The sequence below is a fragment of the Stenotrophomonas sp. YJH_SMC_79 genome (genome assembly GCF_059367995.1).
In genome coordinates, this window is the sequence record NZ_JCAFRK010000003.1 from 230,023 (window position 1) to 286,757 (window position 56,735).

The window sequence follows — 56,735 nt, forward strand, 5'->3', positions numbered from 1 at the left end:
CAGGGTCATCGTGGTCGAGCCGGAGTCGATGATGATGTTGTCACCAGGCCGTACCAGGCGCGCGGCACACGCACCGATCGATTCCTTCAGCGGCAGGTTCAGTGCGTCCTTTTCGTGGATGTCCTGTTCCTGCGGTGGCGTGCGCACCAGGGTGGCGCCACCGTGGGTACGGTTGGCCAGGCCCTGCGACTCGAAGTGGGTCAGGTCGGCACGGATGGTCACCGCCGACACGCCAAAGCGCTCGACCAGATCGGCCACCTGCACCGAGCCGTGCTCGATCAGCAGCTGCAGGATCTGTTGTCGGCGGGAGCGGGTGTTGCGCATGGCCATTCTCGGTGTCGCGGGGAAAGGTAGAGATTAGCCGTTCACAGGAACAGCGGCAGCCGAACCTGCGTTCTGCGTGCGGGTTCCGGCCTGGTTGGCGCTGCACGCACGGGCGTACTCGCCCAGGCACAGGCCGACGCGATGTTGCGCCAGCGCGGTGGGCGTATTGGCCAGGGTGCCCTCGCGCACGGCGCGGTACTGCTCCGGCAGGTACTGGCTGAGCAGCACCAGCGGCGGCGCGTGCTGTTCCAGGTTGGCGAACAGGGTCTGCACCGCCTGCACCAGCGCGGGCTCGCCCCAGTAGTAGCGGCAGCGATCGCTGAAGGAGTAGCTGCGCAGCAGGCGCAGCGTGGCATCATCGCCCTGGTAGTAGGACTGCCAGTACTTCGGCTGCGCCACCATCACTTCGTCCAGCACCTGCGGCAGGCGCGAGCACTGCGCGGCCGGCAGCAGTTCGGCCTCGATCGCGGCCAGCGCGAACAGCGCTTCGCGGTAGGCGAAGGTGGCCGCCGGGCCGACCTTGAGGATCGCGAAGTGGTCGCGCACCAGCGCGTGCAGGCCGCTTTCGCGCTGGTAGTCGGTGGAATGCGCCTCGAACACGATGCGCGGCTGCTGTTCGAGGAAGTCGGCCAGCGTGCTGGCAGCGGCCGCGTCGTACTCGTGCACGCTGCTGTGGTCGAAGTCCACGCCCGGCTGCACCACCATCGCGATCACGCGCTGCCACGCATCGCGCAGCTGCGGCGTGTCGAACGCCTGCTGGTGGATGGCCAGGGTCTGCGCGGCAGCAGCGGGCGTGGTCACCTGCAGGCCTTCGGCCAGCGAGGCTTCGCCACCGGGAATCGGCACTTCGGTACCGATCACGTAGACCGGCGGTGGCAGGCCATGATCCGCAGCGGTGCGCTCGGCGATTTCGGCCAGCTCGGCCGAACGCGCGGCGACGGTGGCGTCCGGCAGCGGCACCGGGTCATCGGCGCAGGACATGCTGCAATCCAGGTGGATCTTGTGGAAACCCGCGGCGACGTAGGCTTCGATCAGTACGCGCGCGTGGGTCATCGCCTCGACGGCCGGGCGCTTCTGCCAGGCATTCGGGCCAAGGTGGTCACCGCCCAGGATCAGCCGCTCGCGCGGGAAGCCTTCCTCATCGGCCAGCGTGCCCACGTAGTCGCGGTACTGCGGCGGGGTCATGCCGGTGTAGCCGCCGAACTGGTCGACCTGGTTGGAGGTGGCCTCGATCAGCAGCACGGTACCGTGCGCAAGCGCCACGTGCATGGCCGCGCGCAGCACCTGTTCGTTGCTGCAGCAGACGCTGTACAGGCCGACGTTGGCACCGGCGCGGTGGGAGGCAAGCAGGGTCTGCAACGGGGACATGGTCAGGCTCCGGACATCAGGAAAACGAGGGTTGGCAGGCGAGCAGGGCGGCACCACGTGCGCCACCGGCATCGCCGAAGCGCGGCGGCACGATCGGCGGTACCTGCACGCCGTTGAACAGATGGGCGGCGATGGCCGCCGGCAGCTGCTGGTACAGCGGTGCGTACTGCGAGAGGCCACCGCCGAGCACGATCACGTGCGGGTCCAGCGCCAGCACCAGTGCGGCCAGGCTGTGACCCAGCAGGTCGCGGTGGATGTCCAGTGCCTGCACCGCACGGGCATCGCCGGCCTCGGCCAGGGCGATCACCGCGCTGGCATCGCGCGCGCTGCCGCCCAGGTGGCGTTCAATCATCGCCACGCCGCTGCCGGATACGTAGCGCTCCACGCAGCCCTGCAGGCCACAGGCGCAGTCGATCAGTGGCAGGCCATGGCGCTGCAGCAGGTGGCCGGGCACGCTCCAGTGGCCCCATTCGCCGGCCAGGCCATTGAAGCCGGACAGCAGCCGGCCCTGCAGGCAGAAGCCGCCGCCGGCGCCGGTGCCGAGGATGGCGCCGAACATGCTGGGGTAGCCGTCAGCCGCACCGCCGTGTGCTTCAGACAGGGCAAAGCACTGCAGATCGTTGCCGAAGTGCAGCGGGCGCCGCAGCCGTGTCTGCAGATCCTGCGCCACGCATTGGCCGGTCAGTGCAGGCACATTCGCGCTGAGCTGGCGGCCGGTGCGGCGATCGCGCACGCCGGGCAGGGCGATGCCGATGGCCGCATCGCTGCGGCCAAGTGCAGCATCTGCCTCTGCCGCCAGCGCCACCACCGCCTGGAGGAAGCCGTCGTAGTCACCCTGTGGGGTGCTGACCCGGCGGCGCCAGGTGACCTGCATCGCCGCATCGCACGCCACCAGCTCGATCTTGGTGCCGCCGATGTCGATGCCGTAGCAGGCGTGGGCGATCAGCTCAGCCATGGTGGATGGTGACGCCCTTGACGACGCGGTTGACGGTGCCGTCCGGGAACGGGTTGTCCGGGGTCAGGCCGAGCGCGGTCGAGCGCTGCAGCGCGAACAGCTGCGCGAAGCCCAGCCACACCGGCGCCAGCCACGGGTCGTCGAATGCAGTGTGAAGCGGCGGCACCACAAGGGTGTACTCGTCATCGGCGCCGATATCCGAGTGCGGGCCGATCGCCAGCACCTGGCCGGCCACGCCATCGCGGCGCAGTTCTTCCAGCAGGTCCTGTTCGTAGCGCCGCGCCAGTGGCTGCACGCTGCGCAGCACCACCACCAGGGTGTTGCCATCCAGCGTCGACTTCGGGCCATGACGGAAGCCCAGCGGCGTGTTGGCCAGCGCCAGCACGCGGCCAGCGGTCAGCTCCAGCACCTTCAGCGCGCACTCGCGTGCCAGTGCTTCCAGCGGGCCGCTGCCGAGGTAGATGATGCGGTTGAACGGGCGCTGCGCCAGCGCCGCCACCGGTGCATCCCACTGCGTCAGGCCTTCGCGGGCCAGCGCGGCGATCTGCTTCAGCCGCGCCACGCGCGCATCCCACGGCGAACGATCGAACACGGTCAGCGCGGCCAGCAGCATGCAGGTCAGGCTGCTGGTCATGGCGAAGGCGCGGTCGCAGCTGGCCGACGGCATCAGCAGGGTGCAGGTATCGGCACGGCCGGCGCCACGGCGGGCTAGTTCGCCATCGGCGTTGCAGGTGATGTCGAGGAAGCGCGCGTCATCCACATCGCTGCGCACGCGGTCCACCGCGGCCACGCTTTCCGGGCTGGAACCGCTGCGGCCGAACGAGACCAGCAGGGTCGGGCGGTCGCGCTGCAGGTAAAGCGCCGGGTGGGTCAGCAGGCTGGTGGTGTGCACCACGCGCACCTCGGCCGGCCACTGCGCATTGATCGCGTCGGCCACCATTTCGGCGATGAAGCCGGAGCTGCCGGCGCCGGTGAACAGCACGCGCTGGTTGGGATCGTTGAGGCTGTCGCCGAGGAAGGCCTGCAGGCGGTCGCGTGCACGCGACAGGTCCTGTGCGAGGGCGTCCCACAGCACTGGCTGCTGGGCGATTTCGGTAGCGGTATCGGCTCCGCCAAGGCGCTGCCAGGCGGACACATCGGAAAGCAGGGTGACGTCCATTCGGAGGTTCCAGTTGGGCCAGCGCACCATCTGTGTTTTCTTTCGAAATGTCAAATAGCGAAAGTAAAAAGAAAGAAAATGTGATGCCGACTTCGCTCTACCTAGTGCATCCCGGAAAACGCAAGAAACCGACGAATGCCGTATCGCACAATGCTTAACAGGCGCCTGCAAGCGCTTACACAAAGTATTGCGACGCAACAACTTTCGTTTCAACGGAATATATCTTCCTTTTTCCTTTCAATTTGTTGACATCTTTCGAATCGCTGCCCTAGAGTCGGCCCAACCGCTTTCGAAACGCCCGGTGAACGGGTTGGGAGTCCGCGTGGAAAACTGCGTTCGTCGCTCGCCGCTGATGCTGGCCCTGTTGCCGGCATTGATGCTGGCGTCCATGCCGGCCCGCGCCGAGCCGGTCGGCAACCTGCGTTCGGTCAGCGCCAGCGACAGCCGCGATGGCGTGCGCGGCTGGGACCTGCAGACCGACAAGGGCGCGCGCATCCGCATCGAACTGCCGGCCACCGACATCATCCGCGTGCAGGCGGGCCGCAACGGCACGCTGACCGGTGCCGGCGACAAGGCCGCACCGATCGTGCTGCCGCAGCCCAAGGCGAACGTACAGGCGCAGCTGGAAGAAGACGCACAGGAAATCCGCGTGCGCACCGATGCACTGGTGCTGCATGTACAGCGGCAGCCGCTGCGCCTGCGCCTGGAACGCCTGGACAACGGCCAGCCCACCGCGCTGTGGCAGGAACTGCAACCGCTGGACCTGGATGCCACGCAGAGCGTGCAGGTGCTGTCCTCGCAGGCTGATGAAGGCTACTTCGGTGGCGGCCAGCAGAACGGCCGCTACCAGTTCAAGGGCCGCGAGCTGGAGGTGTCCTACTCCGGCGGCTGGGAAGAGGGCGACCGCCCCAGCCCTGCACCGATGCTGCTGAGCAGCCGTGGCTGGGGCATGCTCCGCAATACCTGGAGCGATGGCAGCTACGATCTGCGCGAGGCCGACCAGGCCACGCTGCTGCATCGCGAAGACCGCTTCGATGCGTACTACTTCGTGGGCGCCGACCTGCCGAAACTGATCGAGCGCTACACCCAGCTGACCGGCCGCCCGAACATGGTCGCGCGCTGGGCGCTGTCCTACGGCGATGCCGATTGCTACAACGACGGCGACAACAGCAAGAAGCCCGGCACCGTACCTGAGGGCTGGAGCGACGGCCCGACCGGCACCACGCCCGATGTGATCGACTCCGTGGCCAAGCAGTACCGCGCCAACGACATGCCCGGTGGCTGGATCCTGCCCAACGATGGTTACGGCTGCGGTTACAAGAAGCTGCCGGAAACCGTGCAGGGCTTGGCCAAGTACGGTTTCCGCACCGGCCTGTGGACCGAGAACGGAGTCGACAAGATCGCCTGGGAAGTGGGCAAGGCGGGCAGCCGCGTGCAGAAGCTGGACGTGGCCTGGACCGGCAAGGGCTACCAGTTCGCGATGGACGCCAACCGCCAGGCGTTCAACGGCATCCTCGACAATTCCGATTCGCGCCCGTTCCTGTGGACGGTGATGGGCTGGGCTGGCATCCAGCGCTATGCCGTGGCCTGGACCGGCGACCAGAGCAGCAGCTGGGATTACATCCGCTGGCACGTGCCGACCCTGGTCGGTTCGGGCCTGTCCGGCATGGCCTACGCCAGTGGCGATGTGGATGCGATCTTCGGCGGCAGCGCCGAAACCTTCACCCGCGATCTGCAGTGGAAGGCGTTCACGCCGGTGCTGATGGGCATGAGCGGCTGGTCGTCGAACGCACGCAAGCACCCCTGGTGGTACGACGAACCCTATCGCAGCATCAACCGCGATTACCTGAAGTTGAAGATGCGCCTGACGCCGTACATGTACGGGCTGGTGCACGAGGCCGCGCAGACCGGCGCGCCGCCGGTGCGTGGCCTGATGTGGGACAACCCGCGCGATCCGCATGCGCAGGATGAAACCTACAAGTACCAGTTCCTGCTCGGCCGCGATCTGCTGGTCGCGCCGGTATACCGCAGCCAGGCCGCCAGCCGTGGCTGGCGCCGCGACATCCATCTGCCGGCCGGCGGCTGGATCGACTACTGGGACGGCCGCCGCGTGCAGGCCGCCGCCGATGGCCGCCAGCTTGACCGCCAGGTGGACCTGGCCACGCTGCCGGTGTTCGTGCGTGCCGGTGCGATCCTGCCGATGTACCCGTCGATGCTGTTCGACGGCGAGAAGCCGCTGGATGAAGTGACGTTCGACCTGTACCCGCAGGGCGATTCGCAGTACACGCTGTACGAAGACGATGGCAACACGCGCCGCTACCAGCAGGGCGAGTCGAGCACGCAGCAGATCCGCGTGCAGGCCCCGGCGCAGGGCAGTGGCCCGATGCAGGTGCAGATCGATGCGGTGCAGGGCCAGTACAACGGCCAGCTGGCGCAGCGTCGTTATGGCCTGCGCGTGCTCAGCCGCCAGGCGCCGCGTGCGGTGCAGGCCGGTGGCCGCGCGCTGCCGGCGCTGGCTGATGCCGCTGCGTTCAACGGTGCGGCTGAAGGCTGGTACTTCGATGCCGCAGAACGCCGCGGCACGCTGCACGTGCGTACCGCCACCCAGGACATCCGTCAGCCGCTGCAATTGGCTCTGGACTTTGCGGTGGCCGCCGCGGCCGCCGACGATGCCTATCCGGCCGCGCCGGTGCTGGGCCGTGAACTGCCGGCCGACAGCCTGCTGGTGGTGAATCGCCCGGCCGAAGAGCCTGGCCATGCGCTGGAGAACGCCTTCGATGATGATCCGGCCACCTGGTTCCGCAGCGTGCGCAACCAGGCCGTGCGTACCGGTGCCCACGAATGGGTGGTGGGCTTCGGCGAGCGCAGGATGATCGATGGCATCGACATCGCACCGCGCAACGACAAGAACTGGAAGCACGGCCAGGTACGCGACTATGAGGTCTACCTGGGCGACAGCAACGGCGAGTGGGGCGAGCCGATCGCACGTGGCCGCCTGCAGTTGAAGGAAGGCGTGCAGCGCATCGACTTCCCGGCACATGCCGGACGCCTGCTGCGCTTCCGCGTGCTGAGCGTGCAGAACCCGGAAGGCGACGGCGCCAGCAGCACCGACCCGATGGTCACGGCCGCACAGGGCAGCGCCCGCGCGTTCGATGCACTGCAGCCGCGCGACGTCGGCCCGATCGCCCTGTCTACCTTCCACATCCTCGAACACCAGGAACCGGAGCGACCGGCCCGGCAGCGCTATCTCTCCGAGCTGCCGGTGCCGGCCGCGCTGGCCAGCCAGGTGCGCACCGACCAGTCCTTCCGTGGCGACGCCGGCATGCGCATGAACGGCCTGCAGTTCCGCCGTGGCCTGGGCGTCGGCGCCACCAGCCGCATCGACCTGCGCCTGCAGGGTGGCTGGCACCTGCTGCGTGCCGACCTCGGCATCGACGACGCCTGCCGCAACGCCGGTGGCCTGCAGTTCCAGGTCTGGGGCGACAACCGCCTGCTGTACGACAGCGGCCTGGTGAAGGCACCCGGCGTGGTCAAGCCGGAGCTGGACATCCGTGGCCTTTCCACCCTGAGCCTGCGCACGCTGGGTGCGCAGGGCAGCCAACCCGCCCAGGTCTGTGCCAACTGGGCCAACGCCGTGCTGATCGGCCAGGAGGGCGACTCCGCCAGCATCGTCGCCCCATGACTCCCTCGTAACACCGCTCCTCCCCCCGCCCATTCCGACTACGGCCCTCACGGCCGTGGCCCGGGAGCGTTTTGCCCGCCGAACGCCTACGCGCTCACTTATTGCGCTGCACCCCTGCCAGGAGAGAACCCCGATGTTGCCCGCACGCCACCACCGCCCCCCCTGTCGTTCGATCGCTCCGCTGTCGCTGGCCATCGCCGGCGTGCTGCTGTCGGTCGCCGTTCCTGCCTTCGCCCAGGAGAGCAAGGACAAGGCCACCGACCTGGCCCGCATCGAGGTCACCGGCTCCAACATCCGCCGCACCGACGTGGAAACCGCGTCCCCGGTGCAGGTGATCAGCAAGCAGGACATCCAGAACATGGGCGCGCGCACGCTGCTGCAGGTGCTCGACAACCTGCCCGCCGCACGCCCGGCGCAGCAGGATGCGCGCTCGCTGTTCACCGGTTCCGATGGTGCCTCGCAGGCCAACCTGCGTGGCTTGGGCGCGCAGGGCACGCTGGTGCTGCTGAACGGCCGTCGCCTGTCGTACTACGGTGCACCGGCCGGCTTCCAGACCCAGTTCGTCAACATCGATGCGATCCCGGCCGCGGCCATCGAGCGCATGGAAGTGCTGACCGACGGCGCCTCGGCGGTGTACGGCACCGACGCGGTGGCCGGCGTGATCAACGTGATCACCAAGCGCAACTTCCAGGGTGCCGAGGTCAGCTTCACCAACGACACCTCCTCGCGCATCGACTCCTACGGCGAGCGCCAGGCCAGCATCACCGCCGGCTTCGGTGACCTGGCCGAAAACCGCTTCAACATCTACGGCGCGGTGAACATGTACCGCCGCGACGCGATCCCGCTGAGCGACTTCTACGACAAGCGGCCCGACCAGTACTACGTCAACAACCCGAACTACCTCAACAACCTGCGCCTGGGCGTGGGCAGCAAGCCGGGCGAGTTCAACCCGGGCAGCTACTTCGCCTTCGATCCGGTCACCGGCCGTCGTGTGCAGGAAGCTGCACCGGGCTGCAAGAACGTGCTGACCAGTGAAGCGGCCGGCCCGCGTTGCGTCTGGGAAACCTGGATGAACAACGAGATCGATGCCGGCGCCAAGTCCGAGCGCAACACCGCCTACCTCAACGGCACCTTCCTGGTGGGCGACAGCACCGAGATCTTTGCCGAGGCCACCTACACCGATATCGACCTGCGCGCCAACGGCGGTACGCCGCGCACCTATGGCACCACCACCGGCAACCCGACCAGCTGGTTCTCGCGCAATACCGGCAACACCGTCAACCAGTTCCTGTACCCGTTCCTGGGCCCGAACAACGAGTACAACCACGCCAGCCCGGAAATGAAGGCGATGATGGGTGGCGTGGTCGGCCTGAACTACCTGCTGCAGGATGCCGGCCCGAACTACTTCGGCCAGCGCAACACCGACAAGAGCTACCGCGTGCTGGCCGGTGCGCGTGGCAACCGGGGTGACTGGAACTGGGAGACCGCGTTCGCCAGCGCCGGTACGCACTCCACCACGTACCAGACGATCAACGTCAACATCAAGGGCTTCGAGAAGGCGTTCGGCCCGTACTCGATCGATCCGGGCACCGGCCGCGTGATCATCTCCGACCACCCGGCGTACAAGTTCGGCGAGATCAGTGAAGCCAACGCCGCATTGATCCGTGAAGCGTTCCCGACCTTCGACATCCAGTCGTGGACCCGCCTGCACACCCTCGACGGCAAGATCGAAGGCCCGCTGTTCCAGCTGCCGGCCGGCGAGATGCGCGCCGCGTTCGGCTTCAACGCCAGCCGCGAAACCTTCTACACCCCGGGCAATGCCGATGCGGCCAACGGCCTGATCTCCCAGCAGGGCGGCTCCTGGTTCGACGGCAAGCGCAACACCTACGCGCTGTTTGCCGAGACCGTGGCACCGATCACCGACAAGCTGGAGCTGGATGCAGCGGTGCGCGTGGACAAGTACCCGAACTTCAGCGCCAACGTGGCGCCGAAGATCGGGTTCAAGTACCAGGCGTTCGACCAGCTGATGCTGCGCGGTACCTACTCGACCGGTTTCCGTGCACCGAGCCTGGCCGAATCCGGCAACGGTGGCGTGTTCGCCCAGCTGGGTGGCTACCGTGACGAGCTGCGCTGCAACGAGACCAACGCCATCGCCAACCTGCTGCTGCGCTCGCAGCGCCCGGGCGATGTCGATCTGGGCAAGAACCTGTTGAACGTGGATTGCAGCCGCACCGTGGCACGCATGACCCAGCCGAACAAGAACCTGAAGCCGGAGAAGGCGAAGATCGCCACCCTCGGCTTCGTCTACGAGCCGGCGACCTGGCTGTCGGTGTCGGCCGACTACTGGTTCATCTATCGCGACAATGAGATCGTCGCGCCGGACTACCGCCGCATGGAAGACATCATCTCCTCGTCGCGCTCGCCGATCACCGACAGTGACCGCGCCAACCTGGCGCAGCTGGCGGCGATGTGTGCCGACCCGGCCAGTGGCGTGAGCTGCCCGTCGGTGCTGCCGGGCTACTCCGCCGGCAACGTGGCCAGCGTGGTGGGCCAGTACAAGAACCGTGGCAAGACGCTGATCGACGGCTTCGACATCGATGCGCGCAGCCGCTTCTCGCTGGGTGACTGGGGCAACCTGAACATCGGCCTGGCTGCCACCATCGCCAACCGCAACCGTTTCTACATGGATGAAGCCAACGGCTGGTACTACGGCGACGTGGTGGGCTACTACAACAACCCGCGCCTGCGTGCCACGCTCAATGCCGACTGGACCTACAAGCAGGTGACCACCAGCATGTTCGTCAACTACGTGGGCGGCACCAAGTGGGCCACCGACCAGGTTGATGAGGTGAGCAACAACAAGGAAACCTGCACCGGCGGCTACCTGGCCCTGCAGAAGAGCAAGTGCGATGGTGCGCCGTCGTGGTGGACCGCCAACATGAGCGTCACCTGGCGCCCGGATGATGCCTGGAACCTGAGCTTCACCGTCAAGAACCTGTTCGATCGCCTGCCGTTCTACGATCCGAACAGCTTCCTGGGTGACTCCAGTGACTACGCAACCATCTTCGGCCGTGGTTACAGTGTGACCATCGGCTACCGTTTCAAGTAATTCCGTTTGCGTGACCTGGCGTGCCGGCTGCGGCCGGCACGCTGCCAAGAGGAGAGATGTTTGCCATGAAGCGTAGGGAATTCATCGCGGCCAGTGCCGCTGTCGCCGCCAGCAGCCTGCTGCCGCAGACCCCGGCATGGGCACGCGGGCGCAAGGTGCGCCTGGCCATGATCGGTACCGGCATGCGTGGCCTGGTGCTGCTGAAGGAACTGGTGCGCCGCGACGACGTCGAGGTGGTCGCCGTCTGCGATATCGAGCCGATCATGCTCGGCCGCGCCGTGGAGATGGTCAGCAAGGCCGGCAAGCCGGCGCCGAAGACCTATGGCCAGGATCGCGATACCAATGCCTGGAAGCGCCTGCTGGATCAGAAGGGCATCGATGGCGTGATCATCGCCACGCCGTGGGAGTACCACGCGCCGATGGCGATTGCCGCGATGCAGGCTGGCGTGGCGGTGGGCTGCGAAGTGGTGGCCGGCATCACCCTGCAGGACCACTGGGACGTGCTGAAGACCCAGCTGAGCACCGGCACCCCGTACATGCTGCTGGAGAACGTCTGCTACCGCCGCGACGTGATGGCCGCGCTGCAGATGGTGCGCCAGGGCCTGTTCGGCGAGCTGGTGCACCTGCAGGCCGGCTACCAGCACGACCTGCGCGGCGTGAAGTTCAATTCCGGCGACCCGAACCAGCCCTACGACAGTGGCGTGGAGTTCGGGCCAAAGGGCTGGAGCGAGGCCCGCTGGCGCACCGAGCATTCGGTGGAACGCAATGGCGAGCTGTACCCCAGCCACGGCATCGGCCCCTGCGCGATGTACACCGGCATCAACCGCGGCAACCGCTTCACCCATATCAACGCCTTCGCGACCAAGGCGCGTGGCCTGCACGAATACACCGTGGCCAAGAGTGGCGGCACCACGCATCCCAGCACCAAGGTGAAGTTCAAGCTGGGCGACATCGTGACCACCACGCTGGCCTGCGAGAACGGCGAGACCATCCTGCTGCAGCACGACACCTCGCTGCCGCGCCCATACTCGATGGGTTTCCGCGTGCAGGGAACCAAGGGCCTGTGGATGGATGTGAACCATTCGATCCACATCGAAGGCCGCAGCCCGCCGCACCAGTGGGAAGAGTTCAAGAAGTACCAGGACGAGTACGAACACCCGCTGTGGAAGCAGAATGCCGACACCGCTGCCAGTGCCGGCCATGGTGGCATGGACTGGTTCGTCATCCATGCGTTCGTCGAGGCGCTGAAGGCCAAGGCGCCGATGCCGATCGACATCTACGACGCAGTGACCTGGAGCGCGATCACGCCGCTGAGCGAGCAGTCGATCGCCAACAGCTTCCAGACGCTGGAATTCCCGGACTTCACCGCCGGTGCATGGAAGCAGCGCAAGCCGATTTTTGCGTTCGACGGCAGGTACTGAGGTTTACCCCTTCCATGCGGTGACGGAAACGCCGGGCCATGCCCGGCGTTTCTGTTTCTGGGGCATTCGCCTTGTAGAGCCGAGCCCACGCTCGGCTGCATTTCCGACACGCCCCCCTGCATCAGAAAATTCTGAAACTCGACTCATTCCACAGTTTTTGACTTGAATGTGTAAACCACATCGGAGATAACGTCCCCCATGCGGCCACGCCGCATTCCGGACCAGGGACGATCCGAAGCATGACGTGAGGCTGCTGCTGCCCCACGTTCTCGTTCCCGCCGGCGCTGTGTCCGTCCAGGAAGGAGAACAGGGATGTTGAAGGCAGACTCTGGCACTTCGCTCATGGAGAGCGCGTGCTACGTACCCCGGCCGGTGGCGCAGCTCAGATCACGCTGTACGACGAGACAGGGCAGTGGCTGGGTAACTACTCGGCCACGGGCCAGGCGCAGCAGCAGGCGATCTGGCTGGACAACTACCCGGTGGCGCTGATCAACGTGCCGGCTACCGGCGTACCGGAACTGGCCTACGTGCAGCCGGATCATCTGGGCACACCGCGCGTGGTGGTCGACCCAGTGCGGAATGTCGCGATCTGGGAGTGGAGCAACAAGAGCGAGGTGTTCGGCAACCAGATTCCGAGTGCTGATCCGGATGGCGATGGTGTGGCGTTCGAGCTGGCGCTGCGATTCCCGGGCCAACAGGCGACGAATGCGAGTGGGTTGTTCTACAACTACCAGCGGGAGTATGACCCGGCAGCGGGGCGCTATTCGCAGAGTGATCCGATTGGATTGGAGGGTGGAATATCCGCTTTTCTTTACGCGCATGGGAATCCGTCGGGTAATGGTGATCCCTATGGTTTGAAGACAACAGTTATTGTCACTTCAAAATTGGGCATAGGCACCCATGCTGCCGTGCGTGTCGATGGCAAGGATGGGGAGGGAATTTTGTATGATCCGGCCGGAGGCTATCCAGGTGCCAACCCGAATGCGCCCACGCGCGGAACCGGCGACATATTTTCAGGTGTTGACGCCAATCTCACGAGTTTCGTGAATCATCATTTGGCTGAAGGGTCAACGGTATACACGCTCAGCTTTGATACGACTGAATATAGCGAGCTTCAGATTCAAGACTATGCCGAGCAGCTGGGGACAGCGACCGGAGGGCTTTGCGCCATCCAAACATCCTCCGCAATCAATGGAGTTGGACCATTTAAGAGTCTCGGTGTTAAATTTACGCCTGCAACATTGGGTAAGTCTTTGTCAAAGCTTCCCGGAATTAAGGTCAGGGTCTATTCTCCAAAGAGGTGATTCAATGGGGGGGCGGAATTTACTCTATTCTGGGATTTCACTGGTCATCTCGATGGTGATGTATGTTGGAATTCCGGAGCCTCTATGGGATATGTATCAGTTTGATACTGATAGGTTGTTTCCTTGGTTGTATCTGGCAGGCTTGGTTCTATTTGGTGTATTGCTCAGGCCCTATGGAAAGGGGAGTTTTTGGAAATGCGCGGCCTGGGGCGGGGGTGTTGGCATGGTGGCTGGAGTTTTTGCTCAGGCGATAGTAATTTTCGTTGAGCGTGAAAGATTTTCTTCGTTCAATGCAGATTTCATGTGGCAGGCGTTGGTGTCGTTCGGAATTATAAGTGCTGTTTTAATGACGCCGGTTTGGGGTGCAATTTCAAGTGCTGTGTCCTTCTTGCTTTTAAACCGAAAGGCGGGTGCGAGTACGAAGAAATAGCATTGCGCTCAGCTGGTTAATGAAAGGGGGTCTGGAGTCGTTTGGAAAATCGGGTATTTCACCCCGATCCGTCTCCGGCAAGCGAAGGAATCTGTGGATTCAGTGCTGGCGCGCAACGCCTTCAGTCCTGCTCCAGGCCGGTTTCGGTTTGCAGCGATAAGAGGTAGTCCTTGAAGACCTGACCACCGGCGCTGGCAGCGACACGTTCACCTACAACGATGCCAACCGCATGAACTCGGTGAAGCAGCGCAGTAGCGTTCTGGAAAGCCAGGGTTACAACCACCGCGGCGAGCGCGTGCTGCGCGTCCCGACCGGTAGCGCGGCTCAGATCACCTTGTATGACGAAGCAGGGCAGTGGATGGGTAACTACGCGGCCACGGGGCAGGCGCAGCAGCAGGGCCATCTGGCTGGATAATTGCCCGGTGGCGCTGATCAATGTGCCGGCTACCTGCGTGCCGGAACTGGTCTACGTGCAGCCGGATCATCTGGGCACACCGCGCGTGGTGATCGACCCGGCGCGGAATGTCGCGATCTGGGAGTGGAGCAACAAGAGTGAGGTGTTCGGCAACCAGATTCCGAGTGCGCTCCGTTGTCAATGCCGGGTAGATCACCTGTTAGGCCGGTGACCTCGAGGCTGCCCCATGCGCAGCACACCGAGCCGGGTCGGTCGCGCGCGGCCCGGGCCACCGAAGCCCCATCCAAGCACCCCTCCCCCTGACGTGGTATTTCTCTAACAGACCATGGGTACGCACGAACGGGCTGCTCAGGCTCAGCGGGTTGCGTGAGCCGGTGTCCAGCCACAGGCGAAGGGGGATGCCGTCAAGCTCGCCATTCAGTACCGGCGCACGGTCATCTAGTTCGAACGGCGGCGCCACCCCGATGGAGGGTGGCGGATAGTGGCCTGGCCGGGTGAAGCTGAGCGCGCGCGCCATAGTCGAGGGTGGTGACGAAGCGCAGGAAGTGGCGTCATGCGCGCAGTGTTGATGAAGCACGTGGCAACGTCCCGCGCGGGCTGGCGACGTGCAGGCAACACAGGGGAAGATGGCGCGCCCGGAGGGATTCGAACCCCCGACCAATGGCTTCGGAAGCCACTACTCTATCCGGCTGAGCTACGGGCGCGTTGTAGAACCGCCGCGCCACCGACCAGTGCCGGGGCGGGCATCGCAGCGCCATGAAGCGGTGCGGGACCGGCATTCTATCCAGTTTCGCCGAACAAATCTCCCCCCACGGGCAAAGCCCTGCCAGAGGGGCAGGAGTATCCTATCGCCATGGCTGATACCCCCCTCACTTCGCCGCAGTCGCCGGCGACGCCGCGTTGGCGGCATTACTGGAGTCTGATGCGCGCTGATCGCCCGATCGGCACGCTGCTGCTGCTGTGGCCCACCTGGTGGGCGTTGTGGCTGGCCGCGGGCGGCCTGCCGCCGCTGTGGACGCTGTTCGTGTTCACCGCCGGCGTGTGGCTGACCCGCTCGGCCGGATGCGTCATCAACGACTACGCCGACCGCTGGCTTGACCCGCATGTGGAACGCACCAAGGCGCGTCCGCTGGCCACCGGCGCAATCAGCGGCCGTGCCGCGCTCGCCTTGTTCGCCGTATTGATGCTGGTGGCGTTCGGCCTGGTGCTGACCCTGAACGGGCTGACCATCGGCCTGAGCTTCATCGGCGTGTTCCTGGCGGCCAGCTACCCGTACCTGAAGCGCTACACCCATCTGCCGCAGGTCTATCTGGGCATGTCGTTCGGCTGGGGCATCCCGATGGCGTTCGCCGCGGTGCAGGGCGAGGTGCCGATGCTGGGCTGGCTGCTGTATGCCGGCAACATCCTGTGGTCCACCGCCTACGACACCTGGTACGCCATGGTCGACCGCGAGGACGACCTGAAGATGGGCTCGCACTCCACTGCGATCCTGTTCGGTGACCTGGATCTGGTCATCCAGGGCGTGCTGTACGCGCTGTTCCTGGCCACCATGGCGTTGGTTGGCGTGCGCGGCGGGCTGGGCGGCTACTACCTGGCCGGCGTGGCCGTGGCTACGGTGCTGGTGGTCTACGAGTTCTGGATCTGCCGCAACCGCGAGCGCGGCCCCTGCTTCAAGGCGTTCCTGCACAACAACTGGGTGGGTGCCGCGCTGTTCGCCGGCATCGCCGTGGATCTGGCGCTGCGTTGAGCCCAAGGTGAGGTAGAGCCGGCCGCTGGCCGGCTGCAGCCGTGCGCGATCCCGAGGTTGCCGGCCAGCGGCCGGCACGACCATCCTCCGCTACCTACGACCAATAGGTGGCTGACAGCCCGCACCCCACCGCCCAGAATCGAACCATCGAACCTGGGAGGGTAGGCGATGGCCTCGACGGCAGCAGTACAGGACGGCTGGATGGCGCGCGCAGCGCTGCGCTCGGCCGCCTGGGCGGAAAGGTGGTTCCCCGATGCGTACGTGTTCGCGGTGCTCGGCGTGGTCATCGTCGCGCTGGCTGCGATGAGCTTCGGCTCGACCCCGCAGGCCACCGCCAGTGCCTTCGGCGACGGCTTCTGGAGCCTGATTCCCTTCACCATGCAGATGGCCTTCGTGGTCATCGGTGGCTACGCCGTGGCGACCGCGCCGGTGGTCGCACGCTTCATCGATTTCCTCGCCCGGGTGCCGCGCACCGGCCGCGGTGCGGTGGTGTACGTGGGCCTGGTCAGCATGCTGGCCTCGCTGCTCAGCTGGGGCTTCTCGCTGGTATTCGGCGGCCTGCTGGTGCGCGCGCTGGCGCGCCGTACCGAACTGCGCATGGACTACCGCGCGGCCGGTGCTTCGGCCTACCTCGGCCTGGGTGCGGTGTGGGCAATGGGGCTGAGTTCGTCTGCCGCACAGCTGCAGGCCAACCCGGCCAGCATGCCGCCAGGGCTGGTGGAGATCACCGGCGTCCTGCCGTTCACCGAAACCATCTTCCTGTGGCAGTCGATCGCGCTGACCGCAGTGCTGATCCTGGTCTCGCTGCTGATCGCCTGGTTGACCGCACCGGCCGCCGGCAGTGCCCGCACCGCTGAAGACTTCCCCGGCGCCGCGCAGGCAGAACCGGAGCCACTGCAGCGCCGCACGCGCCCGGGCGAATGGCTGGAGTACAGTCCGTTGCTGACCGTACTGCTCTCGCTGCTGGCGTTCGGCTGGCTGTTCAACGAGTTCGCCAACAAGCCGGTGGTCACCGCCATCGCCAACCTCAACACCTACAACTTCCTGTTCATTTCGCTGGGCCTGCTGCTGCACTGGCGCCCGCGCAGCTTCCTCAACGCGGTGGCCAAGGCGGTACCGAGCACCACCGGTGTGCTGATCCAGTTCCCGCTGTACGGTGGCATCGCGATGATCCTCACCCACGCTGCCGGCGGTGACGGTCAGACCCTGGCGCACCGGCTGTCGAGCCTGTTCGTGCACGTGGCCAGCACTGATACCTTCGCGCTGGTGATGGGCGTCTATTCGGCGGTGCTGGGCTTCTTCGTGCCGTCCGGTGGCGGCAAGTGGATCATCGAGGCGCCGTACGTGATGCAGGCCGCCAACGAACTGAAGGCGCACCTGGGCTGGGCGGTGCAGGTCTACAACGCGGCCGAAGCGCTGCCGAACCTGATCAATCCGTTCTGGATGCTGCCGCTGCTGGGCGTGCTGGGGCTGAAGGCACGCGACATCGTGGGCTTCACCTTCATCCAGCTGCTGGTGCACATCCCGCTGGTGCTTGGCCTGCTGTGGCTGCTGGGCATGACCCTGGCGTATGTGCCGCCGGTGATGCCCTGAATGGAGGGTTGGCTTCCCTGCGTGAGCCGGGAAGCCAGCCTCGTTCAGCGCGTGTTTCCGGCGGCGAACGCCATGAATGCGTGCAGGCTGACGAAGGCATGAGCACATGCCGAACCCGCATGAATTCTTCAGCTGCTTGTGCCGCAAGGGCTTCTGCGCGTTCATTCACAGGCGTACACACAGATGTAGCCGCCCACCCACGCCTGATTAACCATTCGCTGCAGACGATGGCCACGTCCACCGCATTCCGCGAGTGGCTTTGGAGATCGGACATGGCACAGCAGAACCAGAACCCGAACCAGAAGCAGCAGGGCCAGCAGAACCAGCAGGATCAGCAGCAGGGCCGTGGCCGCGACCAGCAGCAGCAACAGCAGCAGGAACAGCAGAAGCGCAACCAGAACCAGCAGCAGGGCGGCCACGACGAAGAAGAATGACCGCGTTGCGCATGCAACGTGACCGGCAAGGCCCCGCCCCGTGCGGGGCTTTGCTTATTCCAGCACGCCGATACGCTGCAGCACCGGCGCTGCCGACATGTCGTTCGGATTAGTACCGGGCTGATCCTGCGGCACGTCCATGCCCATGCCGCGATACAGATCCACCCAGTGCTGGGCGATCTCCCCGGTCTGCGGGTTGCGGAAGTTCATCGGCTGCAATGCGAACACGTGGTGCGCACGGAAGGCGCGTTCGATGAAGTCCGAGCAGTAGTAGCTGTCCTCGCTCAACACATACGACGTGTTGTACGGCTTTCCCAGCATCGTGCGCGCGGTGGCGACCGCATCCCTGATGGCCGCCTGCTGCGGCGCGCGCAGGCGATAGACCACGATCTGCCGTTGCTTGGCGCGCGCCTCCTGGCGGAACTCGACCAGCGATTGCCGGCGCGATCCTTTCTCGTCCGCATGCAAAACCTCCCAGCCCTTCGGCGTGGACGCGACCAGGGCAACGTGATCGAAGCTGAGCGCGCCCTGCTTGCCGGTGGCATCGTCGATGGCCGCACTGAGGCCGCTGCGGCCGGCGGTGACGAACAGCAGATCGCCTTCGTGGACATCGACGGCCAACGCCACAGCCGGCCACAGGGCGGGCAGCAGCAGGCCGATCAGGAGCAGGAGGCGATGCATGAGGACTCTCGGACAGGCGGAATGCCGGAATTGTAGGGTGCGCGGTAGCATGGAGCGACCGGACCGGATTCAGGATGAGCCCATGTGTCGATACCGTTCTGCCGTTCTGCTGACGATTGCCTGCGGCGCGGTTCTGGCTGCCTGCACACCAGCGCCGCAGACAGCGGCCGAGGCGGCGCCTGCTCCAGCCGTGCCTGCTCCAGCCGCGCCAGCGACCGCCGCCGAGCCCACACCTGCGGCTGCACCCAGTGAATGCCCCTACCCGGAATTCGATACGTTCCTGAAGCATTTCGGCAACGAGATCGCGCTGCAGGAAAAGACCACTGCCGATCCGCTGCTGGACAGCTACATCGATGCGGAGGCTGAGCCGGAACCGCGCAAGGTGGAAAGCCGGCTGGCGCTGGCCGATGTCGAGTGGCCGGTGATGCCCGATCCTGCCGCATTGGCCGGGCAGGGCCGCGAAATGCAGGTCAGTGCCCTGGCCGATGGGCAGCGGCAGGTGCAGGTCCGCACGCCGGACAGCAGCGACCAGCAGACCTATACCTTCGCGCAGGCGCCGTGCTGGACACTGGTCAAGCGTGAGGATGAGTCGATCTGAGGCCTGACTCGGCACAGGCGAGCCGGGCGGCTGGCTGCTAGGCTCGAAGCCTGGTCCAGGCAGGGAGACGCCGATGCAGGCTTTCAGGAAGCGCGCTACCACCGCCGCCGTCGCCGCCGTACTGGCGATAGCCTCCTTCAGCGGCGCCCAGGCACAGTCGGTGCATGCCGATGACCGCGCCTACTTCGCCAATGCCACCGCCGAACAAGCCGCGCGTGACGCGCTGGGCAAGCGCGTCGAGGCCCTGCAGCAGGCGTCCACCCTTGCACCGGCGGAACGCTTCCAGCAGGCCGAGGCACTGGAGGCGCAGTGCCTGCGGCATCTCGGCTACCTGCACCTGCAGTCCGCCCGCAACGCCCGCGATCATCGCCCGGCCCAGGCGATGGACCAGGCAATGGGGCTGTGCAGCCGCATCGCCCGCAGCGGTCGCGCTGCACTGCGCGAGGCGCCCGCAGATGCGACGTGGGCAGCACCGTATGGCTTCCTGCGCGCACGTGCGTTGAAGGAAGCCACCACCCCGGCCAACGCTGTGCTGGACGAGGCCGTGGAGGCATTGGCCGATCCGGCGCTGGACAGTTTCGCGCGCCTGCGCGGGCAGATCCTGCGCAGCGCCGAGTACCCGCAGCTCGAGCACGGCGGTCGGCACTGGGACACGGGGCGCGACAAGCAGGCGCTGGCCCAGCAGCCCGACCGCGCCCTGCGCGAGGCCGGCTGGAAGGGCTACTGGCAGGGGCTGCACTCGCGCCGTGAGCCGATGGCGTCGGTGCTGCTGGGGCTGGTGCAGGTGAATGACGCCGCCGCACGCCTGCAGGGCGATGGCTCGGCGCCGGCACACGGCTACCAGCGCATGGGTCTGGATACAGCGGCAGTGGATGCGACGCTGATTGCAATCGAACAGCACGCGGGGGACCGCCGCGCCTACCAGGACATGCTGCTGCACCACGCTGCGCGATCCGGCATCGACGCGCCGCAGATCTGGGATACCACGGTGCCCGATGCCGGCTACACGCCACCGGTGCTGACGCTGGCGCAGCTGCGCGACAACGCCGCCGATGCCATGCAGCACCTGGGGCCGGCGTACGTCGCCGAACTGCGCGCGCTGCTCGATCCGGCCAACCAGCGTATGGATCTGGCCTCCGAACGCGGTGACCGCAGCCAGGACGCGTTCTCGGTGAGTGCTCCCGGTGTGCCGGCAATGCTGTTCGTTGGCGTGCGCCGTGGCGATCTGGAAAGCGATGTCGAAATCGCGCATGAAGCTGGCCATGCCGTGCATGGCGAGTGGATGCAGCGCGGTCATGCGTCGCCGCTGCAGCGCAATGGCAGCCAGTGGCTGACCGAGGCGTTCGCGATCTACAACGAGCTGCGCTTCCGCGACCAGCTGTACCAGCAGGCACAGGACCCGCGTGCCAAGGCCTACTACCTGAAATCGCTGCTGGACGACATGGTGCTGCAGCTGTTCACCTCTTCCGAGGAAGCGCAGCTGGAGCAGTCGATCTACCAGGGCGTTGCCGCCGGCACGCTGGGCACCGCCGATGGCCTGGACGCGCTGACCGGGCAGGTGCTGGCGCGCTTCGGCCAGCAACCGGAGCGCTACCCGCAGCTGCGCAACACCTGGATCGGCAAGCGCCTGATGTATGAAGACCCGAACTATCTGGTGAACTACCTGTATGCAGGGCTGCTGGCCGTGCAGCTGTATGTGCAGGACCAGCGCGACCCCGAAGGGTTCCGTGCGCGCTATCTTGCCGTGCTTGGCGAGGGCTTCGATCGCGCGCCGAACGAGCAGGTGGCGCAGCTGTTGGGGCACGCGCCTGACTGGGCGGCCCTGGTGGATGCCGATCTGCAGGTGTTCAACCAGGCGGTCGCGCAACTGCAGGCGCTGCATGCGCGGATCGAGGCGGGGCAGGGTACGTGAGCCTGCTGCGCGCAGGACGGCAGACCGCAGCCATGACGTGGCTGTTGTTGCTGCTGTGCCTGCTGCCGGTGGCGGCGCTGGCGGCGATCCCGGTCCCGGCGCTGGACGATCCCGTGGTGGACACCGCCAACGCGCTGTCCGCTGAAACCCGCGCCACCCTGCGCAGGCAGGCGCTGCAGCTGCAGGTGCAGAAAGGTGCACAGCTGCAGGTGCTGGTGGTCCCCAGCGTGGGCAACGAGGGCATCGAGGCCTACGCACAGCGGGTGTTCGATCAGTGGCAGCTGGGTCGCACCGGTGTCGACGACGGTGTGCTGTTGCTGGTGGCGGTGCAGGACCGCCGCGTACGCATCCAGACCGGCTATGGCCTGGAAGGTGCGTTACCGGACGCGTACGCCGCTCGCATCATCGACAACGCGATCGTGCCGCGCTTCCGTGAGGGTGATTTCGACCAGGGCGTGCTCGATGGCACGACGATCATGGTGGCGCTGATCGAAGGCGAGGACCTGCCTGCATGGGAAGAACCGTCGGCCAGCAATGTGCTGCCTGCGGACTGGCGACGCGCAGACTCGGTGGTGGCGTTGACCCTGCTGGCCGGCTTCCTGGCCGGGCTGTGGCGCTCGCCGCCGCCCCTCCCGCCGGCGAAGACCGAGGACGATTTCAGCGGCAGCCGTCGGGAGCGGCGGCGCAAGGCGCTGGCCGCCAATGCGTCGGCACCGAGGCCGAGCTGGCCGACCTTGCCGGCCTGGGGGCGTCCGATGCTGCTGACAGCGGTGGTTGCCGCATGCGCGCTGTCCGTGGCGTTGCTGCTGCCACGCCACCTGCTGCCGGGCCTGTGCTTCGTGATGGCGCTGGGCGTGCCGGTGGCGGCCCTGCTCGGCTGGTGCTGGCGTCGCAGCCGTGGGGTGCGCATCGTCCTGTGTGGCATGCTGGTAACCGGCGCGGTCTTCCTGGTGCAGGCGCTGCTTCGTGGCCAGCTGCCACCGAGCCTGGCCCGGCACCTGCTGCTGCAGGCCGCCGCGGGCGTTGTCACCCTGATGGTGTTCCTGCTGGTGCAGGCCTGTCGCACACGCTGGAAGAAGAACCGCAGCAGCTTCGTCGTGCGCATGACGGTGCTGGTGCTGTTGACCCTCGGCTACGCCGCGGGTGCGTTGCTGGCGATCCATCGTGCCGAAGGGCACGATCCACGTCTGCTGGCAATGATCGTGTCCGGTGTGTGTGGCGTGTTGCTGTACTTCGTATGGTTGTTCACCATGCTGCCGGGCGAGCGCGCGCATGGCCGGGTTTCGTCACGCCGTGAGCGCAGCGCGTCCAGTTCGTCATCCAGCAGTTCGTCGTCGAGCGGCTCCAGCAGCTGGTCCGGAGGCGGTGGCCGCAGCGGCGGAGGTGGTGCGTCGGGCAGCTGGTAGATCAGGTCGCCTGCACCCGCCAGCCGAGTGCAGTGTCCTCCACAACACCCGGGCCGGCCACGTCGCCGACCTGCAGCAACAGGCCCTGCGCATTGGGCAGGTCCTTCTGCTCGGGGAACCAGCGCCGGTCCGCAGCGACCACGATCAGCAGCCCTTCGTCGTCGCCCATCGGCGCGAACTGCGGCGAAGGCGGGCTGATCGGTTGCAGGCCAAACCGCAGGCTGGACTGCTCGCGCACAGCATCGACATCGTGGCTGGGCAGGCCGACCTCGCTCAGGCAGGTCAGTTCGCTGCCGTGGAAAGCGCCCTGATGCGTACTGTCCGGCAAGCGGCGGCGGCCGATCAGTTCAAGGATCAAACCATCGGGGCCGGTGAAGTACACCGACTGCGACTGCCAGCTGCTTTCCAGGGCGAAATAATCCAACCCTGCCGGATTGCGCTGCAGTGGCGTGCGTTCGCGCAACCAGGTCATTGCCTCGCCAAAGCGGTTGTCCGGTACGTTGAAGGCCAGGTGCACGCCTCCGACCGGACGTCCTTCAGCGGGCTGCAACTCGATCGTGCTCCAGCCGATGTGCACATGATTGCCGATCACGCGCTGCTGCAGCACATCGCGGAAGTAGCTGGCCACGGTACCAACATCGGATACCGGCAGCGTGAGGTGCAACAGGCGCATGATCGATCCTCCGTGGAGCGCACGCACCGAGTGTAGACCTGGCGGGATTGCGTGGGTGTCACCGCGGGCGCAACGATTCGTTACGGTGGGTGCCGCGCTCGAAGATCACTCCACTGGCAGCCAGATTTCCACGCCGCCGTTGCCGCTGTGCTCATCGAAATGCATGTCGTAGCGTTCCAGATCGGGTGCATCGGCCAGGCTGAGACCGGAGCCGGGCAGGTAGTGATCCAGCAGCCAGAACCAGGTCGAGCGGATGGTCGAGATATGCCCGCCGTGCCAGGCCACCAGGTAGCGACGCGGCGGAATGTCCACGCGTTGCCAGTGCGCAGGTACGCTCGGCACCGCGCTGGCCGGCAGTGCGGCGATGTAGTCCAAGCCGCCATCGTCATCACTGTTGCAGCACACGCCAAAGCTGACCGGTGCAGGCGTCGGCCATTCGCGGTTGAGCTGCGCCCACTGTCCGGGTATCGCACCACCGCTGCCGCGGGTATGCCGCATGCCGATACCCACCAGCTGGAAGGCGGGCGTGTCGAGCAGGCGCGGTGCCTCATCGCAGGGTACAGGCGCCTCGTCCACGCGGATCGCCTGCACCAGTACCAGGCCGTCGGTGCCCTGTTCGCGTACCCGCTCCGGTGTCTGCCCGAACTGGTCGCTGAAGGCACGGGTGAACGCCGCATGGGTGGTATAGCCGGCCCCAAGCGCAACCTGCAGGATGTCGCCTGCGCCGTCGGCCAGCCGCTGCGCGGCCGCGGTCAGGCGCCGTCCGCGCAGGTAGCGCACCACCGAGGTACCGGTGCGGGCCTGGAACAGGCGCGACAGATGAAACGGCGACAGCCCCGCCGCAGCAGCGACGTCGGCCAGTGCCAGCGGTCGATCCGCATGGGTTTCGATGTACCACAACGCCTTGCCTGCCGCACTCATCCTGCCGTTCCCCGAATCCAGTGCCCGGCACAGTAGCGGATCGGCAGGTTTGGCGTTTAGCAGTTCTTGCGGTGCCGGGGCTTTGCGTGTGCCTGCATACCGGCAACAATGCCCGCATCATGGATGAAGGGGGAGGTAAGGGGCGTGCGATCGACGACGTGGGATGCCAGCCCAATGGAGCCGGTCCAATGATGGACATGGTGGTTAACCAGTGGCTGTTGCCCTGGCTGTTGACCCTGGCATTGCTGCTGCTGATGTGGCGCTGCGCGCCGTACTGGAAGGGCAATCCCTGGGTGTACCGCGCCGGCTTCGCGCTCCTGGCCGGGCTGCTGACACCGACGTTGCTGCTGGCCGGTCATGGCGTTCTGCCGGTTCCGACCATTGGGGGACTGGTGACGGTGTTGCAGCGGTTGGAGTGCATCGGCGATCTGGACTTCAACATCCTGGCGGTCGGCACCGACAACATCTGGTTCCTGTTCACGCCGTTCCAGATGGTGTCCATTGGCATGCTGTTCTTTCCACTGCGGACGGCCCGGCCGGCCCGTCTTGGCTTCGGCGGCAAGACTACGGACTAGCCCCGGCACACCGCTGGTGGACTCTGGTAGGTGCCAACCCTGGTTGGCACATTCCGACCGTGCCGGGAAATCTTCCGCCGGGCATGGCCCGGCGCTACTGCATCCTGGGCGCCGCGTATCCACGCATGGCGTGGATCTACTGCTCTGGTAGGTGCCAACCTTGGTTGGCACTTCCTTGCACCTACCGCTCGATCGCCGGCAACGCGTCCGATAACAACAGCCGGTCGATCCGGCGCAACGCGCTTTCCAGTTGCCTGCGGTCCGCTGCCAGCCCCAGCGACAGCCGCACGCCATTCGGATGCGACACGCCTGGCGGGCAGAATGCCGATGATGGTGCGATCGCCAGCCCCTGCAGCTGCGCGGTACGCACCACGGTCGCATCGGTCCACGGCGCCGGTATCCGGCACCAGGCATGCAGGCCTTCGGCACGCTGCAGCAGCGATGGCGCCAGCAGGTGCCTCGCCATCCATATGCGCTCACATGCCTCGCTGCGTACCTGCGCCAGCAGTGACTGTGCCGAGCCATCCAGCAGCAGCTGGCTGGCCAGCGCTGACACCAGTGGATGGCCCATCAACCGCGTTGCCCGCAGCGCGGCCGTCATCGCCTCGGCGTGTGCGGCACTTGGGCAGTGCACGAAGGCGGTGCGCAGGCCGGGGCTGATCACCTTCGACAGCGTCGCCACATAGAACACGTGGCGCGGTGCCAGCGTTGCCAACGGTATCGGTGCATCTTCGGCGAGGTGCCAGTAAGGATCGTCCTCGATCGCCAGCAGGCCTTCCCTCTCCAGAGCACGCGCCAGCGCCTCGCGCCGCTGCAGCGGCAGGGTCAGCGCGGTCGGGTTCTGGCAGGTGGGGTTGAGATAGACCAGCCGTGCACCGCTACTACGTGCCTGTCGCAGCAGCGCTTCGGGGCACATACCGTGTTCGTCGCTGTCCACCGGCAGCAGCCGCCGGCCCAGTGCGGCGGCGGCCTGCAGCAGGCCCGGATAGACCAGCGCATCGCAGAGGATCGCATCGTCGTCGCGGCCCTGGCTGACCAGGATCGCTGCAAGCGCCACCTGCGCCCCTTCAGTCAGCAGCAGGCAGGCGTCGTCCACCTTTCCCAGCATCGGCTGCAGCCAACGCGCCGCAGCATGGCGATCAGTGGGGTTGCCACCACCCAGGTGATAGGTCATCAGGTTCGGCGCGTTGCTGCGTGCAAGCACGGCGGCGGCACCGCGGCGCAGGGTCTCGGCCAGCGCATCGGCGTCGGGCACCGGCGGCACGTTCATGCTCAGGTCCACCACCTGGTCGAAGCCGGCCTTGGGCGGTGCGATGAAACTGCCCTGTGGCCCGCGTGCTTCGATCAGGCCGCGCTTGCGTGCTTCATCGAAGGCGCGGGTGACCGTGGTCAGGTCGATACCGAGCTGCTGCGCCAACGCGCGCTGCGAGGGCAGGCGCTGGCCCGGCGCGAGGCCACCGCGGCGCACTGTACGCTCCAGTGAATTGACGATGCGCAGGTAGATCGGCCCGTTGTGCGCGAGCACGTCCTGCACCCATTCGCGGGCTGCGACATCCGGTCGCGGCATGTACGGAGCATGTCGGGGCGTATCGTTGCTTCCAACGGCGGGAGCCTGTCCATAACCATCGGTCGGTTCGGACAGGTGACCGCCGTTGTTGTTTGCGGCGGCCGCACCGGCCAGCGTCAGTGATGTCATTGCGCGTCCTCAGCGCTTGGCCTGCCAGGGGCAGTAGCAGCCCACGGCAAGCAGTCCCTTCGGGCGCACGGTCTCGCCGCGCACCAGTCTGTCCAGCAGCGGTTCGACAAAGCTGTTGGCCGAGTTGCAGACCATGCCGATGCTGTACGGGCCGGCATAGGCGAGGTGGCCCCGGCGGTCCCAGATCGCCACTGCAGGGCTGGCCGGAATGTGCTCGATGCCGTCGATGGTCGGCAGGTTGATCACCTTGTTGCGCAGAGGCTCGGGCAGCTCACCCTGCGTACCCGGGCGGCGGATCGCATAGAAGTCGATGCCGGCGCGGCGGTACATGCTGATCAGGTAGCTCAGGTGCGCGCCGGTCTCGCGGTTGCACACGCCGCAGGCCGGGTCCCAGAAATGCACCACGCGGATGCGGCTGGTATCACCGGCCAGATCGGCCGGCAGGCGCAGCTGCGAATCATCGAAGACGATGGCCTGTTCGGTGAACGTGGACTGTGCGCTGTAGCCGAAGTACTGCCACAGCGCAGCCGCCACGCCGGCCATGAACAGGCAGGCGAGGGCGATCATCGTCGGCAGCAGCCAGCGGCGACGCGGCGCGGCTGCGCCCATCAGGACGCTTCCCCGCCGAACTTGTGCACGTACTGCTTGCGCATCTCGCGGCAGGAGTCGGCCTGCGCGCGACGCTGGATCTCGCTACGCGAGGGATCCTCGCTGCGCTGCACGCACTGCTCGATGGCGTGGCGTTCGGCGGCCTGCACATCCATGGTCTGCGGCTGCAGGCAGACCCAGGCCAGCGCGGCCAGCATCAACACCACAAAGCCACCGCACCCGGCCATCACCAGGTGGAACTTCAGTTTCTCGGCGCGCATCGATGCACGTCCCTTCATCCATACATTGCATACAAAATATCATCTTGTATGGATGCAGCGCTATGCGTCCGGTTCAGACGATGGCGTTGTGCCGGGCCTCGGGGGCTTCGGACAGGATCTCGTTCAGCTTGGCCAGCGCCCCGGCCAGCGCGCCCTGGTCGACTGCGCCTCCCAGCGACAGGCGGATCGCGTTGCCCGGCGGCGGCTCTTCCACGCTGAAGGCATCCGAGCTGGCGATGCCCAGGCCCTGTTCCTGGGCGGCCTGGATCAGCCGGTACTGGTCCAGCCGTGGCGGCAGCGGCAGCCACACATGCAGGCCGGCCGGATGCGCCTGGGCGCGGGACGGCAGGTACTGCGCGGCAATCGCCTGGCGCTCGCGCAGTTCCTGCTGGAAGCGCTGCACCATGTCCTGGGCCTGGCCACTGCGGATCCACTGCGACGCCACCGCCACCATCGACTGGGTCGGCATCAGCGCGATTGCGCGCAGCGCATCCAGCACCGGTTCCATCGGCTCGCCGGCCGGCACGACCAGGTAGGCGGTGCGCAGGCCCGGCGCCAGGCACTTGGACAGGGTGGAGATGTAATACACCGGGCAGCCGGCATCGCGGTGGGCGGCCAGCGGTGGTGCGGCGTCACCGGCCAGCAACCAGTAGGGATCGTCTTCGATTACGGTCAGATCGTGGCGCTTGGCCACCGCCAGCAGGGCCTGCCGGCGCTGTGCCGACATCGTTGCCGTGGTCGGGTTCTGGATGGTCGGCACCAGGTACAGCAGGCGTGGGCGACGCAGCTGGCAGGCCTCCTCGAGCGCCTCCGGCAGCATGCCCTCGGCGTCCATCGCCACCGGCACCACGCCCCGCTGCAGCACGCGCGCGGCGGCCAGCAGGCCCGGGTAGGTCAGCTGCTCGGCGGCGATCAGCTCGCCCGGCTGGGTGCGGGCCAGGATCAGCGCGCACAGCGCGGTCTGCGCGCCGGGACAGATCACCACCTGGTCGGCACCGACCGTGCCCAGCATCGGCGCCAGCCACTGCACCGCGGCGGCGCGGTCCTCACGGGTGCCGGCGCCGACGTGGTAGCTCATCAGTTCGCCCTGGCCCAGCTGCTGGCCCACGTGCTGGAAGCCCGCCTCCATGCCCTGTGCGAACGGCGCGCTGCCCAGCAGCGGCGGGATGTTCATGCTCAGGTCCACCGAGGTGCTGCGGTTGCCGGCCGACAGCGCGATGAAGGTGCCACCGGCGCCCTGCGCATCGAGCAGGCCGGCCTGGCGCAGCTCGGCGAAGGCACGGGTGACGGTGGTCAGGTCCACGCCCACCTGCTGGGCCAGGTCGCGCTGCGGCGGCAGCCGGTCGCCGGGGCGCAGCACGCCGTCATCCACCGCCTCGCGCACCTGCTGGGCAATCTGCAGGTACAGCGGGCCGGCGCCCTCGCGAAAGGGGCGAACCCAGGTGCGATTGGGGTGTTTCAGGCGGCGGCCGGCGGCAGGTGGCGTCATCGGTCAGTTTTTTCCATACGTGCAGATGCACAAGTCCATACAATGCTGTATCTTGTATGGGCTTGATTGGAGTGGTTCGCCTGCTTGTAGGCGACCTCGTACCCACAGTGTAGCCGCTCCACGCCCGGGCGCTGCGCGCAGGCGAGCCGGTCAAGCGCGCTTCTTCAACAGGGTTGACCTCCAATGAATATCTGCTGGAACCGCATCCGCCTGGCGCTGGTCGCCCTGGCCTGCCTCGGCCTGTCGGGCTGTGACTGGGTGCTGCTGGATTCGAAGGGCATGGTCGGGCTCGCCCAGCGCGACCTGATCCTGATCTGCATCGGCCTGATGCTGATCGTGGTGATACCGGCCATCGTGCTGACCTTCGTGTTCGCGTGGCGCTACCGCGCCGGCAACACCAACGCGAAATACATGCCTGACTGGTCGCACTCCACCAAGGTGGAGATCGTGGTCTGGGGCGTGCCGCTGATCATCATCGCGGTGCTGGCGGTGATCGTGTGGAAGTCGACCCACGAGCTGGACCCGTACAAGCCGCTGGACGTGGCCGGTGAGCCGCTGCACGTGGACGTGATCGCCACCGACTGGAAGTGGGTGTTCGTGTACCCGGACCTGGGCATCGCCACCGTCAACCAGCTCAACTTCCCGGCCAACCGCCCGCTGGCATTCAACATCACCTCCAACTCGACTATGAATACCTTCTTCATCCCGCAGCTGGGGGGGCAGATCTACGCGATGGCCGGCATGCGCACGCAGCTGCACCTGATCGCCAACGAGCCCGGCCAGTTCCGTGGCATGTCCGGCAACTACAGCGGGCATGGCTTCTCGAACATGAAGTTCATCGCCACCGCCAGCAGCAACGAAGACTTCGAGCGCTGGGTGGCCGAGGTGCGCAGCGCGCCGGACGCGCTCAGCTTCACGCAGTTCAAGGCGCTGGCCGCACCGTCGAAGAACGCACCGGTGCAGCACTTCTCCAGTGTTGAACCGCTGCTGTTCAAGAAGGTCATCGACCAGTTCATCGGCGTCGGTGAGAACACCGCTGCTGCTACCCCGGCGGGCGCTGCCGGCGGTGCCCAGGTTTCCCAGGAGTAACGAACATGTTGGGTAAATTGACGTGGGAGGCCGTGCCGCTGCACGAGCCGATCGTCGTGGTCACATTGGCGGCCATGGTGCTGGGCGGCCTCGCGCTGCTTGGCGCGGTGACGTACTTCAAGCTGTGGGGCCCGCTGTGGCGCGACTGGTTCACCACCGTGGACCACAAGAAGATCGGCATCATGTACGTGGTGGTGGCGCTGGTCATGCTGGTGCGTGGCTTCGCCGATGCGCTGATGATGCGCGCGCAGCTGGCGGCAGCCGGGCCGGGCAGTGATGGCTTCCTGCCACCGGAGCACTACGACCAGATCTTCACCGCGCACGGCGTGATCATGATCTTCTTCGTGGCCACCCCGTTCGTGGTCGGCCTGATGAACATCATCGTGCCGCTGCAGATCGGCGCGCGCGACATGGCGTTCCCGTTCCTCAACGCCTTCAGCTTCTGGATCTTCGTGGTCGGCGCAGCGCTGATGATGATCTCGCTGGGCGTTGGCGAATTCGCCATGACCGGTTGGGTCGCCTATCCGCCGCTGTCGGGCATCGAGTTCAGCCCAGGCGTGGGTGTCGATTACTACATCTGGGCACTGCAGGCGTCCGGCGTCGGCACATTGCTGACTGGCGTCAACCTGTTCATCACCATCCTGCGCATGCGTGCGCCGGGCATGACCCTGATGAAGATGCCGGTGTTCACCTGGACCGTGCTGGTCACCAGCGTGATCATCATCGCCGCCTTCCCGATCCTGACCGTGGCGCTGGGTGCGCTCACCCTGGACCGCTACCTGGACTTCAACTTCTACACCAACACGTTGGGCGGCAACCCGATGATGTACGTGAACCTGGTGTGGGCCTGGGGCCATCCGGAGGTGTACATCCTGGTGCTGCCGGCGTTCGGCATCTTCTCCGAAGTGACCGCCACATTCGCGCGCAAGAAGCTGTTCGGTTACAAGTCGATGGTGGGTGCCACGCTGGCGATCGGCATCCTGTCGTTCATCGTGTGGCTGCACCACTTCTTCACCATGGGCTCGGGTGCCAGCGTCAATGCCTTCTTCGGCATCATGACGATGATCATCGCCATCCCCACCGGCGTGAAGATCTTCACCTGGCTGTTCACCATGTATGGCGGTCGCGTCGAGTTCAGCGTCCCGATGCTGTGGACGATCGCCTTCCTGGTCACCTTCACCATCGGTGGCATGACCGGCGTGCTGCTGGCCATCCCGGGCGCGGACTTCCTGCTGCACAACAGCCTGTTCCTGGTCGCGCACTTCCACAACACCATCATCGGTGGCGCGCTGTTCGGCTACCTGGCCGGCTTCGCCTACTGGTTCCCGAAGGTGTTCGGCTTCACTCTCAACGAGCGCCTCGGCAAGTGGTCGTTCGCCTGCTGGGTGATCGGCTTCTACCTGGCCTTCATGCCGCTGTACATGCTGGGCTTCATGGGCATGACCCGCCGCATGAACCAGTACGACAACCCGGCGTGGACGCCGTACCTGATCGCCGCCTTCATCGGTGCGCTGTTCGTGTTCGCGGGCATCATCCTGATGCTGGTGCAGATCTACGTGAGCGTGCGCGACCGCAAGCGCAACCTGGACCTGACCGGCGACCCGTGGAATGCGCGCACGCTGGAATGGGCCACGCCGTCGCCGCCACCGTTCTACAACTTCGCCGTGGTGCCCAAGGCCGATGAGCTGGACGCCTTCCACGAAGCGAAGAAGCGCGGCCTGCCGCCGCCGCCGAAGAAGTACGCACCGATCCACATGCCGAAGAACACCGGCGTGCCGCTGATCCTCAACATCTGGATCCTGGTGCTGTGCTTCGCCCTGGTCTGGCACATCTGGTGGATGGCCGCGGCCAGCTTCATCGCGATGATCGTCACCCTGATCGTGCGGTCCTACGACGAGGACGTGGACTACTACGTCAGTTCCGAAGAGGTGGCGCGCACCGAAGCGGCCAACCTTGCCAAGCTGAAGGAGGTACGCGCATGAACCTGTTGACCCGCCCCGAGCTGGCCAGCGACACGCAGGCGCACGAAGACCGCCACGAACACGACCATGGCCACGAACAGGGCGGCATGAAGGTGTTCGGCATGTGGGTCTACCTCATGTCCGACCTGGTGCTGTTCGGTTCGCTGTTCGCCTCGTATGCGGTGCTCAGCACCGCCTACGCCGGCGGCCCCACCGGCAAGGACCTGTTCTCGCTGCCGTTCGTGATGGCCGAGACCTTCCTGCTGCTGGTCTCCAGCATCACCTACGGCCAGGCCGTGCTGGCGATGCATCGCCACGACACCTCGGCGGTGCTGCGCTGGCTGGGCGTGACCTTCGTGCTCGGTGCCTCGTTCATCGGCATGGAGATCTACGAGTTCTCGCACCTGATCCACGAAGGCGCAGGCCCGAGCACCAGTGCCTACCTGTCGGCGTTCTTCGCGCTGGTCGCCACCCACGGCCTGCACGTGGCCAGCGGCTTGATCTGGATGGCGGTGGTCATGCACCAGGTCTACCGCCGTGGCCTGACCCCGACCAACATCACCCGCGTGTCGTGCCTGAGCCTGTTCTGGCACTTCCTGGACCTGGTGTGGATCTGCGTCTTCACCTTCGTCTACCTGATCGGAGCCTTCTGACATGGCCCACGTCGAAACCTCGCGCGCCGGCAATGCGCACGGCTCCACCAAGTCCTACCTGATCGGCTTCGTGCTGTGCGCGCTGCTGACCGTGGTGCCGTTCGCACTGGTGATGAACCCGGTGCTGTCGCGGCCGCTCACGCTGTTCCTGCTGGTCGGCTTCGCGGTGGCGCAGATCCTGGTGCAGCTGGTCTATTTCCTGCACATGGACCGCAAGTCCGAAGGTGGCTGGAACCTGGCCAGCTTCGTGTTCACCCTGGTGATCCTGTTCATCATCGTCGCGTTGTCGGTGTGGATCATCTGGAGCATGCACTACCACATGATGATCAACTGACCGTGGCCGGGGTGATCGGCATGGACCGCACGATCATCCCGGCACCTCAGCCTTCTTTTCCCCAAGGGCAGGCCTGACCGAGACCCCGCCCGCGCCTGCGTTGGTGGTACCCGTGATGTGTCTTGCCGTTGTTGTCCGTTCGTTGCTCTCTCCCCGATTCCGCCTGCCGCTGCTGGCCGGACTGGCCGCCGGCCTGCTGGCCGGCTGCAGCGCGCAGTCGCGCATGGACTTCTACTCCAAGGACATCGCCTGCGAAGAGCTCGGCCAGCACTGGTCGATGCCCGACAGCCACGGCACCGTGCGTGGCCCGAGGGACCTGCAGGGGCAGGTGACCTATCTGTTCTTCGGCTTCACCAGCTGCCCGGACGTGTGCCCGACCACGATGGTCGAGCTGAGCCAGGTCAAGCATCTGATGGGCAAGGATGCCGACCAGCTGCAGGTGGTGTTCGTCAGCGTCGACCCGGCCCGCGACACGCCCGAGGTTGCGCGCACCTATGTGGAAGCGTTCGACCCCAAGGCGATCGCACTGGTCGGCAACGAAGCGCAGCTGGCCGCGATGGCCAGCGACTTCAAGGCGTTCTACGAGAAGGAACCCGGCCAGGTGCCGGAGACCTACACCATGAGCCACATCGCGGGCGGTTACGTGTTCGACCGCCAGGGCCGTCTGCGCCTGTTCGCGCCCTATGGCATGCCGGTGGACAAGCTGTTCTCCGACGTGCAGCGCCTGCTGCTGGAACCGGCTCATCCAGCCGCCGGCAACGACGCACTGGCCAGCTGCAGCCGCAAGCACAGCGACACACTCGCCGCCCGGTAATCCCGGGCCATGCGCGGCTGATGCCGCCTGTTCGTCGCGCCCGCTGCCCCGGTAGATGTCGACCTTGGTCGACACGTGGGTGCCGACCGTTGGTCGGCACATCTCCCACACCAATCCCCCGGCCGGCCAGGAGAGCCAACCGGCCGGGGCACCACTCAACGCTTTACCGGGTTTCTTCCCACTGCACCACGTCCGGCTCGGCCGCCTTGATGCCGGCGGTCGACAGCAGCTTGGTGGTCGCATCCAGCGCCGCATTCACCGAGGGATACTCGACGATCGCGCGGCCGGAGGCCTTGGACACCTTCACCACGGTGCCGCCGGTGGCGGTGGCTGCACGCTGGGCCGAGGCCGCATCGGTGAAGAACACCTTGACCCGCGAGGTCGCCACTACCGGTGCGCCATCGTTGGAGACGGCGGCGGCGAACTTGCTGGCTCCGGCATCCAGGCGTGCGGCCGCGCCCGACGCGGCATCGGTAGAGCGCTTGCTGCGGGTGCCCGCTGCAGGTGCGCTGGCAGCGCTGCCCTGGGTGATCTTGAACTGACCCCCGCTGGCCTGCTGCACGGTCGCCGAAGGCGCCAGCTGGAAGCGTGAGCCGCCCACATCGAACGAACGGCCGGTGGCTGCCGCTTTCAGCGCCTGTGCATCCACGGTCGAAAGGGTCTTGTCTGGCGGCGTCTGGCCCGAACTCTGGGCCCAGGTGGTGGTGGTCATCGCCGCGAGGGCGAGGGTGCTCAACAGAATGGTCGTCTTCATCATCAGTGCCCCAGAACGCGGATCTTGAAGAATTCGAGGTTGCCACGCGATGCAGCGTTCGCGGCCTGCCCCAGGTCGGTCACTTCCAGTGTCCAGGTGCCGCTGGCGTTCTCATCCAGGAAGGCATTGCTGGACAACAGGTCCCAGCTGGTGAAGTTGCGCTGCACGCCACCGGTACCCGAGCCGATCGCAGTGAAAGCCGGCTGCACCACGCTGCGGGTGCCACTGGGCGAGATCAGCACGAACTGCAGCTGGCGGGTGTTGGTGTGGCTGACGCGGAAGCCCAGCTGCACGCTTTCGATGTTGCGCGCGCCGTTGGCCAGCTGGAAGGTGAGGCGTGCGGCGGCCGCCGAGGTATTGCCGATGGCCACGGTGCGCGTCGTATTGCGCCAGCCGCTGTCTACCAGCGCACCCAGCGACTGGAAGTTCTCCGCCACCTGCACTGCACGCGCGGCATTGACCACGCCGAAGCCGTACCAGTTGCTGTAGGCGCGGCCGGCGGCGTTCACTGTCCACCCGGGCACCAGCACGCGGCCGTCGGAATGGGTCACTGCCGCCTGGTTCGGGTCGTTGCGGGTGGCCGTGGTGGCCAGGATGTACTTCACATCGCGGTAGGACAGGTTCGGGTTGGTTTCCAGCACCAGTGCCGCGACACCCGACACCATCGGCGTGGCGGCCGAGGTGCCGTTCATCTTGCCGGTGTAGTTGCAGGTGCTGTCGATGGCCGACTGGTCGCCGTCCAGGGTGTTCCGCAGGCTGCTGTTCTTGTTGCTGCCTTGAGCGCAGCCGGTGACGTCGGTGGTGAGGATGGCGGGATCGTAGCGGATCGCCAGCTGCCCCGGCACGACCTGCCGCTGCCAGCCGTTCTCACCGCCGAAGCCGGACACCCACAGTGCCGAGCCGGTGGACGAGTACGAGGAGCGGACACCGTCGGCACGCACCGCAGCCACGGTGATCACGTTGAACAGGTTGTTGCGTGGATCGCGGCCAGCCGGAACACAGCCGGTCCTGCGGTTCTTGGTGTCGTTGGTGCAGACGTCCTGGAACTGGTTGATCGCAGCATTGTCGAAGTTGTTGCCCGCTGCCTTCACATAGATGCCGCCGCGGCCACCGCGGGTGCCTGACAAGGCCTGCTCGTAGGCGGTGATGTCATTCTGGCTGTATGCGAACGGCAGGTTTGGATTGCCAGGGCCTGCGCCCCAGCTGTTGTTGAAGACCTGTACATCCGCCGATTCGGCACCGTCCCACCAGGCATATTCGATGTTGCTCTGCTGGTTGCCCTGGGCAGCCCTCGAAATCGGGTTGAACCCTTTCAGCGTCGCTGCCGGAGCCACGCCGCGCACGCCCAGATTGTTGGCCCCGACCGCGCCGGCGATGCCACCGACCATGGTGCCGTGGTTGTCGACGTCGGGATCAGGCGGCGTCGGATTGTTGGAACCGTTGGCGAAGTTCTTGCCTGCGACTGCCGCGATGTTGGCAGCCAGGTCCGGGTGTGCGATCTGCAGGCCATCATCGACGATGGCGATGGTGACGCCCTGGCCGCGGATGCCGTTGCGGAACAGCCCGTCCACGTTCAGATCGTTGCCGGCCACAGGCCGGGTATCGCCCAGCACGGCTTGTCCGGTGTTGAGCAGGTGCCGCTGGCGACCGGCCAGCGGGTCAGCCTGCTGGGCCTGGGCGGTGACGGCCAGGCTGCCCAGCACCAGGGCAGTGGCAAGGGCCAGGCGCGCGGAGCGCGGTGGCGCGGAGCGTTGCGTGTGTCGCTTCATACACGAATCCTTCTGTTGTGAATCGGCATGGCAGGACGGCGGGGCGGAACTGCCCCATCGCAACGAGCCAAACGCGACACAACGAAGAACCCCCTACCTCTTCACACACTCAATCTGCAGATGTGCCAATTACGTCACAAACGCTTAGTGCGTCTGGTTATGACAGTGCACACAAATATCTTCACGCCATCTTCGCGCGGTTGAATTTGAGTCGTGGGAAACAGGGAGAACTACTTGCAGATGACCACACACATGAAGAACGAACGGCAGCGCGGCCGTGCGCGCGCAGACCAGACCCCGCTCTCGGTCGCCGCCATCCGCAAGGTGGTGCTGGCCGTGCATACGCGCAGCCACGACTATGGCGACGATGCCGATATCGCTGAGTTGCTGCCCGAGCTGGCAGCATTCGGCATCACCACGGTGAAACCGCTGCGCCTGTTGATGAAGAAGCACCGTCGCGCGCTGCTACAGGAGGAGCGGATCGTCATGCGACGCGTAGAGACGCTGCATCTGCGCACCGAGTGGCGGCCCGGTGGCATCGACGTGCATGCCAACACCAGCCGCTACGCCATTGGCGGCCTGGTCCGCACCAGCATGGAACACGAATTCGGCTTCGAGACGATGCTGCCCTTCCACGAGGTGCGCGAGGACGAATCCGCGTAGCGCGGTGCCTGTTCGGCGGGAGTGGCAATCCCATCCCGGCGTCATCGCGCGCCCTCACATCCCGCTGTGCTACTACACCCCGTGCACCCTTCCGCATCGGAGCACGATGATGGTCAATCCGCTCGCCCAGGCCCATCGCGGCCTTGGCACTACGCTGTTCAGCCTGTTGAACCCCATACCCTTCGGCTTCTTCGTCGGCGCCCTGATCTTCGATGCGATCTACCTCAACAGCGCCGAGGTGATGTGGGGCAAGGCTGCGGCCTGGCTGATCACCTTCGGCCTGCTGATCGCCATCCTGCCGCGCCTGATCAACCTGTTCGCGGTCTGGCGCCGCAACGGCACCGCTACCCGCATCGACCGCATCGACTTCTTCCTCAACCTGGTCGCGGTCGTGCTGGCCATCTGGAATGCCTTCGTGCACAGCCGCGATGCCTATGCCGTCGCGGTGCCCGGTACGATCCTGTCGGCGCTGACCGTGGCCCTGATCGCCCTGGGCCTGATCCTGCTGTCACTGCAGCCGCCGGTGCTGCGGGGAGGTCGTCATGGCTAAGCACATCCCGCCCACCCTGGCTGCGCTGGCACTGGCCGTCACCCTGTCGGCTTGCGCCGGCAAGGCCGAATACCACCCCACCGACCAGTCCGGTGCGAAGCCGCCGCTGCCGGCACCGAAGAACTTCCTGATGCCACCGATGCAGGTGCCGCGGGGCGTGGGCTGGGCTGATGGCCAGTCACCCACGGTGGCCGAAGGCCTGCAGATCGAACGCATCGCCGCCAACCTGCAGCATCCGCGGCGGCTGTTGACCCTGCCCAATGGCGATGTGCTGGTGGTGGAGGGCAATGGCCCCGGCGAAGAGCCGGTCACCACGCCCAAGCAGTGGATCGCCGGCAAGGTGAAGGCGCGCTCGGGCAAGGCCGGCAAGGGCGGCAACCGGGTCACCCTGCTGCGGCGCACGCCCGGCTCCAACGCCTGGACCCAACACGTCTATATCGAAGGCCTGCATTCGCCGTTCGGCATCCAGCTGATCGGCGACACGCTGTACGTGGCCAACACCGGCAACATCATGCAGTACCACTACGTACCCGGCGAAACCCGCATGTCCGACAAGGGCCGCGAGTTCACCGACCTGCCCAGCACCATCAACCACCACTGGACCAAGGAACTGCTGGCCAGCCGCGATGGCAGCAAGCTGTACGTGGGCGTGGGCTCCAACAGCAACATCACCGAGAACGGCCTGGCCGTTGAATACCGGCGCGCAGTGGTACTGGAGGTGGACGTGGCCACCCGTGGCAGCCGCATCTACGCCTCGGGCATCCGCAACCCCACCGGGCTGGATTGGGAGCCGAGCACCGGCCAACTGTGGGCAGTCGCGAACGAGCGCGATGAGATCGGTGCCGATCTGGTGCCGGACTACCTCACCTCGGTGAAGGAAGATGGCTTCTATGGCTGGCCCTACAGCTACTACGGCCAGCACGTGGACGAGCGCGTGCAGCCGCAGCGGCCCGATCTGGTGGCCAAGGCGATCGTGCCGGACTATGCCATTGGCTCGCACGTGGCACCGCTGGGCCTGCTGTTCTACACCGGGCAGGCGCTGCCGGCGCAGTACCACGGCGGCGCCTTCATCGGCGAGCACGGCAGCTGGGACCGCTCGCCGTTGAGCGGCTACGAAGTGGTCTACGTGTCATTCAAGGACGGCAAGCCGACCGGACGGCCGCAGACCGTGGTCAGCGGCTTTGCCTCGAAGGATGAAAAGACCCTGATGGGCGCACCGGTGGGCATGGCGATGGATGCCGAAGGTGCACTGCTGGTGGCCGACGACGTGGGCGACGTGGTGTGGCGGGTGTCGGCCAAGTAATTCTGTAGAGCCGAGCCCATGCTCGGCTTGCGCGCGCAGCGCGCGGGTTTCCGTGCACCGAACGAAGAGCAGCCGAGCGTGGGCTCGGCTCTACAGTTCCGCGGTACTGCTGCGGAACCCGCTGAACACCGACTCGGCGGCAAACCCGACGCCGCCCAGCAGCACGCCGAAATACACCATCGTGGCCACCACGAACGCGTAGCCCGCCGCCACCGCCGCGCCATCGCGCTGGATGAAGCCGATCGCAAAGGACATCAGCGCCAGGGCCGGCAGCGTGTTGCTGAAGGGAATCGGCCCGGCCGGCGCCATCAGCAGCAGGGTGGCCACGACCAGCGCCAGGTTGTTCAGGCGCATCATCTTCTTCGAGCGCACCATCACCGCCAGCCGCATCGGCCGCGACAGCCGCTCCATGCGGTGCACCCACTTCAGCGCACGGCCGAGGTTGGCCTTCAGCTTGTCGGTGGCGATCTCGCGGCGGGCGAGCTTCTGCGGCACCCATAGCGGGCGGTTGCGCACCCGGCTCAGGCCGATCAGCAGGATCGAAGCGCCAAACACCGTACTCAGGCCGGGAATCGATACGGGAATGATGAAGATGGCCGAGAGCAGGATCACGATCAGCAGCAGGCCTTCATCGCCCAGCGCACTGAGCAGGGTGCCGACGCTGACCTGTTCGCCGGGCAGCTCGTCGATCATCTGCTCGATCTGCTGGGCCAGGGGGGCGCTGTCGTTGGTTTCGGGGGCACGGTAGGTCATGCGTCGCAAGGTTCTCCAGGGAAGGGCGGTCAATGGGCCGTCCTGCGGTGGGGGACGCACAGGCTCCCGCAGTATCCCGGCCAGCGTGGGCAAAGAGGTGAACCGGGCATGAGGGGGTAAACTGGCGTGCCCCGCACGAGTTGAACGCAATGGACATGGGCCGCAGGCAATCGACCATCGAACTGGTCGCCATCGACATGGATGGCACCCTGCTGGACCCTACCCACACGCTCACCGCGCGGGTCAAACAGGCCATCGCGCAGGCGCGCGCGCTGGGCGTGCACATCGTGCTGACCAGTGGCCGCCCGGTGCCGGGACTGGCACCGTTCCTGCACGAGCTGGGCATCACCGGCGACGACGACTACTGCATCGCCTGCAACGGCGGCCTGGTGCAGCGCATCGGCACCCGTGAAACCGTGGTCGAGTACCCGCTCAGTTTCGACGACTTCCTGTTCTGCGAGCAGGTGGCCCGCGAACTGGGCGTGCACTTCCAGGCGCTGGACAGCCAGCGCATGTACACGCCCAACCAGGACATCAGCTACTACACCGTGGCCGACTCGCATCTTTCGCGGATGCCGCTGTCCTACCGCCGCGTGGAAGACATGGACCCGTCCATGTCCTTCATCAAGCTGATGATGATCGACGCGCCCGACGTGCTGGATGCCGCCATCGCGCGCCTGCCCAGCGCGCTGACCGAGCGCTTCGCGGTGCTGAAGAGTGCACCGTTCTTCCTGGAAGTGTTCGACCACCGCGCCGGCAAGGGGCCGAGCCTGCAGAAGCTGGCCGAGTACCTGGGCATCGACCGCGCCAACGTCATGGCCATCGGCGACCAGGAAAACGACCTCACCATGCTGCAGTACGCCGGCACCAGCGTGGCGATGGGAAATGCCATCGATGCGGTGAAGGCGGTGGCGCGATTTGAAACCACCAGCAACGCCGATGAAGGCGTGGCGCGCGCGATTGAGCGCTTCGTTCTGCAGTGATCCGGAGCACATCATGAGCTGGACGTTGATGATGTTTGCTCAGTCCTTTGCCAACGAGCGGATGTCGGCGCAGGTCTTCTCCGAGTCCTACATCGAGCTGTGGAGGATCGAGCGGGATCTTGACGTGCTGGCTTTGGATGACGCAGCGCTTTCAACGTGCCTGTCCAACATCTTCTGTGCTGCCGACATGTATTGCGGCGAAGAGATGGATCGCCATGCGTATGAGCTTGATGCCGCCCAGCTGCATGCTGCCGTTGTGGCTTTGATCGATGAGTGGAAGCAGTCCACGACTGCTCGCTAGCCTGGCTTGGATCTATACCTGCGTATAGCCCACCCATCCCCACCGCCATCGACGCTGTACCACGGTGCAATGGCGGATGCGGCAGTGCGATGCAAGAATTTCGCACGTCGAAATCACGCCATCGAATGCCACGGCCGATGATCGTCCTCGTCTGCCACTGACCGGCGCGCACCGCGCGGTCATCCCTTCAACGCAATCGCATCGCCAGCCAGGGCGCCGACACCGGCGCTGCATCGCGCTGGGCGTGCGCCTGCGCCGCTCTCCCCCTGCACCCTGGATCTGCCCATGAACACCCCACCCACGACGTGCCTCGCCCTGGCCATCATCGCGGCCATCACCGCACCTGCGTACGCCGCAGAAACGCACGATGCCGCGCACGACTCGCCCACCACGCTCAACGCCCTGCAGGTCATCGCAACGCCGCGCGGCGCCGCCGTTGCACCGACCCAGGTGGTTGGCCCGAACCGCTACATCATCAAGGCCGAAGACCTCGACGCGATGGTCACCGGCAACAACGGCCTGGCCATGCTCAAGCAGGTACCCGGCGCCAGCTACACCGCCACCGACGGGCTGGGCCTGGACATCTCGGCCACCAGCCTGTTCGTGCGCGGCTTCCGCATGAATGAAATGGGCATCACCTTCGAAGGCGTGCCGCTGAACGACAACGGCTTCCTCTCGCTTACCGGCACCAGCGTGGTGAACGTGGGCGTGCCCGATGGCATCGGCGCGATCACGGTCAGCCCGGGTGGCGCACCGGTCAGCGTGTTCTCCAGCAGCGTCAACGGCGGCAGCCTGGAATACCGCCTGCGCGAGCTGCAGGACACGCCCAGTCTGCGCGTGAAGCAGGGCGTGGGCAGCAACAACACGTTGGTCACCACCGTATCCGGGCAGAGCGGCCAGCTGGGCGAGCATGGCCCGAAGGTGCTGGTCGACCTGCAGCGTGTGTCGGCCGACAAGTACCAGGGCGAGGGCACGCAGAACTTCCTGCGCGGCGACCTGAAGCTGCAGCAGGACGTCGCCTGGGGTGACTTCACCGTGTTCCTGTCCGACAGCAAGGCCAAGGTGTGGGGCTACAACAACATCTCCTTCGACATGATCCGCAAGCTGGGCTGGAAGGCCGACATCTTCTATCCGGACTACGCCTGGGCCTGGTACGTGGCCTCGCCGGAGAACGCGGACAAATCCTGCGGTGCCTATACCTGTGGCGAGCTTTCCGAACTGATTCCGTACGACACCGGCCAGACCACCCGCGACCGCGTGTCCTCGATCAACCATCGTTTCCAGATCACCCCGGCACTGAACGGCAACGTGCAGCTGTACAACGCCAACAGCCACACGCAGGCCACGCTGACCGACCCCACCGTGCCGTCACCCAACGGCGCACCGTTCTCCGAACAGGTGCAGACGCCGCGCCTCAACCGCCTGGGGGGCATGCTCAACCTGCAGTTCGAGACCGGCGCGCACACCTTCACTGCCGGTTTCTGGCAGGAGAAGAGCAAGGCCGCGGCCAAGACCGAGTGGTACCAGCAGCCGCTGCTGGGCGAAGGCCCGCCATTGAAGGCCACCGGCCCGTTCGACGTGTACGGTCCAGCGTTCAAGACCGACAACGCATCGAGCTGGGTGACCCGCTCGCGCCAGTTCTACCTGCAGGACGACATCGTGTTGAACGACACACTGAAGCTGGGTGTCGGCTTCAAGGCCGTGGACTTCCGCACCAGCGGCGGCGGCCTCGGTGACGCCAAGGATCGACCGGTGAACGGCACGCTGCGCGCGAAGAGCAGCTTCCTGCCGCATGTCTCGCTGTTCTGGAGCCCGACCGAATCCACTGATGCCTTCATCGACCTGGCCAACACCATGAACGGCTATCGCGTCGCCCAGCGCGGCAACATCGGCTACACCGCCTCGGCGTGGACCATCACCGACCAGGAAGAGTTCGACCGCGTGGCGGGCACGCTGCGCCCGGAGAAGAACTGGAACCTCACCGTGGGCGCATCGCATCGCTTCGACCGGCTGACGATCACCGGCGATGTGTTCTACAACGACATCCGCAACCGACTGCTGTCGGCCGCCATCGGCACCCAGTTCGCGCAGATCAACACGGTGCGGCTGATGCCGAAGATGCACGTGATCGGCGCTGACCTCGGCATCACCGCGGACCTCACCGACCACCTGCAGTTCTACCAGGGTGTGGCCGTGGCCCGTTCGTACTACGACAGCGATTTCGTGGTGGGCGACACGGTGTACCCGATCAAGGGCAACGCCCAGCCGGGCTACCCGCAGATCTCGCTGGTCAGCGACCTGTCGGCGCATTTCGGTGACTGGCGTTTTGGTGCCACCAGCACCTCCTACCTGCGCCAGCCCTTTACCTACGAGAACGACATCCGCGTGCCGACCTTCTGGCAGGTCAACACCTATGCCGCCTACCGCTTCGGTGCGGATAGCGCCGTGCCCGGCCTGGAGCTGCGGCTGGACGTGAGCAACCTGTTCAACCGCCACAACATCGGCACTGCCACCATCGCCGGCTCGTCGTTCTCGGGCGATTACCAGACCCTGCAGCGCAGCGCGCCCCGGCAGCTGATGTTCAGCACCTCGATGGCCTTCTAGGTAGATCCACGCCATGCGTGGATGCACTTGGCGGCCCCCCCCAATCCACCTGGCCCCCCTTGGGCAATCAACAGGGATTTTCTGGCGGCGGCGCAAGGTTCCCACAATGTTGCTGGGTCATCCTGTCGGCATGGCTCAGTACAACCCGCGATCACCGTTGTTTGACATCCGGAGCCCGGGACGGCTCAGGCAGGCGCCCTCCGTGACGCCTGTGATCGACCTGCAGGCCGAGTACCAGTTCTGGCACGTCTACGAGCGCGTGGTCCGTCCGTTGCCCGGTGGGGGGCTGCGTCTGGCCTGGCTGGTGTGCCAGAAGGTGTACCGGGACCGCTGGCAGCACCCGAACGACAGCGACGCGGCGGGACTGTCGCGGGTGCTGTTCGGCGACAACATGACGGCTGACCGGGCGTCGGAGCTGGCGGAGCTGCACGCGCTGGTCAGCCGTCGGGTGGCGTTGCTGGCGAAGCGGGGGCGGGTGGATTCCGCAGCGTGATGCACGCCCTTGGTGGGGACGACTGTTGGTCGACCGCTCTTCGCACCCAACTGTAGGTAGAAGGCCGTGCGTGGTAGATGCACCTTCCGCATTCACTGCGGCTGATCGCAATGCTTGTCTCCCGTGCGGTAGCGTGGTCAGGTACACCCCGCTACCGTCTCTGTCCTTCTGGGCATGCGGCCGGGGTATTTTTTTGATTGTTGCTGCTCCCGTGCGGATGAGGGCTCCCGGCAATCAGGCTCATGCATTTCCCCGATCCAACTGCCGATACCCGATCGCCTCAGCCAGATGCGCGGTCTGGATCACCTCGCAACCCGCAAGATCCGCAATCGTGCGCGCCACGCGCAGAATCCGGTGCATCGCCCGTGCCGAAAGCTGCAGACGCTCGATGGCCTGCTCCAACAGAACCTGATCGGCCTCGCTCAGTTTCGTGCAGGCACGCAGTGCCGCCGGCAACAGATGCGCATTGAGCCCACCACGCGCCTGCTGCCGGCCATGCGCGGCTTCCACCCGCTCACGCACCGATGCGCTGGGCTCACCCAGCGGCGTGCTCTCCCGCAGCTCCACCGCGTCCATCCGGGTCACGCCGATATGCAGGTCGATACGGTCCAGCAGTGGGCCGGACACCCGCGCACGGTAACGGTTGATACGTTCGTCGCTGCACAGGCAGCGGTTGCTGCGGTCACCGGCCCAGCCGCACGGGCAGGGATTCATCGCGGCCACCAGTTGGAACCGCGCGGGGTACTGCACGCTGCGTGCCGCGCGGGCGATGCGGATGTGGCCGGACTCCAGTGGCTCGCGCAGGGTCTCCAGCGCGCTGCGGTTCCACTCTGGAAGCTCATCAAGGAAGAGGACTCCATGGTGGGCCAGCGAGATTTCACCGGGGCAGGGCGGGTTGCCCCTGTCACTTCCAGCTAAACCATAGACAGGCAAGGCCGGTTAGACCGCATAAGACGGCGGGGCTTGGTCTATGCTCAACAACGAAGAAGGCGACTGTATACAGCCAATAACGAGACTGCATCGCAGGACACATCAAATGAGCAGACTGCGTACACATTCCCCGGCTCGGAAATTGAGAAATAGCCACCGTGCCCTTACCGGGAAGGTCAATTTGGAAGCTGGTGGTATGGCCGGCTTCGAATCCTCATTGGAACGAGATCTGCTTCTGATTCTGGATTTCGACCGGACAGTGCTGTCCGTCAAGGAGCAGCCGTTCTCGCTTACCCACATCCAAGACGCCTCCGTGCGTCGCTATACGCCTGACGTCATGGCCGAGTACGACCGAGCTGCCATGTCTACTGTCGTCTATGAGGTCAAGCCCATCGAGAAGCTGCGGGCCGACTGGGCGTCTCTGCGGCCGGCCTTCAAGGCAGCTGTCGCCCACTGCCGTTTTCGGGAATGGCAGTTCAAGATCGTCACTGAGCGACATATCCGCACCCCCTATCTGGCCAACGTGAAGTTCCTGCGGCGCTATCGGGACCTGGCCCCGCTGCTGGTCCGCCAGGCTCAACTGAGGTACACCGCCACTGCTTTGGGACCTACGACTCCCCAAGGACTGCTGGCGGCTGCCTACTGGCCGAAGGAAGAGCAAGCTCAAGCTATCCCTGCACTTTGGCAAATGGTCGCTGCGGGGGAATTCGATATCGATCTGACGCAGCCGCTCAGCATGCGGATGCCGATCCAGTTGGTGGAGTAAGAAATGGCCTCCTCAAACTTCATCAACATCTCACCCGGCGTCGAGGTCATGGTCGGCCAGCGCCGGTACCGTATTACCCGTTCGCTCGACATCAACAGTGTCTTGGCCGAAGACGTTGAGACCGAAAAGGTCGCCAGGCTGCGAATCGAGACCATGTCCCGCGTGCTGGAGGCTCAGGAAGGGGATGGGACGCCCAACTTCTCCGTTCACCACTTCTCAGACGACCTATGGGCCGTGGCGCAACGGCGCTTTGAAGCAATCAAACCCTTGCTGGACAACCCTCGCCGGAGCCGGTCTTCAGTGTCCGCAGCGGCGCTGACGGCCGGCGTCAACACCTCCACGCTCTACAAGTGGCTGGCGCTCTATCACGACCATCAGCACGTTGCGGCTCTGGTCCCAACCAAGCGTGGCCGAAACAGAGGCACACGCTTCTTACAGGCAGATCAAGAGTTGGTGATCGCTTCGGTGATTGAGGACTTCTACCTACAGAAGCAGAAGCCGAGTTCGAAGTCCGTGGTGGATGAGGTCATGCGACGCTGCCGCGTAGCCAAGATCGACGCGCCGCATCCCAATACAGTCCGTAATCGCCTTGCCGACATCCGTCCAGCCACCGTGCTGCGCCGCCGTGGCCAGAAGGACAAGGCGCGCGACAAGTACGAGCCCATCCGCGGCGCCTTCCCGGGCGCAGACTTTCCTCTGGCAGTGGTGCAGATCGACCATACGCCTTTAGACGTCATGATCGTCGACGAGGAACACCGCAAGCCGATCGGCCGTCCGTACCTCACCTTGGCTATTGATGTGTTCAGCCGCGCTGTCGTTGGCTTGTATCTAACCTTGGATGCTCCCTCTGCCACCTCAGTAGCAATGTGCATATCGCACGCGATGAACACGAAGAACGACTATCTGAGAATGCTGGGTGTGGAGGGAGACTGGCCCGTATGGGGGCAGATTGGCACCCTCCATGCCGACAATGCCAAGGAGTTCAAGTGCAAGGCGGTGAACCGCGGCTGCCAAGCCAATGAGATCATCATGCAGTGGCGGCCGGTTAAGAAGCCCAACTATGGCGGTCACATTGAGCGGTACATGGGCGTAGTCGCCACAGAAATGAAGAAGGTGCCGGGGGCGACATTCTCCAACATCCATGAGAAGGGCAACTACGACTCAGAGAAGGAGGCGAGCTTGACCTTGAAGGAAGTGGAGCACTACTTGGTCAACTTTATCGTCAACAACTATCACCAGCGGGGGCATAGCCAACTCGATGCCGCCCCGATCAAGGTATGGGAGGACGCGATCCTTGGTGGTGAGAAGCCTGGAGTCGGGCGCATGCTGCCGGCAGATCCCGACAGAGTTCGCATGGACTTCCTCCCCTATTTCAAAGCAACCGTCCAGCGCTACGGCGTACGTATTGAAAACGTCTTCTACTACGACCCCATTCTTGATCGCCACATCGGGGCTACCGACGACGACAATCCGAAGTTGAAACGCAAGTTCATCATTGCCAGAGATCCGCGGAACATCAGTGAGGTCTACTTCCTGGATCCGAACACGGAAAGGTACATCGCGATTCCGTATCGAAACGTGGGGCATCCGGCCATTTCTGCTGGCGAGCTTCGTGAGGCCAAAAAGCGAATCAAGGCCGAGGGGAAAGATGCTGTAGATGAGGAGCGCATCTTCCAGAGCATTGAAAGCAACCGGAAACTGATCGAAGAGTCCAAAGCCAAGTCAAAGGCGGCTCGCCGTCAGGCGGCGAAGACCCCCAAGGGAAAGCCAAAAGCGTCTGTGCCTCAGTCCGCTGATACTTCGCCGACTATGCCGCCCCAGCAACAGTCTGTGCCCAGGGTGCCAGATCGCAGCATCTTCTCCCAGCCGCTTGAAGTGCTGGAAATTGGAGAGATTCACTAATGAGTAGCTATCCCCATCTGCATGATCAGGTCGCTGCTTACATGGCTGGCTCCAACGAAGAGCGAATCGCGGTGGCGCGAAAGGATCGCTGGATTGGCTACCCAAAGGCAATGGCCGTGCTGGATGAGCTCGATCAACTCATCGTGTATCCGTGCACCCAGCGGCCACCGTGCAGGCTGATCGTTGCTCGTGGCGACAATGGCAAGACTGCGCTGCTCAGGCAGTTCCAGCTGCGCCATCCCACCGTACAGCTTGGCGACGGAGGAATGAGCGTTCCGGTACTTCGCATCAACATGCCAGCTCAGCCCGATCTGTCCCAGCTTTGGTCCGAGGTGCTCACTCGCTGTGCGACTACTCATCGGAGAGCGGATCCTGCCAGTGCCAAGTACACCATGGTGGTTTCTGTGCTGCGCGTACTGAAGGTTCGCGTTCTTGCAATCGATGAGTTCAATGACGTCGCTCTGGCCAGAAAGGGAACATCTGACGTCCTGGCAGGTATCCGCAAGCTCAGCAACGAGCTGAATCTCAGTATCGTAGCTGCAGGTACAGAGGCTGCAGTACATGCCTTGGCCTTCGATGCGCAGATGCGTTCGCGTTTCAGTGCCCTTTCGATGCCTAAGTGGGCCATGGACCTGTCCTACCTCAATTTCCTCAATACTTATGAGCGTCTGCTTCCCTTGGCCAAGCGTTCGAGCCTGGCGGATGAAGCGCTCGCACCCGTCCTGCACGCTGCGGGTGGAGAAGCAATCGGCGGCACCGTTACCCTTCTCCGCAATGCCGCCGCGTTGGCGATCAGGTCCGGCGAGGAGAGGATCACAGTCGAGATCATCAGGGCTGTTCAGGAAACCGCCTCTCACACGATCGCTCTCAGCGAGATCTGACGGTGCGCATCGTCTGGCCGCCACAAGTACCGGACGAACTGCTTTCCAGCTACTTAACCCGGGTGTCAATTGCATATGGCACATCACCCCATAAGCTCATGACGCTCTATGCCCCAGGCTTTCAGGTGTGGACCAGAGACATTGATGTCTGCGCTTCCGAGGCGCTGCTGAGATGTCTCGAATATCCGTCAGGAAAGTCGCTGCAAATGCTCAATGGACTCACGCTTGCTGGATGGAACGAGGTGACCAGGCGAAGTGCCGATCCACCACAGGGGGTCTACCATTGGATCAACAGCATAGGTGTGCTTCACCGGACTCGCCGCCGACACGGTCTAGCTTTCTGTCCCAAGTGCTTGGCGCAGGATGGTGCGTATCTACGTCAGTGGCGGCTCTCCTTCTGGACGGTTTGCCCGTTGCACCAAGAGCTTCTGCAGGACGCATGCCCCGTTTGTGGGGCGGTGGTCCAGCCGCACCGGCATGGCTTCGACGTACGCATGTGCTGGCACTGCAATCGATCCTTGACCGCTTCAGCCTCGGCAGCAACGGAGGTTTCACTCCTGCAGTCATTTCTTTTCAGATGTCTGATGAACCCCACCAAGGAATTTGAGTTCAGTGGCCATGCCTGCCGGGGAGCCGAGGTTCTCTGGGGGGGCGATGCGCTTCTCTCGGCACTCAAGCCTGCTTGCAGGACGCTGAGTATGGGATCGGAGCGCGGGCCGCGGATCGAGATGCGGCGGCTACCAGAGCGCCACGCGGACATGGCTTTGCTCGCCCACCTGCTAAGCCTTGGGCCTGCTGCCTTGGTAGCGAAGGCGAAGTCGATGAGTGTCACTCAGAGGTGCTTCCGCCAACAGATGCCCTCCTGGATAGAACGGCTGGTGGAACAACTCCCTGAGGGCCGCATCCGCCCTGTACCTGTCTCCAATCGGAGCGAGCTGAGGTCCGCCGGCGAGGCTCAGCGAAAGCGCACCAACGGATGGCGTGAAATGAGAGCGGATGTCTTGCTCAAGATGATTGGAAGAAGCAATGAGTACCGATAAGCAAGGTCGGCGTACCTGTGATGGCTGTTACGCCCCGATGGTCACCGCTCACAAGCTGTACAAAGGCAATGAATACTGCGCAACCTGCTATAGCAGGCAGTTTGTGAGTTCCAACTGCCCAACGTGCGAGGGGAGGGTGGTCCACCACGCCTCAGAGGAGCAGCCTCCGTCCTGTGATGGATGCCTTCGTGACCAGCGACGCTGTGTCAGGTGTCAACGGCCTGCGCCTGACGCCCGCATCATCCAGGATGTTGCGCCAGGTCCCGATGATGGGGCACCCGTCACACATGAGCACATTGTGTGCTTGTCATGCTTCCCGTACACCACGCCTGAGATCCCTTGTCCAATCTGCAAGCGACCGAGTCAGCGCCTAGCCGGTTCGGCACATCTGCCGGATAACCTAAAGGCATGCCCTTCTTGTGTGAATAAGCAAACCCATGCCACGTGCACGCGGTGCCGAAAGTACAGGAAGAGGATCTCGTTCACCGAGGGTGGCGGCCCATTGTGCTTAGCCTGTAGCGGCGACCAGCCAGCAGAGCACAGGTGTCCCGACTGCGGGTTCATGGTTAAGGGGGCCGGAACTGCGCGGTGTGATGCATGCTCGATCACGGCAAGGCTTAGACGAGAGGTTGCCCTAAACGCGGCAACTATCGAGCGAGAATGGGTCGCCTCTCTATACACCGCCTTCGGTGAGTGGTTGCTCGTCAGAAACGCTGCCACCGGGGCACTACCTAGGACGGCTGTGCGTGCCACGCCGTTCTTCCGTGCAATCGACTTGGATGGTGATACCCATCAGCCGATTGTGCCAGCCGATCTGCTGCGGATCTTCGATTCCAAGCAGCTCAGGGCCAATCTCAACGTGACCCGATTTATCTGTGAGCGCTACGGGTTCCAGATTGACGAAAGCGCTCGGGCTAGAGCTCGAGATGAGGCGCTGATCGAGCGAGGACTGCAGGAGAGTGCGTCCAAACCTTGGGCTGAGTATCTGAATGACTACAGGACGTGGCTGGAGGGTAGGCCAAGCCGGACCCAAGCACTGTACCTTCGGACAGCTCAAGCGTTCTGTGAGGCGACCGAGCTGAGCGGCCCCTTTAGTCAGGAGCATCTCGTCAAGTACTTGGAGTCAGCGCCCGGCTCCCGCGCAAACTTAAGTGTTTGGGTGAGCTTTGTTCGAGCACAGTATGGCTGGGCAGTGACTATGCCACCGAAGGTCCCGAAGAGGACAAACCTTAGGCGTGATGCGCAGGCACTGATGGAGCTACTGCAGCGGGTTGAGGTTCCACGCGATGCATCGGATGAGGACCTAGCTGCCACGGTTGCCCTTGCTTACGGCTTCGAGTTGAGTACGCTGCGCCGCCAGATCACGGGGATGACCAAGGCCGGTGATCTGGTTACCGGAGACGGCATCGTGGAGGTGAAGAGGGAGCTCAGGGAGATTGTTACCGAGTGGTCAAGGCGGACGTTCTAGATTGACGGGAGGCCGGCGAGCCAACTGGGCGATTGACTATCGATTGCGCCTTCAACTGACACCGCACGCCCAAACAACGACCGACCGATTTCTAATTGGCCAGCTCCACAACGCTTAGAAGGATCGAGACGGTACGGAAGCCCTAGATCATGCGGACCTTGAGCGGCAAGATGCGCTACGTCACCACTTCCGCGTCAAACGGTGCCAATGGATTGGTGCCCGGCGACATTGAGACGCCTCATTGCGGAATAGGGCAGGAGCCTTCCCGTACGAAAATAGCATCTCCCCATGTCATAGTGTCTGTCTCGTCACGAACGTCTCGATGGGTTCAGCGCCAAGTATGCTTCAAACCTATGCTGGACCATCTCGCGTGTCTTCTCGACGTCTCGTTCAAGATCAGTCAGCCGTCTAAAATTATCCCTGTGAGTCTCATGCGCTTCGGGCGCAATCTCGGCGCAGTAGTTGGCATACATTCGAATGGTCGATCGCTGATGATCGATTCGATGCATGAGAACCGCGATATCTCTGTCGAACAGGAACGGCGCCTCTAGGGCTGCGTCCGCAAAGTTCGCGACCAGCTCGTCAGGTAGTCCACCGTACGGTCTCGATTGCTCGCCATTTTTGCGCCGAGCCGTGGGGCCGCGGCGTTTGGCGATTTCGTTCAGTACTGCGTCCAGCATGCTGACGACGGCTTTGTACACTCGGAGTCTGCGGTCATATGTATCCAGTCTGAGCTTCACCGTGTTCGTGTGCCATTGTGCAACGGCCACAGCTACACCGAGCGCGGCTACTGCGGGGCCAAGGCTAGCCTTCAGAAAATCAAGTGCAAGGACCATGTTCATTGGCGGATTCAGCAATAGCAGGCCGAGTGGGGTCCAATGCGCTCAGGTAGCTCGATCTTGGCTTGTTGGACGGTTGGACCGATTTTACCGGTGTGATCAGAATGTTCAGATGTTGCGCGCTGAGTTCCGCGACTGTGGGCACCACGGCATTACTCTGCCGAGCTGAAAAAGGCGTCCAATGGCGCAGCGCTCGAGTTCTCACGGCCCGGCTTCTGCATGTGATGGGGGTGGGTGGCCTACCAGTGCCGTGATTGCCAGCGTTCGACCATTCACGAGGTGCTCGTTCACCATGAAGACGCCGGTGACGTGCCAGAGAACATGGCGCTGAGCATGTCTACATGCCTATGGGCCTGGTGACGGCAAGAGATTGCAGTGGCACAGGTTCTGCAATATGTCATGGCTAAAGAGAAGCACAGCGATGACGTTCGCTACATTCTCAGGCAGCATGTCGGAGAGCGCCTTGGCGATTCCGGCTAGCAGCATGCCTACCGGAAGGCTTGTCTTGGCGCAGTAGTCAAATTTATCGCAGATGATTGTTTTGAGATCTAGGGCGGTCTTGTACATCTTGCTAAGCGCGAGCCCCACTCTAAGGAGCACCTGACGTCGGAACTCGTTGAAGTCCAACCATTGCATTGCTAGCAAAGACTGGGGGTTAGATATCGCTTGATCCCAAGAAGGAACATCTGAAAGCCTACGCCGGACCGGCTCCATCTCATCCCACTCGCGCAGCAAAATCAGGAAGAGTTCAAACTTATTGAGTCGGAGCAGCTCATCGATAGGCATCTTGCAGTCCTTTGCTGGCGGTGGGATTCACCTCGTATTGCCTCCATATCGGCGTTCCATGAAGCTTCTTTAGATAGCAATCCAGGCGTACGCAGCGACCGCACTGGTTTTGCCTATCTCCATCGCTGATGTTGCCTGCCTGGCTGATTCAATGGATCGCGTGATCGACAGTCGGAGTGCTACTGATCTACGGCACGTGAGACTGGAATCTAACGTCTCGGGTTACGACACAATGGTTACCCGAGCCCCCAAGGCTGAGCAAATTGAGCTGCGACCGGTACTGAACTGGCTACTGGACCAGGCTAATTAGTTGAGTCTAGCCAAACCCGGGCGGGTTGCTGGAGCATGTCCCTTTGCTAGCTCACTTGTCCTCGGTAGCTGACCACTCGGGGAGCCTCCTGGTGTCGTCCGTGTAGGCGCTGAGGTGACTAAGAAAATCGGCCTCCAAAGTGGCGTTTCGCAAGGTGTAGTACGCGATTTCATAGCCGATAAGGCACAACTCCAGAGTGGCCAGAAGAGGCGTCCCCTGCATGACAAAGGTGTAGATACATAGAACGGCGATCAGCACAGATCGGAGCCACAGCCAGCGTCGTGCACTGATGATCCTGGCCCTGGTGGGCCTGCCCAAGTAGTGAGCAAGCCATTCCTTTGGCAGCTTCTGTAGCTGATCGCTGCTCAGCTCATCAAACCTAACGTCGGAAAATTTCATGCTTTTCCCCTGTCGAGCTTATCGATATGTCCACTTTCTGGGAAATGTGCAATGTCGCGAGTGCTGTGCTCATCTAGCCGCGGAGGAGGCTGGCCTGGCTAATAGCTAGGGATTTAAAGAATGCCTCCAAAGGAGCGAGACTCCATTTCTCACTGCCCGCCTTCTCCATGTAGTGCGGGTGTGGATAGCAGATCTTTCCCCTGCTTTCGAACGCCTTGCTCAGCGAAACGCCATGGCATGAGCGGATGATGCTCAGTGAAGCCGCCGTCTCCGCTCTGATGGCAAGGTCGCTTGAGATGACAAATGCCGAAGCGATGGGCTCCTTTGTCCCGTCCTTCTTGCTCCTTCGCTCAGTCTCGATCCACAGCCCAGTAAGGCCATTTGGGAGGGTCACCCGAATCACAAACGCTGTACGAGCCAGTGCGGTGTAATGTGATCTCTCTTTCTGGAGGTACACCCACGATCGTGTGCCCCAATCAGCCTTGCCGCTGCGGACTGCCTTGCGCTCATCCGAACCAAGGAAGTTCCAGCAGGGATAGGCTCCCACCTGAACTCGTTGCTCTGATTCAATCGGTGAGACGACTCGGTACTCTGTAATGGTTCCCTTTTGCATCAGTGTCTTCAGGATCGCCATCAGCCCAGTTAGCAGCTCTGATGGTTCGCGCTTCTCCTGGGCGCTGTGAGCGTGGCTGAGATCTTCCTGCCTGCCGGCTTTGCGGCCCCCGGAGATCTCAGTTGTGGGCTCTTGCTCTTCCTTCCTTCTCTTGGAGCTGTACTTGAAGCTCTGGTCCTTCTTCAGTCGAATGATTCTTGGCTTTGGATAGAAAGCAAAGGAGATTGAGGGCATGTCGAAGCCGGGCCTTTTCTCGGTCGCTTCGTGCGTATCGACGGTTGCCTTGCCATTTGGACGCCGCTTACGCCCTTTGTTGCCAGTGTCATGCGGCCTGGGGCCGCCTGTATGGATGACCTTCTCACCCTCAGTCGCGTCATTGACCAGGATGGGAGCGATTGCCGGCAGCCGCTTTGAGAAAGACATTTGATGGATTGCTGTCACCAAGAAAGTTCTGCCGGCAAATCCGCCATCCCTCCGACGCCTCAAGAAGTAGCCAGAGACTGTGCCACGGTAAGGGCCTAATGTGGGATCCAAGGGGATCTCGGCATTTGAGTACCAAATAGCCTCCTCTTCTCCCCAAGTCGCGGCATCCAACTGGGCCTTCAGAATCGGCTCGTGGATGCGCTTGGCCCGGGTCTCAGCGTAGTGATTGAAGCGGAATAGAGCCATCATCGGACCGTCGTCCAAGGTCATGCCCAATGCGAGGACGACCTTCCAGCTGCCAGTCCTGTCGTCGATCCCTGTGAGGTGACCAGCGAACTCCTGCTCGGAGATCGCTTTGGAGCGGACGCTGTTCCAAGGGCCTGCGGTGAAGATGTCAGCTATGGTCGAGCTGAAGGCGTAGAACGCACGAAAGATAACCGTCCTGGGGATGATGTACTGGACTTGATGCCGTTCGTCAGGGTGCTTGGTGTCCCGAGCCACCAGGATCTTGGTGCTGTAGGCCATGGCATCGTGCAGGTATAGCTGGCTGGCAGGAAGTACTACGATTGGCTCGCCTGAAGGGCCTTTGCCGAGGTTCGTGCAAGGGAACAGCTCAGCCTCGAAATCCTCTTCGTGCTCCCTGAAGAACCTGGACTCCTCGCCATAGGCCAGGGCCTTCCCCAACCTGCGTTGCTTGGCAGTCAACATACCTGCGTAGATTCCTCTGCCATCCTCTCCGCGGACGAAACACTGCCCTGCTACGTACGTGGCTAGCGATCCAGCGAACACCGTACTGATGAAGCACTCACTGTTCTTGTCGGAGAAGAGGCGTGCTATCTGACGATCGTCGAGCTTGGAAGGCTCTGATCCCCATGCAAGAGGTATAGGTGCCAGGTAGCAGCGAACAGACGTGGACTCCGTGCCTTTGTGGGGCTGCGTGTAGCCGTCGATGTAACGGATGAAGTACACGCGAGGGTCGTCGGGGAAGTCGGTCAGATCCGTCATGCCTTTGGTACTTGGAGTGCATCTGTATCATTAGCGGCACGCAGTCTCGTTAATTGAGTGCACCATCCGCGTGTTCAACCTGGCACCGCAGTAGATGGCGAGCTGTCGCTGTGATCCATCTCTCTCACAGCCAGGACGAACCCCTTCTCGGTGCTCATGTCTGCAGCTCATAGCCTTTGATGGCCTCTGCAAGTTCATCGTTTAGGTGTCCGCAGGCCGGGCAGCCGACACAGCTGCTGCAGAGCCCTTTCATTCGGAGCGATCCTTAGAACCATCCTGCCGGCGGATGCGGATGCGGATGCGGATGCGGATGCGGATGAGGCGTAGAGCTTGCGGCCGGCCCTTTCAGGGGCAGGCGAAACGGTCAATTGCCCGCTGCTTCGAGGCGGCGTTCAAAGTCCTCGATCAGGCCGGCCAGGGTCTGGCCTGAGAGATGGGCAATGTCGCGCAACTCCACGACGTCCAATCGTCGCTTCCCGCGCTCGACATCACTGATGAAAGACTGACTTCTACCCAGTTGTTCAGATACCTGAGCTTGCGTGAGCCCAGCCGCAATCCTGGCATCACGCACAGCCTCAATCAGAGCCGTGTACTCCTTGCGATGGATTGACTTGGCCACGGGCGCGCCTTGCTTGAGCGGCCTCCGAAGCTATATCTAGTTCTCAGATATCTAAAAACCAGATATCTTTGGGTTTTCCAACAGGGGGTGTTATGAGCCGAGCAAGTTCCAAATGGAGGGCCGTGGCTGTGACCGGCCTGTCAGCAGCCTTGCTTCTAGCGCTGTCCGGCTGTGGCGGGGCCGCAGACAAGGCGCTGGCCACGGGCGGGTCCAAGCAGGACTACAGCACGGGGCTTGATCAGATCAGCAAGGGCCTCAGCGAGCACGAGCGTGCCGCTTTCAACTGGGCTGTATCGGACATGGACTTGGCCAAGCTGCACCGCGCCTACCCGAACGGGACGGTTCGCCAAGTGATACGTGGCGAGGTGAAGCAGGTCAAGGACGCCTATCCATCAAAAATTGAAGAGTGGAAGTCCAAGGCCGCCGCGGAGGAGTCTACGATGGACGAGCTGGGCAAGGTCTCCGCTAAGAACGCGACGCTTAACCTAAGCAGCGGGTTCTTCGGCATCAAACCGACCGTCAAAGCCACTCTGGTCAACGCTTCCAAGCTCCCATTGAGCCGAATCAGCTGGCGCGCAAGCCTCTATTTGAACGGCTCAGATACACCCGTCGCCGAATCAATCTTGGCCAGTGATTTCCGCTCCATCGGGGGCCTTGCCGCAGAGCGGCAACTTGATGCCACCTTCCAGATTGGGTTTGTAAAAGGCGATGAGAGTTGGACCACACTAGAGGTTCGCAACTCGACCGATCGTCGAGTCGTACTTGAGGCGCTTCCCGCCACAGCCATGGACTACAGCGACAAGCGCTACCTCGCAAGCGACTATGGCAAGCAGATCGCAGCCTACGAGAAGGCCCTCCAAGAGGCAGAGAGCTATTCGGACATCTGATCCGGCAGCGAACCGTATGAAGTCTTTTTGGGACCTGATGCACTCACTGAGTGCATCAGACCGTACGGAGAGGCGTACCAGC

The 56,735-nt window shown here is 64.2% G+C and carries 48 protein-coding genes, 1 tRNA gene and 3 pseudogenes (1 of these 52 running past the window's edge); 31 read left to right on the forward strand and 21 right to left on the reverse strand.

Going from position 1 to position 56,735, the window contains the following annotated elements; translation table 11 throughout:
- The 4 genes in view from AC5P57_RS12075 to AC5P57_RS12090 are tightly spaced (at most 33 nt apart) and all read right to left on the reverse strand, a layout consistent with a single transcriptional unit that may run on beyond the window.
- Positions 1-324 carry the beginning of a DeoR family transcriptional regulator gene (locus tag AC5P57_RS12075; protein ID WP_262235478.1) on the reverse strand. It extends 453 nt beyond the left edge of the window, so 324 of the gene's 777 nt are visible here — the first part of the coding sequence; the start codon lies at positions 322-324; its stop codon lies off the left edge, out of view.
- A gap of 33 nt (positions 325-357) precedes the next feature.
- Entirely contained in the window at positions 358-1,692 is a 1,335-nt protein-coding gene (locus AC5P57_RS12080; protein WP_495219587.1) for a D-tagatose-bisphosphate aldolase, class II, non-catalytic subunit, read from the reverse strand.
- A gap of 16 nt (positions 1,693-1,708) precedes the next feature.
- Positions 1,709-2,647: an ROK family protein gene (locus AC5P57_RS12085; protein WP_262235475.1), complete on the reverse strand. Its 939-nt coding sequence runs from the start codon at positions 2,645-2,647 to the stop codon at positions 1,709-1,711.
- Positions 2,640-3,806: an SIS domain-containing protein gene (locus tag AC5P57_RS12090; RefSeq protein WP_142806960.1), complete on the reverse strand. Its 1,167-nt coding sequence runs from the start codon at positions 3,804-3,806 to the stop codon at positions 2,640-2,642. The genes AC5P57_RS12085 and AC5P57_RS12090 overlap by 8 nt, the downstream gene beginning before the upstream one ends.
- A gap of 322 nt (positions 3,807-4,128) precedes the next feature.
- Here AC5P57_RS12090 and AC5P57_RS12095 point away from each other — a divergent pair, with 322 nt between their 5' ends.
- The 6 genes and pseudogenes from AC5P57_RS12095 to AC5P57_RS12120 form a co-directional block, all read left to right on the forward strand.
- Positions 4,129-7,488: a TIM-barrel domain-containing protein gene (locus AC5P57_RS12095; protein WP_262235474.1), complete on the forward strand. Its 3,360-nt coding sequence runs from the start codon at positions 4,129-4,131 to the stop codon at positions 7,486-7,488.
- 133 nt (positions 7,489-7,621) lie between these two features.
- Positions 7,622-10,597 (forward strand): TonB-dependent receptor domain-containing protein, encoded by a 2,976-nt coding sequence (locus tag AC5P57_RS12100; RefSeq protein WP_262235473.1) that lies wholly within the window; start codon positions 7,622-7,624, stop codon positions 10,595-10,597.
- Positions 10,598-10,662: 65 nt separating this feature from the next.
- Entirely contained in the window at positions 10,663-12,018 is a 1,356-nt protein-coding gene (locus AC5P57_RS12105; protein ID WP_099554871.1) for a Gfo/Idh/MocA family protein, read from the forward strand.
- A 344-nt stretch (positions 12,019-12,362) separates the two neighbouring features.
- Positions 12,363-13,322 (forward strand): annotated as a pseudogene (locus AC5P57_RS12110) (RHS repeat-associated core domain-containing protein); the annotation flags it as partial.
- A 52-nt stretch (positions 13,323-13,374) separates the two neighbouring features.
- Positions 13,375-13,752, forward strand: coding sequence for a hypothetical protein (locus AC5P57_RS12115; RefSeq protein WP_143567701.1), 378 nt, complete (start codon positions 13,375-13,377; stop codon positions 13,750-13,752).
- Between the two features lie 181 nt (positions 13,753-13,933).
- Positions 13,934-14,336: pseudogene (locus tag AC5P57_RS12120) on the forward strand (RHS repeat domain-containing protein); the annotation flags it as partial.
- A gap of 458 nt (positions 14,337-14,794) precedes the next feature.
- Here AC5P57_RS12120 and AC5P57_RS12125 read toward each other — a convergent pair.
- Positions 14,795-14,871, reverse strand: a tRNA-Arg gene (locus AC5P57_RS12125).
- A 149-nt stretch (positions 14,872-15,020) separates the two neighbouring features.
- Between AC5P57_RS12125 and ubiA the strand changes: the two genes are divergently transcribed.
- The 3 genes from ubiA (at position 15,021) to AC5P57_RS12140 (ending at position 17,941) form a co-directional block, all read left to right on the forward strand.
- Entirely contained in the window at positions 15,021-15,914 is an 894-nt protein-coding gene (ubiA, locus tag AC5P57_RS12130) for a 4-hydroxybenzoate octaprenyltransferase (protein ID WP_049461703.1), read from the forward strand.
- A gap of 168 nt (positions 15,915-16,082) precedes the next feature.
- Positions 16,083-17,507: a short-chain fatty acid transporter gene (locus tag AC5P57_RS12135; RefSeq protein WP_197577837.1), complete on the forward strand. Its 1,425-nt coding sequence runs from the start codon at positions 16,083-16,085 to the stop codon at positions 17,505-17,507.
- A gap of 272 nt (positions 17,508-17,779) precedes the next feature.
- Positions 17,780-17,941 carry a hypothetical protein gene (locus tag AC5P57_RS12140; protein ID WP_010482135.1) on the forward strand — a complete coding sequence of 54 codons (162 nt, stop codon included), beginning with the start codon at positions 17,780-17,782 and terminating at the stop codon, positions 17,939-17,941.
- A 54-nt stretch (positions 17,942-17,995) separates the two neighbouring features.
- Here AC5P57_RS12140 and AC5P57_RS12145 read toward each other — a convergent pair whose 3' ends face one another.
- Positions 17,996-18,622, reverse strand: coding sequence for a YiiX/YebB-like N1pC/P60 family cysteine hydrolase (locus tag AC5P57_RS12145; RefSeq protein WP_262235472.1), 627 nt, complete (start codon positions 18,620-18,622; stop codon positions 17,996-17,998).
- An 82-nt stretch (positions 18,623-18,704) separates the two neighbouring features.
- Between AC5P57_RS12145 and AC5P57_RS12150 the strand changes: the two genes are divergently transcribed.
- The 3 genes from AC5P57_RS12150 to AC5P57_RS12160 all read left to right on the forward strand — a co-directional run bounded on the left by AC5P57_RS12150 (position 18,705) and on the right by AC5P57_RS12160 (position 22,538).
- Entirely contained in the window at positions 18,705-19,220 is a 516-nt protein-coding gene (locus AC5P57_RS12150; RefSeq protein WP_262235471.1) for a hypothetical protein, read from the forward strand.
- A gap of 73 nt (positions 19,221-19,293) precedes the next feature.
- Positions 19,294-21,132, forward strand: coding sequence for a M3 family metallopeptidase (locus AC5P57_RS12155; protein WP_262235470.1), 1,839 nt, complete (start codon positions 19,294-19,296; stop codon positions 21,130-21,132).
- Positions 21,133-21,164: 32 nt separating this feature from the next.
- The gene (locus tag AC5P57_RS12160; RefSeq protein WP_495219588.1) at positions 21,165-22,538 is read left to right on the forward strand and encodes a TPM domain-containing protein; all 1,374 of its coding nucleotides are present in this window, start codon (positions 21,165-21,167) and stop codon (positions 22,536-22,538) included.
- A gap of 1 nt (position 22,539) precedes the next feature.
- Here AC5P57_RS12160 and AC5P57_RS12165 read toward each other — a convergent pair whose 3' ends face one another.
- Positions 22,540-23,211 carry a VOC family protein gene (locus AC5P57_RS12165; protein WP_099554824.1) on the reverse strand — a complete coding sequence of 224 codons (672 nt, stop codon included), beginning with the start codon at positions 23,209-23,211 and terminating at the stop codon, positions 22,540-22,542.
- Between the two features lie 105 nt (positions 23,212-23,316).
- On the reverse strand, positions 23,317-24,132 hold the full coding sequence (locus tag AC5P57_RS12170; RefSeq protein ID WP_099554826.1) for an AraC family transcriptional regulator: 816 nt from the start codon (positions 24,130-24,132) through the stop codon (positions 23,317-23,319).
- An 86-nt stretch (positions 24,133-24,218) separates the two neighbouring features.
- Here AC5P57_RS12170 and AC5P57_RS12175 point away from each other — a divergent pair, with 86 nt between their 5' ends.
- Complete coding sequence (locus AC5P57_RS12175) at positions 24,219-24,707, forward strand: hypothetical protein (RefSeq protein ID WP_239503758.1); 489 nt, start codon at positions 24,219-24,221, stop codon at positions 24,705-24,707.
- A gap of 181 nt (positions 24,708-24,888) precedes the next feature.
- On the opposite strand, the gene AC5P57_RS12180 is transcribed toward AC5P57_RS12175, so the two are convergent.
- Genes AC5P57_RS12180 through AC5P57_RS12195 form a run of 4 tightly spaced genes read right to left on the reverse strand, consistent with a single transcriptional unit; the run spans position 24,889 to position 28,761 of the window.
- The gene (locus AC5P57_RS12180) at positions 24,889-26,403 is read right to left on the reverse strand and encodes an aminotransferase-like domain-containing protein (RefSeq protein ID WP_262235468.1); all 1,515 of its coding nucleotides are present in this window, start codon (positions 26,401-26,403) and stop codon (positions 24,889-24,891) included.
- A gap of 9 nt (positions 26,404-26,412) precedes the next feature.
- Complete coding sequence (locus AC5P57_RS12185; RefSeq protein ID WP_099554832.1) at positions 26,413-27,012, reverse strand: DUF6436 domain-containing protein; 600 nt, start codon at positions 27,010-27,012, stop codon at positions 26,413-26,415.
- Positions 27,012-27,290, reverse strand: coding sequence for a hypothetical protein (locus AC5P57_RS12190; protein WP_262235467.1), 279 nt, complete (start codon positions 27,288-27,290; stop codon positions 27,012-27,014). The genes AC5P57_RS12185 and AC5P57_RS12190 overlap by 1 nt, the downstream gene beginning before the upstream one ends.
- A gap of 55 nt (positions 27,291-27,345) precedes the next feature.
- The gene (locus tag AC5P57_RS12195) at positions 27,346-28,761 is read right to left on the reverse strand and encodes an aminotransferase-like domain-containing protein (RefSeq protein WP_099554834.1); all 1,416 of its coding nucleotides are present in this window, start codon (positions 28,759-28,761) and stop codon (positions 27,346-27,348) included.
- 183 nt (positions 28,762-28,944) lie between these two features.
- On the opposite strand from AC5P57_RS12195, the gene cyoA reads away from it, so the two are divergent.
- The 5 genes from cyoA (at position 28,945) to AC5P57_RS12220 (ending at position 33,612) form a co-directional block, all read left to right on the forward strand.
- Positions 28,945-29,850: a ubiquinol oxidase subunit II gene (cyoA, locus tag AC5P57_RS12200; protein ID WP_262235466.1), complete on the forward strand. Its 906-nt coding sequence runs from the start codon at positions 28,945-28,947 to the stop codon at positions 29,848-29,850.
- Positions 29,851-29,855: 5 nt separating this feature from the next.
- Entirely contained in the window at positions 29,856-31,832 is a 1,977-nt protein-coding gene (gene cyoB, locus AC5P57_RS12205; protein ID WP_012481499.1) for a cytochrome o ubiquinol oxidase subunit I, read from the forward strand.
- A complete protein-coding gene (cyoC, locus tag AC5P57_RS12210; RefSeq protein ID WP_262235465.1) occupies positions 31,829-32,464 on the forward strand; it encodes a cytochrome o ubiquinol oxidase subunit III in 636 nt (211 codons plus the stop codon). The genes cyoB and cyoC overlap by 4 nt, the downstream gene beginning before the upstream one ends.
- Before the next feature lies 1 nt (position 32,465).
- A complete protein-coding gene (gene cyoD / locus AC5P57_RS12215) occupies positions 32,466-32,798 on the forward strand; it encodes a cytochrome o ubiquinol oxidase subunit IV (protein ID WP_005411473.1) in 333 nt (110 codons plus the stop codon).
- A 115-nt stretch (positions 32,799-32,913) separates the two neighbouring features.
- Complete coding sequence (locus tag AC5P57_RS12220; RefSeq protein ID WP_262235464.1) at positions 32,914-33,612, forward strand: SCO family protein; 699 nt, start codon at positions 32,914-32,916, stop codon at positions 33,610-33,612.
- 163 nt (positions 33,613-33,775) lie between these two features.
- Here the strand turns inward: AC5P57_RS12220 and AC5P57_RS12225 are convergent, their stop codons facing one another.
- A complete protein-coding gene (locus AC5P57_RS12225) occupies positions 33,776-34,369 on the reverse strand; it encodes a S8 family serine peptidase (protein ID WP_315974205.1) in 594 nt (197 codons plus the stop codon).
- Positions 34,369-36,135: a S8 family serine peptidase gene (locus AC5P57_RS12230; protein WP_495219589.1), complete on the reverse strand. Its 1,767-nt coding sequence runs from the start codon at positions 36,133-36,135 to the stop codon at positions 34,369-34,371. Before AC5P57_RS12230 ends, AC5P57_RS12225 begins: the two co-directional genes overlap by 1 nt.
- 252 nt (positions 36,136-36,387) lie before the next feature.
- On the opposite strand from AC5P57_RS12230, the gene AC5P57_RS12235 reads away from it, so the two are divergent.
- The 3 genes from AC5P57_RS12235 to AC5P57_RS12245 all read left to right on the forward strand — a co-directional run bounded on the left by AC5P57_RS12235 (position 36,388) and on the right by AC5P57_RS12245 (position 38,651).
- Positions 36,388-36,798: a hypothetical protein gene (locus AC5P57_RS12235; RefSeq protein WP_241896753.1), complete on the forward strand. Its 411-nt coding sequence runs from the start codon at positions 36,388-36,390 to the stop codon at positions 36,796-36,798.
- A 109-nt stretch (positions 36,799-36,907) separates the two neighbouring features.
- Positions 36,908-37,348, forward strand: a complete 441-nt coding sequence (locus AC5P57_RS12240; RefSeq protein ID WP_099554874.1) for a DUF2231 domain-containing protein — start codon at positions 36,908-36,910, stop codon at positions 37,346-37,348.
- Positions 37,341-38,651, forward strand: coding sequence for a PQQ-dependent sugar dehydrogenase (locus AC5P57_RS12245; protein ID WP_099554845.1), 1,311 nt, complete (start codon positions 37,341-37,343; stop codon positions 38,649-38,651). The genes AC5P57_RS12240 and AC5P57_RS12245 overlap by 8 nt, the downstream gene beginning before the upstream one ends.
- Before the next feature lie 90 nt (positions 38,652-38,741).
- Here the strand turns inward: AC5P57_RS12245 and AC5P57_RS12250 are convergent, their stop codons facing one another.
- A complete protein-coding gene (locus tag AC5P57_RS12250; protein WP_099554847.1) occupies positions 38,742-39,404 on the reverse strand; it encodes an exopolysaccharide biosynthesis protein in 663 nt (220 codons plus the stop codon).
- Between the two features lie 149 nt (positions 39,405-39,553).
- Here AC5P57_RS12250 and yidA point away from each other — a divergent pair, with 149 nt between their 5' ends.
- From yidA to AC5P57_RS12270, 4 genes are all read left to right on the forward strand, one after another.
- Positions 39,554-40,387 (forward strand): sugar-phosphatase, encoded by an 834-nt coding sequence (gene yidA / locus AC5P57_RS12255; RefSeq protein WP_099554849.1) that lies wholly within the window; start codon positions 39,554-39,556, stop codon positions 40,385-40,387.
- Positions 40,388-40,400: 13 nt separating this feature from the next.
- Entirely contained in the window at positions 40,401-40,688 is a 288-nt protein-coding gene (locus AC5P57_RS12260; RefSeq protein ID WP_239503761.1) for a colicin immunity domain-containing protein, read from the forward strand.
- A gap of 285 nt (positions 40,689-40,973) precedes the next feature.
- Positions 40,974-43,292, forward strand: coding sequence for a TonB-dependent receptor (locus AC5P57_RS12265; protein WP_262235461.1), 2,319 nt, complete (start codon positions 40,974-40,976; stop codon positions 43,290-43,292).
- Between the two features lie 106 nt (positions 43,293-43,398).
- Positions 43,399-43,785 carry a hypothetical protein gene (locus tag AC5P57_RS12270; protein WP_099554853.1) on the forward strand — a complete coding sequence of 129 codons (387 nt, stop codon included), beginning with the start codon at positions 43,399-43,401 and terminating at the stop codon, positions 43,783-43,785.
- 240 nt (positions 43,786-44,025) lie between these two features.
- Here the strand turns inward: AC5P57_RS12270 and AC5P57_RS12275 are convergent.
- Positions 44,026-44,721: pseudogene (locus tag AC5P57_RS12275) on the reverse strand (ATP-binding protein); the annotation flags it as partial.
- A gap of 190 nt (positions 44,722-44,911) precedes the next feature.
- Here AC5P57_RS12275 and AC5P57_RS12280 point away from each other — a divergent pair.
- From AC5P57_RS12280 to AC5P57_RS12300, 5 genes are all read left to right on the forward strand, one after another.
- Positions 44,912-45,481 (forward strand): TnsA endonuclease N-terminal domain-containing protein, encoded by a 570-nt coding sequence (locus tag AC5P57_RS12280; RefSeq protein ID WP_315973967.1) that lies wholly within the window; start codon positions 44,912-44,914, stop codon positions 45,479-45,481.
- Between the two features lie 3 nt (positions 45,482-45,484).
- Positions 45,485-47,383 carry a TnsB C-terminal domain-containing protein gene (locus tag AC5P57_RS12285; RefSeq protein ID WP_235644792.1) on the forward strand — a complete coding sequence of 633 codons (1,899 nt, stop codon included), beginning with the start codon at positions 45,485-45,487 and terminating at the stop codon, positions 47,381-47,383.
- Positions 47,383-48,264, forward strand: coding sequence for a TniB family NTP-binding protein (locus tag AC5P57_RS12290; protein ID WP_235644780.1), 882 nt, complete (start codon positions 47,383-47,385; stop codon positions 48,262-48,264). Before AC5P57_RS12285 ends, AC5P57_RS12290 begins: the two co-directional genes overlap by 1 nt.
- Before the next feature lie 2 nt (positions 48,265-48,266).
- Complete coding sequence (locus tag AC5P57_RS12295) at positions 48,267-49,304, forward strand: TniQ family protein (RefSeq protein ID WP_495219590.1); 1,038 nt, start codon at positions 48,267-48,269, stop codon at positions 49,302-49,304.
- A gap of 421 nt (positions 49,305-49,725) precedes the next feature.
- Complete coding sequence (locus AC5P57_RS12300) at positions 49,726-50,772, forward strand: hypothetical protein (protein WP_495219591.1); 1,047 nt, start codon at positions 49,726-49,728, stop codon at positions 50,770-50,772.
- Between the two features lie 308 nt (positions 50,773-51,080).
- Here the strand turns inward: AC5P57_RS12300 and AC5P57_RS12305 are convergent, their stop codons facing one another.
- The 5 genes from AC5P57_RS12305 to AC5P57_RS12325 form a co-directional block, all read right to left on the reverse strand.
- A complete protein-coding gene (locus tag AC5P57_RS12305; RefSeq protein ID WP_235644775.1) occupies positions 51,081-51,614 on the reverse strand; it encodes a hypothetical protein in 534 nt (177 codons plus the stop codon).
- Positions 51,615-51,956: 342 nt separating this feature from the next.
- Complete coding sequence (locus tag AC5P57_RS12310) at positions 51,957-52,397, reverse strand: hypothetical protein (RefSeq protein ID WP_235644773.1); 441 nt, start codon at positions 52,395-52,397, stop codon at positions 51,957-51,959.
- A 361-nt stretch (positions 52,398-52,758) separates the two neighbouring features.
- On the reverse strand, positions 52,759-53,106 hold the full coding sequence (locus tag AC5P57_RS12315; protein WP_235644771.1) for a hypothetical protein: 348 nt from the start codon (positions 53,104-53,106) through the stop codon (positions 52,759-52,761).
- A 73-nt stretch (positions 53,107-53,179) separates the two neighbouring features.
- Entirely contained in the window at positions 53,180-55,147 is a 1,968-nt protein-coding gene (locus AC5P57_RS12320; RefSeq protein ID WP_235644759.1) for a hypothetical protein, read from the reverse strand.
- Positions 55,148-55,511: 364 nt separating this feature from the next.
- Positions 55,512-55,766, reverse strand: coding sequence for a helix-turn-helix domain-containing protein (locus AC5P57_RS12325; protein WP_235644756.1), 255 nt, complete (start codon positions 55,764-55,766; stop codon positions 55,512-55,514).
- A gap of 122 nt (positions 55,767-55,888) precedes the next feature.
- Here AC5P57_RS12325 and AC5P57_RS12330 point away from each other — a divergent pair, with 122 nt between their 5' ends.
- Entirely contained in the window at positions 55,889-56,653 is a 765-nt protein-coding gene (locus AC5P57_RS12330; RefSeq protein ID WP_235644744.1) for a hypothetical protein, read from the forward strand.
- Positions 56,654-56,735: the final 82 nt, after the last annotated feature.

Bases quoted from the DNA above. Each gene is read 5' to 3' on its own strand.
- AC5P57_RS12150 (WP_262235471.1), top strand. From the start codon at position 18,705: ATGTGTCGATACCGTTCTGCCGTTCTGCTGACGATTGCCTGCGGCGCG.
- AC5P57_RS12310 (WP_235644773.1), bottom strand. From the start codon at position 52,397: ATGCCTATCGATGAGCTGCTCCGACTCAATAAGTTTGAACTCTTCCTG.
- AC5P57_RS12245 (WP_099554845.1), top strand. From the start codon at position 37,341: ATGGCTAAGCACATCCCGCCCACCCTGGCTGCGCTGGCACTGGCCGTC.
- AC5P57_RS12225 (WP_315974205.1), bottom strand. From the start codon at position 34,369: ATGATGAAGACGACCATTCTGTTGAGCACCCTCGCCCTCGCGGCGATG.
- AC5P57_RS12230 (WP_495219589.1), bottom strand. From the start codon at position 36,135: ATGAAGCGACACACGCAACGCTCCGCGCCACCGCGCTCCGCGCGCCTG.
- AC5P57_RS12220 (WP_262235464.1), top strand. From the start codon at position 32,914: ATGTGTCTTGCCGTTGTTGTCCGTTCGTTGCTCTCTCCCCGATTCCGC.
- AC5P57_RS12270 (WP_099554853.1), top strand. From the start codon at position 43,399: ATGTTGCTGGGTCATCCTGTCGGCATGGCTCAGTACAACCCGCGATCA.
- AC5P57_RS12195 (WP_099554834.1), bottom strand. From the start codon at position 28,761: ATGACGCCACCTGCCGCCGGCCGCCGCCTGAAACACCCCAATCGCACC.
- AC5P57_RS12290 (WP_235644780.1), top strand. From the start codon at position 47,383: ATGAGTAGCTATCCCCATCTGCATGATCAGGTCGCTGCTTACATGGCT.
- AC5P57_RS12305 (WP_235644775.1), bottom strand. From the start codon at position 51,614: ATGAACATGGTCCTTGCACTTGATTTTCTGAAGGCTAGCCTTGGCCCC.
- cyoC (WP_262235465.1), top strand. From the start codon at position 31,829: ATGAACCTGTTGACCCGCCCCGAGCTGGCCAGCGACACGCAGGCGCAC.
- AC5P57_RS12185 (WP_099554832.1), bottom strand. From the start codon at position 27,012: ATGGGCGCAGCCGCGCCGCGTCGCCGCTGGCTGCTGCCGACGATGATC.
- yidA (WP_099554849.1), top strand. From the start codon at position 39,554: ATGGACATGGGCCGCAGGCAATCGACCATCGAACTGGTCGCCATCGAC.
- AC5P57_RS12240 (WP_099554874.1), top strand. From the start codon at position 36,908: ATGGTCAATCCGCTCGCCCAGGCCCATCGCGGCCTTGGCACTACGCTG.
- AC5P57_RS12280 (WP_315973967.1), top strand. From the start codon at position 44,912: ATGGCCGGCTTCGAATCCTCATTGGAACGAGATCTGCTTCTGATTCTG.
- AC5P57_RS12100 (WP_262235473.1), top strand. From the start codon at position 7,622: ATGTTGCCCGCACGCCACCACCGCCCCCCCTGTCGTTCGATCGCTCCG.
- AC5P57_RS12115 (WP_143567701.1), top strand. From the start codon at position 13,375: ATGGTGATGTATGTTGGAATTCCGGAGCCTCTATGGGATATGTATCAG.
- AC5P57_RS12160 (WP_495219588.1), top strand. From the start codon at position 21,165: ATGACGTGGCTGTTGTTGCTGCTGTGCCTGCTGCCGGTGGCGGCGCTG.
- AC5P57_RS12260 (WP_239503761.1), top strand. From the start codon at position 40,401: ATGAGCTGGACGTTGATGATGTTTGCTCAGTCCTTTGCCAACGAGCGG.
- AC5P57_RS12155 (WP_262235470.1), top strand. From the start codon at position 19,294: ATGCAGGCTTTCAGGAAGCGCGCTACCACCGCCGCCGTCGCCGCCGTA.
- AC5P57_RS12135 (WP_197577837.1), top strand. From the start codon at position 16,083: ATGGCCTCGACGGCAGCAGTACAGGACGGCTGGATGGCGCGCGCAGCG.
- AC5P57_RS12285 (WP_235644792.1), top strand. From the start codon at position 45,485: ATGGCCTCCTCAAACTTCATCAACATCTCACCCGGCGTCGAGGTCATG.
- AC5P57_RS12190 (WP_262235467.1), bottom strand. From the start codon at position 27,290: ATGAAGGGACGTGCATCGATGCGCGCCGAGAAACTGAAGTTCCACCTG.
- AC5P57_RS12090 (WP_142806960.1), bottom strand. From the start codon at position 3,806: ATGGACGTCACCCTGCTTTCCGATGTGTCCGCCTGGCAGCGCCTTGGC.
- AC5P57_RS12080 (WP_495219587.1), bottom strand. From the start codon at position 1,692: ATGTCCCCGTTGCAGACCCTGCTTGCCTCCCACCGCGCCGGTGCCAAC.
- cyoD (WP_005411473.1), top strand. From the start codon at position 32,466: ATGGCCCACGTCGAAACCTCGCGCGCCGGCAATGCGCACGGCTCCACC.
- AC5P57_RS12140 (WP_010482135.1), top strand. From the start codon at position 17,780: ATGGCACAGCAGAACCAGAACCCGAACCAGAAGCAGCAGGGCCAGCAG.
- AC5P57_RS12180 (WP_262235468.1), bottom strand. From the start codon at position 26,403: ATGACATCACTGACGCTGGCCGGTGCGGCCGCCGCAAACAACAACGGC.
- ubiA (WP_049461703.1), top strand. From the start codon at position 15,021: ATGGCTGATACCCCCCTCACTTCGCCGCAGTCGCCGGCGACGCCGCGT.
- AC5P57_RS12145 (WP_262235472.1), bottom strand. From the start codon at position 18,622: ATGCATCGCCTCCTGCTCCTGATCGGCCTGCTGCTGCCCGCCCTGTGG.
- cyoB (WP_012481499.1), top strand. From the start codon at position 29,856: ATGTTGGGTAAATTGACGTGGGAGGCCGTGCCGCTGCACGAGCCGATC.
- AC5P57_RS12235 (WP_241896753.1), top strand. From the start codon at position 36,388: ATGAAGAACGAACGGCAGCGCGGCCGTGCGCGCGCAGACCAGACCCCG.
- cyoA (WP_262235466.1), top strand. From the start codon at position 28,945: ATGAATATCTGCTGGAACCGCATCCGCCTGGCGCTGGTCGCCCTGGCC.
- AC5P57_RS12105 (WP_099554871.1), top strand. From the start codon at position 10,663: ATGAAGCGTAGGGAATTCATCGCGGCCAGTGCCGCTGTCGCCGCCAGC.
- AC5P57_RS12320 (WP_235644759.1), bottom strand. From the start codon at position 55,147: ATGACGGATCTGACCGACTTCCCCGACGACCCTCGCGTGTACTTCATC.
- AC5P57_RS12265 (WP_262235461.1), top strand. From the start codon at position 40,974: ATGAACACCCCACCCACGACGTGCCTCGCCCTGGCCATCATCGCGGCC.
- AC5P57_RS12165 (WP_099554824.1), bottom strand. From the start codon at position 23,211: ATGCGCCTGTTGCACCTCACGCTGCCGGTATCCGATGTTGGTACCGTG.
- AC5P57_RS12250 (WP_099554847.1), bottom strand. From the start codon at position 39,404: ATGACCTACCGTGCCCCCGAAACCAACGACAGCGCCCCCCTGGCCCAG.
- AC5P57_RS12085 (WP_262235475.1), bottom strand. From the start codon at position 2,647: ATGGCTGAGCTGATCGCCCACGCCTGCTACGGCATCGACATCGGCGGC.
- AC5P57_RS12170 (WP_099554826.1), bottom strand. From the start codon at position 24,132: ATGAGTGCGGCAGGCAAGGCGTTGTGGTACATCGAAACCCATGCGGAT.
- AC5P57_RS12315 (WP_235644771.1), bottom strand. From the start codon at position 53,106: ATGAAATTTTCCGACGTTAGGTTTGATGAGCTGAGCAGCGATCAGCTA.